Annotated in this window: 40 protein-coding genes and 2 tRNA genes (1 of these 42 only partly in view); 27 read left to right on the top strand and 15 right to left on the bottom strand. The window is 67.0% G+C overall.

Features of this window, described 5'->3' with window-relative positions; all coding sequences use genetic code 11:
• Window positions 1-221 precede the first annotated feature (221 nt).
• The 4 genes from egtA to egtD all read left to right on the top strand — a co-directional run bounded on the left by egtA (window position 222) and on the right by egtD (window position 4,875).
• On the top strand, window positions 222-1,547 hold the full coding sequence (egtA, locus tag ACHQ4I_RS15610; RefSeq protein WP_420772420.1) for an ergothioneine biosynthesis glutamate--cysteine ligase EgtA: 1,326 nt from the start codon (window positions 222-224) through the stop codon (window positions 1,545-1,547).
• A gap of 67 nt (window positions 1,548-1,614) precedes the next feature.
• Complete coding sequence (egtB, locus tag ACHQ4I_RS15605; protein ID WP_420772419.1) at window positions 1,615-2,955, top strand: ergothioneine biosynthesis protein EgtB; 1,341 nt, start codon at window positions 1,615-1,617, stop codon at window positions 2,953-2,955.
• Between the two features lie 115 nt (window positions 2,956-3,070).
• A complete protein-coding gene (gene egtC, locus ACHQ4I_RS15600) occupies window positions 3,071-3,907 on the top strand; it encodes an ergothioneine biosynthesis protein EgtC (protein ID WP_420772418.1) in 837 nt (278 codons plus the stop codon).
• A complete protein-coding gene (gene egtD / locus ACHQ4I_RS15595) occupies window positions 3,904-4,875 on the top strand; it encodes an L-histidine N(alpha)-methyltransferase (RefSeq protein WP_420772417.1) in 972 nt (323 codons plus the stop codon). The genes egtC and egtD overlap by 4 nt, the downstream gene beginning before the upstream one ends.
• Here the strand turns inward: egtD and ACHQ4I_RS15590 are convergent.
• The 7 genes from ACHQ4I_RS15590 to ACHQ4I_RS15560 form a co-directional block, all read right to left on the bottom strand.
• The gene (locus ACHQ4I_RS15590; protein ID WP_420772416.1) at window positions 4,872-5,522 is read right to left on the bottom strand and encodes a DUF2461 domain-containing protein; all 651 of its coding nucleotides are present in this window, start codon (window positions 5,520-5,522) and stop codon (window positions 4,872-4,874) included. The genes egtD and ACHQ4I_RS15590 overlap by 4 nt on opposite strands.
• A gap of 48 nt (window positions 5,523-5,570) precedes the next feature.
• On the bottom strand, window positions 5,571-6,290 hold the full coding sequence (locus ACHQ4I_RS15585; RefSeq protein WP_420772415.1) for a hypothetical protein: 720 nt from the start codon (window positions 6,288-6,290) through the stop codon (window positions 5,571-5,573).
• 56 nt (window positions 6,291-6,346) lie between these two features.
• Window positions 6,347-6,607 carry a hypothetical protein gene (locus tag ACHQ4I_RS15580; protein WP_420772414.1) on the bottom strand — a complete coding sequence of 87 codons (261 nt, stop codon included), beginning with the start codon at window positions 6,605-6,607 and terminating at the stop codon, window positions 6,347-6,349.
• A 68-nt stretch (window positions 6,608-6,675) separates the two neighbouring features.
• Window positions 6,676-7,272 carry a hypothetical protein gene (locus tag ACHQ4I_RS15575; RefSeq protein WP_420772413.1) on the bottom strand — a complete coding sequence of 199 codons (597 nt, stop codon included), beginning with the start codon at window positions 7,270-7,272 and terminating at the stop codon, window positions 6,676-6,678.
• A 146-nt stretch (window positions 7,273-7,418) separates the two neighbouring features.
• On the bottom strand, window positions 7,419-8,399 hold the full coding sequence (locus ACHQ4I_RS15570; RefSeq protein WP_420772412.1) for a ribose-phosphate diphosphokinase: 981 nt from the start codon (window positions 8,397-8,399) through the stop codon (window positions 7,419-7,421).
• Window positions 8,396-9,886 carry a bifunctional UDP-N-acetylglucosamine diphosphorylase/glucosamine-1-phosphate N-acetyltransferase GlmU gene (gene glmU, locus ACHQ4I_RS15565; protein WP_420772411.1) on the bottom strand — a complete coding sequence of 497 codons (1,491 nt, stop codon included), beginning with the start codon at window positions 9,884-9,886 and terminating at the stop codon, window positions 8,396-8,398. The genes ACHQ4I_RS15570 and glmU overlap by 4 nt, the downstream gene beginning before the upstream one ends.
• A gap of 71 nt (window positions 9,887-9,957) precedes the next feature.
• Window positions 9,958-10,028 (bottom strand) — tRNA-Gln (locus ACHQ4I_RS15560).
• Window positions 10,029-10,337: 309 nt separating this feature from the next.
• Between ACHQ4I_RS15560 and ACHQ4I_RS15555 the strand changes: the two genes are divergently transcribed.
• The 6 genes from ACHQ4I_RS15555 (at window position 10,338) to ACHQ4I_RS15530 (ending at window position 18,884) form a co-directional block, all read left to right on the top strand.
• Window positions 10,338-10,952 (top strand): TetR/AcrR family transcriptional regulator, encoded by a 615-nt coding sequence (locus ACHQ4I_RS15555; RefSeq protein ID WP_420772717.1) that lies wholly within the window; start codon window positions 10,338-10,340, stop codon window positions 10,950-10,952.
• A gap of 181 nt (window positions 10,953-11,133) precedes the next feature.
• Window positions 11,134-11,781, top strand: a complete 648-nt coding sequence (locus ACHQ4I_RS15550) for a TetR family transcriptional regulator (RefSeq protein ID WP_420772410.1) — start codon at window positions 11,134-11,136, stop codon at window positions 11,779-11,781.
• A gap of 252 nt (window positions 11,782-12,033) precedes the next feature.
• Complete coding sequence (gene mfd / locus ACHQ4I_RS15545; protein ID WP_420772409.1) at window positions 12,034-15,645, top strand: transcription-repair coupling factor; 3,612 nt, start codon at window positions 12,034-12,036, stop codon at window positions 15,643-15,645.
• A 128-nt stretch (window positions 15,646-15,773) separates the two neighbouring features.
• Window positions 15,774-16,406: a nucleoside triphosphate pyrophosphohydrolase gene (locus tag ACHQ4I_RS15540; protein WP_420772716.1), complete on the top strand. Its 633-nt coding sequence runs from the start codon at window positions 15,774-15,776 to the stop codon at window positions 16,404-16,406.
• A 142-nt stretch (window positions 16,407-16,548) separates the two neighbouring features.
• The gene (locus ACHQ4I_RS15535; protein ID WP_420772408.1) at window positions 16,549-17,637 is read left to right on the top strand and encodes a glycerol dehydrogenase; all 1,089 of its coding nucleotides are present in this window, start codon (window positions 16,549-16,551) and stop codon (window positions 17,635-17,637) included.
• 293 nt (window positions 17,638-17,930) lie between these two features.
• Complete coding sequence (locus ACHQ4I_RS15530; RefSeq protein WP_420772407.1) at window positions 17,931-18,884, top strand: phosphodiesterase; 954 nt, start codon at window positions 17,931-17,933, stop codon at window positions 18,882-18,884.
• Here the strand turns inward: ACHQ4I_RS15530 and ACHQ4I_RS15525 are convergent.
• Window positions 18,832-20,256 carry a stealth family protein gene (locus ACHQ4I_RS15525; RefSeq protein WP_420772715.1) on the bottom strand — a complete coding sequence of 475 codons (1,425 nt, stop codon included), beginning with the start codon at window positions 20,254-20,256 and terminating at the stop codon, window positions 18,832-18,834. The genes ACHQ4I_RS15530 and ACHQ4I_RS15525 overlap by 53 nt on opposite strands.
• Before the next feature lie 531 nt (window positions 20,257-20,787).
• Between ACHQ4I_RS15525 and ACHQ4I_RS15520 the strand changes: the two genes are divergently transcribed.
• From ACHQ4I_RS15520 to ACHQ4I_RS15510, 3 genes are all read left to right on the top strand, one after another.
• The gene (locus ACHQ4I_RS15520) at window positions 20,788-21,249 is read left to right on the top strand and encodes a flavodoxin domain-containing protein (RefSeq protein ID WP_420772406.1); all 462 of its coding nucleotides are present in this window, start codon (window positions 20,788-20,790) and stop codon (window positions 21,247-21,249) included.
• A gap of 121 nt (window positions 21,250-21,370) precedes the next feature.
• Window positions 21,371-21,847 carry a hypothetical protein gene (locus ACHQ4I_RS15515; RefSeq protein WP_420772405.1) on the top strand — a complete coding sequence of 159 codons (477 nt, stop codon included), beginning with the start codon at window positions 21,371-21,373 and terminating at the stop codon, window positions 21,845-21,847.
• Between the two features lie 154 nt (window positions 21,848-22,001).
• Complete coding sequence (locus ACHQ4I_RS15510; protein ID WP_420772404.1) at window positions 22,002-22,577, top strand: TerD family protein; 576 nt, start codon at window positions 22,002-22,004, stop codon at window positions 22,575-22,577.
• Here the strand turns inward: ACHQ4I_RS15510 and ACHQ4I_RS15505 are convergent.
• The 6 genes from ACHQ4I_RS15505 to ACHQ4I_RS15480 form a co-directional block, all read right to left on the bottom strand.
• The gene (locus tag ACHQ4I_RS15505; RefSeq protein ID WP_420772403.1) at window positions 22,559-23,473 is read right to left on the bottom strand and encodes a putative PEP-binding protein; all 915 of its coding nucleotides are present in this window, start codon (window positions 23,471-23,473) and stop codon (window positions 22,559-22,561) included. The genes ACHQ4I_RS15510 and ACHQ4I_RS15505 overlap by 19 nt on opposite strands.
• Before the next feature lie 65 nt (window positions 23,474-23,538).
• Entirely contained in the window at window positions 23,539-24,939 is a 1,401-nt protein-coding gene (locus ACHQ4I_RS15500; protein ID WP_420772402.1) for an MATE family efflux transporter, read from the bottom strand.
• 127 nt (window positions 24,940-25,066) lie between these two features.
• Window positions 25,067-26,098, bottom strand: coding sequence for a PLP-dependent cysteine synthase family protein (locus ACHQ4I_RS15495; protein ID WP_420772401.1), 1,032 nt, complete (start codon window positions 26,096-26,098; stop codon window positions 25,067-25,069).
• A gap of 53 nt (window positions 26,099-26,151) precedes the next feature.
• Window positions 26,152-27,672 (bottom strand): type III PLP-dependent enzyme domain-containing protein, encoded by a 1,521-nt coding sequence (locus tag ACHQ4I_RS15490; protein ID WP_420772400.1) that lies wholly within the window; start codon window positions 27,670-27,672, stop codon window positions 26,152-26,154.
• Complete coding sequence (locus tag ACHQ4I_RS15485; protein ID WP_420772399.1) at window positions 27,663-28,673, bottom strand: ornithine cyclodeaminase family protein; 1,011 nt, start codon at window positions 28,671-28,673, stop codon at window positions 27,663-27,665. The genes ACHQ4I_RS15490 and ACHQ4I_RS15485 overlap by 10 nt, the downstream gene beginning before the upstream one ends.
• Window positions 28,645-29,838: a TauD/TfdA family dioxygenase gene (locus tag ACHQ4I_RS15480; protein WP_420772398.1), complete on the bottom strand. Its 1,194-nt coding sequence runs from the start codon at window positions 29,836-29,838 to the stop codon at window positions 28,645-28,647. Before ACHQ4I_RS15480 ends, ACHQ4I_RS15485 begins: the two co-directional genes overlap by 29 nt.
• A gap of 313 nt (window positions 29,839-30,151) precedes the next feature.
• On the opposite strand from ACHQ4I_RS15480, the gene ACHQ4I_RS15475 reads away from it, so the two are divergent.
• The 9 genes from ACHQ4I_RS15475 (at window position 30,152) to ACHQ4I_RS15435 (ending at window position 39,910) form a co-directional block, all read left to right on the top strand.
• The gene (locus ACHQ4I_RS15475; RefSeq protein WP_420772397.1) at window positions 30,152-31,669 is read left to right on the top strand and encodes an ABC transporter substrate-binding protein; all 1,518 of its coding nucleotides are present in this window, start codon (window positions 30,152-30,154) and stop codon (window positions 31,667-31,669) included.
• Window positions 31,669-32,592 carry an ABC transporter permease gene (locus tag ACHQ4I_RS15470; RefSeq protein WP_420772396.1) on the top strand — a complete coding sequence of 308 codons (924 nt, stop codon included), beginning with the start codon at window positions 31,669-31,671 and terminating at the stop codon, window positions 32,590-32,592. Before ACHQ4I_RS15475 ends, ACHQ4I_RS15470 begins: the two co-directional genes overlap by 1 nt.
• Window positions 32,593-32,659: 67 nt before the next feature.
• The gene (locus ACHQ4I_RS15465) at window positions 32,660-33,532 is read left to right on the top strand and encodes an ABC transporter permease (protein WP_420772395.1); all 873 of its coding nucleotides are present in this window, start codon (window positions 32,660-32,662) and stop codon (window positions 33,530-33,532) included.
• Entirely contained in the window at window positions 33,529-35,244 is a 1,716-nt protein-coding gene (locus tag ACHQ4I_RS15460; RefSeq protein WP_420772394.1) for an ABC transporter ATP-binding protein, read from the top strand. The genes ACHQ4I_RS15465 and ACHQ4I_RS15460 overlap by 4 nt, the downstream gene beginning before the upstream one ends.
• 197 nt (window positions 35,245-35,441) lie before the next feature.
• The gene (locus ACHQ4I_RS15455) at window positions 35,442-36,167 is read left to right on the top strand and encodes a lytic transglycosylase domain-containing protein (RefSeq protein WP_420772714.1); all 726 of its coding nucleotides are present in this window, start codon (window positions 35,442-35,444) and stop codon (window positions 36,165-36,167) included.
• A 157-nt stretch (window positions 36,168-36,324) separates the two neighbouring features.
• Window positions 36,325-37,611, top strand: a complete 1,287-nt coding sequence (eno, locus tag ACHQ4I_RS15450; RefSeq protein WP_420772393.1) for a phosphopyruvate hydratase — start codon at window positions 36,325-36,327, stop codon at window positions 37,609-37,611.
• Window positions 37,612-37,628: 17 nt separating this feature from the next.
• A complete protein-coding gene (locus ACHQ4I_RS15445; protein ID WP_420772392.1) occupies window positions 37,629-38,270 on the top strand; it encodes an FtsB family cell division protein in 642 nt (213 codons plus the stop codon).
• Window positions 38,267-38,797 (top strand): DUF501 domain-containing protein, encoded by a 531-nt coding sequence (locus tag ACHQ4I_RS15440; protein ID WP_420772391.1) that lies wholly within the window; start codon window positions 38,267-38,269, stop codon window positions 38,795-38,797. The genes ACHQ4I_RS15445 and ACHQ4I_RS15440 overlap by 4 nt, the downstream gene beginning before the upstream one ends.
• 165 nt (window positions 38,798-38,962) lie before the next feature.
• Complete coding sequence (locus tag ACHQ4I_RS15435) at window positions 38,963-39,910, top strand: Ppx/GppA phosphatase family protein (protein WP_420772390.1); 948 nt, start codon at window positions 38,963-38,965, stop codon at window positions 39,908-39,910.
• A gap of 11 nt (window positions 39,911-39,921) precedes the next feature.
• Here ACHQ4I_RS15435 and ACHQ4I_RS15430 read toward each other — a convergent pair whose 3' ends face one another.
• Window positions 39,922-40,737 carry a neutral zinc metallopeptidase gene (locus tag ACHQ4I_RS15430; protein ID WP_420772389.1) on the bottom strand — a complete coding sequence of 272 codons (816 nt, stop codon included), beginning with the start codon at window positions 40,735-40,737 and terminating at the stop codon, window positions 39,922-39,924.
• 466 nt (window positions 40,738-41,203) lie between these two features.
• Here ACHQ4I_RS15430 and ACHQ4I_RS15425 point away from each other — a divergent pair, with 466 nt between their 5' ends.
• The 5 genes from ACHQ4I_RS15425 to ACHQ4I_RS15405 all read left to right on the top strand — a co-directional run.
• Window positions 41,204-42,670 (top strand): peptide MFS transporter, encoded by a 1,467-nt coding sequence (locus ACHQ4I_RS15425; protein WP_420772388.1) that lies wholly within the window; start codon window positions 41,204-41,206, stop codon window positions 42,668-42,670.
• Between the two features lie 43 nt (window positions 42,671-42,713).
• Window positions 42,714-44,237 carry an amino acid permease gene (locus ACHQ4I_RS15420; RefSeq protein WP_420772387.1) on the top strand — a complete coding sequence of 508 codons (1,524 nt, stop codon included), beginning with the start codon at window positions 42,714-42,716 and terminating at the stop codon, window positions 44,235-44,237.
• A 124-nt stretch (window positions 44,238-44,361) separates the two neighbouring features.
• Window positions 44,362-44,435: transfer RNA gene (locus tag ACHQ4I_RS15415), tRNA-Leu, on the top strand.
• Window positions 44,436-45,247: 812 nt separating this feature from the next.
• Complete coding sequence (locus ACHQ4I_RS15410) at window positions 45,248-45,547, top strand: hypothetical protein (RefSeq protein WP_420772386.1); 300 nt, start codon at window positions 45,248-45,250, stop codon at window positions 45,545-45,547.
• A 34-nt stretch (window positions 45,548-45,581) separates the two neighbouring features.
• A protein-coding gene (locus ACHQ4I_RS15405) for an amino acid adenylation domain-containing protein (RefSeq protein ID WP_420772385.1) crosses the window boundary here: on the top strand, window positions 45,582-57,671 show its 5' portion. 6,123 nt of this gene lie beyond the right edge of the window; only the first 12,090 of its 18,213 coding nucleotides appear in the window; the start codon lies at window positions 45,582-45,584; its stop codon lies beyond the right edge, outside the window.

Below are 57,671 nucleotides of genomic sequence, written 5' to 3'. Positions count from 1 at the left end.
GGTCGGCGCAGCTCGGCGGCCGGGGCCGCGCGTCCTCGTTGTGCGTGACCACGAATTCAGATTCTTGTCACATTTTTTGTCGGTACCCGTCGTTACGCTGGTTTGGGTCGGCGCAGTGGAATACGACGAGCAAACGCGGCGATACAGAACTACCGAGACAACTACCGGCAGTGCAGAAGAACCCCGCAAACGGGTACCCGGTTCAGATGGTGGAGGTTGGTATGGCGGTCACGCTCGAGCACCCGCAGCGGGTCACCGCGCTGGAGCACGGTGAACTGTCCTCGCGGGCCGCTGCAGAGGCCTATATCGAGAAAATCTGCTTCAAATTGGGGCCACCGACGCTCATCGGCGCCGAACTGGAATGGCTCACCGTGCAGGGTGAGTGTTCGCCGTCAGGCCCATTGGCCGCCCCCCGCCCGCAACTGACTGCACTCGCAGATGCTCTCGGACCCTATGCACCGCGGTCCATCGCCCCCGATTCACCGGCACTCTCGCTGCCAGGGGGCAGCCGGGTCACCATCGAACCCGGCGGTCAGATCGAGCTCTCCAGCGCCCCGTTCGCCGCTGCCGCGCAGCTGTGCGAGGGTTTGTCCACCGATGCTCGGATGCTGCGGGATCTGCTCGAATCCCGATCCATCCGCACCGTATCCGCCGCCGCCGATGCGAACCGCCGCCCGAAGCGGGTTTTGCGGTTACCGCGCTATCGCGCCATGGAAGAGTCCTTCGGCGGGATCGGCCCCTTCGGCAAATTGATGATGTGCAATACGGCCGCGACCCAGGTCAGCGTCGACGCGGGTGCGGATCGCGCCGAGGTCACCGCCCGATGGAATGCGCTGTACACCATCGGCCCCGCCTTGGTCGCGGCCTTCGCCTGCTCCCCCGAATTGCGCGGCGCACCCGCGGGCGCTTGGGCATCCCAACGCATGCGCACCTGGTTGCGCCTGGATCACGCACGTACCCGCCCCGCGGCGGAGTCGTGGCCGGATCCGATCGCCGGCTACGCGCGCTGGGCTCTGGATGTCCAGCTGCTGTGCGTTCGTCGTCCCGATGGCGTCGACGACGGCGATATCGGCTGGTCCGCGCCGCCGGGCGCGACCTTCGCGGATTGGTTGTCCGGCGCGCTGGACGACGAGATCGGTCGCCGTCCCGAGGTCGGCGATCTCGATTATCACCTGACCACGCTGTTCCCGCCGGTGCGGGCTTCCGGGCATCTGGAGGTCCGCTATCTGGACGCCCAGCCGGATAACGACTGGACCGTACCGATCCACGTATTCGACGCCCTGCTGTCGTCCCCGGCCGTCGTCGCCGAGGCGACCGCGGTCGCGGCTCCGATCGCGGGCCGCTGGCTGGACGCGGCCCGTTGCGGACTCGCCGATCCGGACATCCGGGCGGTCGCGGTCGAACTGCTGACCTTGGCCGCGGCACATGCGACGAGTTCGGCGGCCGTCCGCGAGATCGAATCCGCGGCCGAGCGATGTCGCAGCGGTCGCACCCCGACCGACGAACTCGCTTCGCGTGGCGCGGATCAGCACGAGGACCGCCCGTGACCGGGGCGTTGCGGATGAGACCGCCGCTTCGAGTCGCCGACCAGAACGAGTTCCGGAGATTTTCATCGTGACCATTCACTACCCCGCAACAGATAATTCCGGCACCGAGCAGTTGCGTGACCGGATCGCCGAAGTGCTCACCCGCGCAAGGGATCGCACCGTCGGACTCACCAACCTCGACGAGGCGGAACTGGTCGCGCAGCATTCGCGCCTGATGAGCCCGCTCGTCTGGGATCTCGCCCATATCGGCAACCAGGAAGAGCTGTGGCTCGTGCGCGACGTGGGCGGGCGCGCCGCGGTGCGCGCCGATATCGATGAGCTGTACGACGCGTTCAAACACGCTCGCGCCAATCGTCCCGAGCTGCCGCTGCTCAACCCGACCCAGGCCCGCGGTTATGTGGGTACCGTGCGCGACAAAGTCTGGGATGTGCTGGACACCAGCGCTTTACGCGGTGACCCGCTGGTCGACGGCGGATTCGCCTTCGGCATGATCGCCCAGCACGAGCAGCAGCACGACGAAACCATGCTCGCCACCCATCAATTGCGCACCGGCCCCGCCGTCCTTTCCGCGCCTGCCGCGCCGACGATGACCAACCCGGTCGGTGGTGAAGTCATCATTCCCGCGGGCGAATTCAGCATGGGCACCTCGACCGACCCATGGGCACTGGACAATGAGCGCCCGGCGCATCCGGTGCACGTGCCCGCCTTCGCCATCGACGTCGCGCCGATCACCAACGGGCAGTATCTGGCCTTCATCGCCGACGGCGGCTACGACCGGCCCGAGCTGTGGTCCGAACGCGGTTGGGCGCATCGGCAGAAAGCGGGCCTGGTCGCGCCGCAGTTCTGGGAGCGTGATCCGGCCGGGCACTGGTGGCGTCGGCAATTCGGTGTGATGACGCCGGTGCGTCCGAATCAGCCGGTGCTGCACGTCTGCTGGTTCGAGGCCGAGGCCTACGCCGCCTGGGCGGGCAAACGCCTGCCCACCGAGGCGGAATGGGAGAAGGCGGCCCGCTTCGACCCGGAAACCGGAGCGTCGCGCCGCTACCCATGGGGTGACACCGAACCCGATTCCACCACCGCGAATCTCGGCCAGCGCCACCTGGAACCCGCCGAGGTCGGCGCCTACCCGGCGGGGGCATCCCCGGCCGGGGTGCATCAGCTGATCGGCGACGTATGGGAGTGGACCGCATCGGGTTTCGATGCCTACCCCGGCTTCCGTGCCTTCCCCTACGCCGAATACTCCGAGGTCTTCTTCGGCGGCGACTACCGCGTCCTGCGCGGCGGCTCCTTCGGCACCGACCCCGTCGCCTGCCGCGGCACCTTCCGCAACTGGGACCACCCCATTCGCCGCCAGATCTTCTCCGGCTTCCGCCTGGCCCGGGACCTGCGAAAAGGCGATGGCGAGTGAGGGTCGTGCACGTGCGACTGCGTGTCCGGCCCGGCGGCAGCGACACCCGCGCTCGGGCAAACGTCGCGTCGCGGCCAGTCCGCGGCCGACGCATGACCGCGGGAGGTGGGTGCTGATGTGTCGCCAACTCGGCTATGTCGGCCCTGCGGTCCGGGTCGGCGACATGCTGACCCTGGGCTCGCATTCCCTGCGGACTCAGGCGTGGGCGCCCAAGGACATGCGTGGCGGCGGGACGATCAATGCGGACGGTTTCGGAGCGGCGTGGTGGCGTGCGGAGGGCGAGTCGGTGACCGTCAGCCGGTATCGCAATCAGGCGCCCATCTGGACCGATCCGGCCGTGGAAGAGGTACTGCCGCAACTGGAATCGTGGGCGGTGCTGGCCGCGGTGCGCTCGGCCACGGTGGGCATGCCGGTCGAGCGGACTGCCTGTGCGCCGTTCACGCACGGTCGATGGGCATTCAGCCATAACGGTGTGGTGCCCGATTGGCGGCGTGCCCTCAGCGCGGTCGCCGAGGAATTCGGCTCCACCGCAACCGAACTCGGCGCGGGGCAGCTGTTCGAGCCGGTGCGATTGCTGGAGGCCGAATCCACGACCGATTCGGCGACGCTGTGGGTGATCCTGCGCGGCCTGCTGTCCACCGGCGCTCCCGATGGTTCGTGGGCGGCGGCCCCTGCGGCGCTGAGTCTGCTTGTCGCCGCGGTACTCGCCCAAGCCCCCGGCGCCCGACTGAATTTCCTGCTCGGTGACGGTCAGCAGCTGTGGGCGACCACCGTGTACCACTCGCTGTCCGCCCTGGTCACCGATGATTTCGCCATTCTCTGCTCCGAACCCTTCGACGACGACCCGCGCTGGCAGCCGATTCCGGATCGGCAGCTGGTCAGTGCCCGCCCCGGCTCGCTGACCTTGACGCCCCTGCTCGCCGCCCCAAGCACGAAAGGCTCGCTCTCATGACCGCACCGACGCTGGAGATCCACCTATCCGATAACGACCTCACCTCGGCACTGCGGACCGATGCCGGGCTGGGGCTGACCGCGGACCCGAAGTGGTTGCCGCCCAAATGGTTCTACGACGCGCGCGGCAGTGAACTGTTCGAGCAGATCACCGAACTCCCCGAGTACTACCCGACCCGCACCGAACGCGCGCTGCTGGAGCGGGTCGTCGGCGAAATCGCCCGTACCGCGCAGGCCGAGGTCTTGGTCGAGCTCGGCTCTGGCTCGGCCGCCAAGACCAGGCTGCTGCTCTCCGCCCTGACCACCGAGGGTCCGTTGAAAACCTATGTTCCGCAGGATGTCTCGTCCTCGGCGCTGCGCGCCGCCGCAGCGGAGATCGCGGCGGAATTTCCCGGTCTCGCGGTGCACGGCGTGGTCAGCGATTTCACCGACACCCTGCACAATCTGCCGCGCGGCGGCCGCCGCATGATCGCCTTCCTCGGCGGCACCATCGGCAATCTCATCCCGGCCGAACGCGCGGAATTCCTGTCCAGCATCTACGAAGTGCTGGAGCCGGGCGAGCAGCTGCTGCTCGGCGCCGGCCTGGTCGTCGACCCCGCCGTGCTGGTCCCCGCCTACGACGACGCGGCCGGTGTCACCGCCGAGTTCAACCGAAATGTGCTGCACGTGTTGAACAGTCGGCTCGATGCCGATTTCGAGCCGGATAAGTTCGCGCATGTCGCCATCTGGGATGCCGAGCACGAGTGGATCGAAATGCGCCTGGAGGCGACCGAAGATATGACGGTGACGGTCCGGGAGCTGGATCTCACCGTGCAGTTCGCCCGCGGCGAGCAGATGCGCACCGAGATCTCGGCCAAGTTCCGCATCGACGGACTGGACGCCGAACTGGCCGCCGCCGGTTTCGAGACCGAACAGGTCTGGACCGATCCGGACGACCGCTTCGCCCTCGTGCTCGCCGCGCGGCGTTAGAACCGGTCGGGTGCGCCGCCGACCACCGCGGCGAGCCATTCGATGAAGGGCCGCATCGCCTCCCAGGCGGTGCGGACCTCCTTGGCGGTGCGGGGCTTGTCCAGCCAGGCCGGTGCGCCGAATTCCTTACTGCACGTGAGCGATTTGTGCCGGAGCAGATCGATGCGCGGGTGGTCGGCGTCGTAACCCTTCGGCTTGGTCTTCAGCTGCTCGCCGCCGATGGTGAACCCCGACTTGGTGAGCTTCGCCAGTATCGCCTCCAGTTCCGCGCCGCGCACCTCGTCGTCGATGGTCGCGCGCAGCTGGGCGATCTGGGCGGGGGAACCCGAGTAGAACCCGCCGCCGACGAACAGTCCGGCGGCGCTGATCTGCACATACCAGCCGGTACCCGGCGCAACGCCCACCACCGCGCCCTGCGCGGTCTTATAGGGCGCCTTGTCCTTGGAGAAGCGCACATCCCGGTACGGCCGGAAAATCTTGGCGCTGCCGAAGTCCGCCTCCAACTCGGCGGTCAGCGCCACCATCGGCGCTTTGACCGCCTCGTCGTACACCGCCTTGTGCGCGTTCCAGAAGGCCTTCGAGTTATCGGCCTCCAGATCCTCGTAGAAGTCCAGCCCCGCGAGCGGGAACCCACCGAATCGAGTCATGTGGACAACGCTACGACGCGTGTCCACCACGCGGCGACGGGTGGTCGGTCAGTTGGAGTCGGGGATCATGCTCCCGCTGAAGACGGCATAGATCAGGATGAGCCCGATGATCAGCGAGATCGCGGATGCGATGGCGGCCCACTTGCCCAGGGATTCGCCCTTTTTATGGCCGATGATGCCGAGCACGATGCCCGCGGGGCCGAACAGGTACGGGCAGAACAGCAGGGAGATGCCCGCGCAGACGAAGCCGATGATCGACAGGGTCTGAGTGCCGGACGGTGCCGCTGGCGTGGTGTACGGCTGGTAGGGCTGCTGGGGATAGCCGCCGAGCGTGGCTTCCGGCGCGGCATCGGTGATCGGCGGATATACGGCGCCCGGTGGGCGCGCCTGCCGGTCGTACGGTTCATCCCAGGGTTTTGGTCGCGCCGACGGTTGGTCCTGATCTCCCGATCCCCATTGCTGACTCCCTGCTGCCCGCTCCCAAGGCGGCGGCTGCGTCACCAGATCAGGTGCGGTTTCGGCAGCCGCCCGCTCAGCCGGTGTCTGCTCGCTCGGCCCCGCGCTCGACGGTTGCGTCGCCAAATCCGGCGCGGCGGGTTGGACCGGGGGCGGTGCTCCGGGCTCGACGTGCTGCGACTCCCACGGTCCGCTGGCAACCGGTGTCGCCCAATCGGTGCCCGCGGAGGCGAGCGGTTCGGGTTCGGGCTTGTCATCGGCCGGTTTCTCGGGCGACGCGTCGCCGCCCTCCGGATGCTGCGGAGTGGTCATCGAATCTCCTCGTATCGGCGGCGAGATGCCACGGCGGAGCGGGCAGGATCGGTGCGCTACAGGTCGGTGTCCTCGATGATCTCGATCGCGGCGGTCTCCGCTGGCCGCTCGTCCTCCTCGGCGAGTTCGGCGGCGTGCTGTTCCGGGGTCCACTCCTGTTCGAGTTCGTCGCCGATGCCGAGCCTGCCGTCATCTTCGCTCTCGTAATAGCGAGCGCGCAGGTCAGCGGGCGGATCCTCGACATTTCGGCGATACGCGCGGATCTCGTCTTCCTGGTCGTCGTCCCCCATATCCATATCGAGCGGGTCGCGGTCCATAACCCCAGTATCCCCCTGCACCCCGCTGGCAGCAGGGACCCTGCGCTCGCCAGCGGCGATCCGCGCGTTCAGCCGAAGGCTCCGAGGAACCCGACAAAGGCGACGACCAGAATGATCGCGATGGCCAGCACCGCGCCATTGGCGATCGCGGCCCATTTGCCGAGGGATTCGCCCTTGTTGTGTCCGATGATGCCGAGCACGATGCCCGCCGGTCCGGTGACCACGATGGGCAGACCGCAGAACATCACTACCGACAGCGCGGTCGCCGCCAAACACGAGAAGCTGATGATCGAGAAAATCGGGACATCGGATTGCCGCGGCGGCGTGTAGGGCTGGTACGGATACCCGGGGTAGCCAGGGTAACCGGGCTGTCCGCCGTAGGGACCGGCCTGCGGGTAGCCGGGCTGTGGATACGCCGGCGGCGGGTAGACGGGTGGCTGGGGGTAGCCCGCGGGCGGGGTATACGGCGCGGCAGGCGGGGCGCTCTCCGGCGAAAACGGTTGTCCCGGTTGGTGAATCGCCGTCGGATCGACTCCGGGCGGGCTGTCCTGCGGCCAGACCTTGGTCGCGTCCTCGTTGTCCTGCGGCTGGTGCGCCTGCGTCGGATCAGCGGGCGGCCCGTCCTGCGACTTCCCGAGATTGATATGCGGTTCTGAATCCTGCATGGCACGCCCCCTGTTTGTCATCCTTATTCGCCATGCGTACCACGGCGAAGCGAGCCTCACAAACAGAATCCGGCACCGCGAGTCGATGCCGCAGACAAAAACGTCGCGGCCCGGACCTGGGTCCGAGCCGCGACGAAGGATGAACTCTACGCGTTGCCGTTGAAAAGTCCGGTGACCGAACCGTTCTCGAAGACCTCGCGGATGGTGCGCGCCAGCAGCGGCGCGATCGATAGCACGGTCAGCTGCGGGAACTTCTTGTCCTCGCTGATCGGCAGCGTATTGGTGACCACGACCTCCTTGGCGCCACAATTGGCCAGGCGCTCGGCGGCCGGATCGCTCAGCACGCCGTGCGTCGCGGCGATGACCACATCGCCCGCGCCGGCCTCCTTGAGCACCTTGACCGCGCCCGCGATGGTGCCACCGGTGTCGATCATGTCGTCGATCAGGATGCAGGTGCGGCCCTCGACCTCACCGACCACGCGGTTGGCCTTGATCTGGTTGGGCACCAACGGGTCACGGGTCTTGTGGATGAACGCCAGCGGCGAGCCGCCCAGCGAATCGGCCCACTTCTCCGCGACGCGCACACGACCGGAATCGGGGGAGACCACGGTGATGTGCTCGAGGCTGTAGTTGGTGCGCACGTACTCGGCCAGCTGCAGCTGGGCGTGCATGTGATCGACCGGGCCGTCGAAGAAGCCCTGGATCTGATCGGTGTGCAGGTCGACGGTGATGATGCGGTCCGCGCCAGCGGTCTTGAGCAGGTCGGCGACGAGGCGGGCGGAGATGGGCTCGCGGCCGCGGTGCTTCTTGTCCTGACGCGCGTACGGGTAGAACGGCAGCACCGCGGTGATCCGCTTGGCCGAACCGCGCTTGAGCGCGTCGATCATGATGAGCTGTTCCATCAGCCACTGGTTCAGCGGAGCCGGAAAGCTCTGCAGCACAAAGGCATCCGAGCCGCGCACGGACTCCTCGAACCGGACGAAGATCTCGCCGTTGGCGAAGTCGCGCGCGGTCTGCGGGGTGACGTGGACGTCGAGTTCCTTGGCGACCTGCTCGGCCAGCTCAGGATGGGCGCGTCCCGAGAAGAGCATCAGGTTCTTCTGGTTATCGATCCATGACGCGGTCACTGCTGATTGCCATCCTTTTGCTCGATTGCCTGACCCGACATCTCTTTGGCCGCGATGGCTTCCGCCGCCGCGCGCGCCGCGTCCGTCCCTGGACGGTGCCGCTGCACCCAGCCCTCAATGTTTTTCTGCGGTCCGCCCGACACCGCCAGAGCCCCCGGCGGAACGCTTCTACGCAGCACAGTACCCGCCGCCGTATAAGCGCCGTCACCCACGGTCACCGGCGCGACGAACATGGTGTCGCTGCCGGTGCGCACATGCGAGCCGACCACGGTGTGATGCTTTTTCACACCGTCGTAATTGACGAAAACGCTGGAGGCACCGATGTTGCTGTGCTCACCGATGGTGGCATCGCCGACATAAGTGAGGTGCGGCACTTTCGAGTGCGCGCCGATCGATGCGTTCTTCGTTTCGACGAATGCGCCGAGCTTCCCGGAATCGCCGACAACGGTGCCGGGGCGTAGATAGCTGAAGGGGCCGATATTCGCGCCGGGACCAATCACGGCCTGATCACCGTGAGTGCGGACAACGTGCGCGCCCTCACCGACGACGACATCGGTGAGTGTGGAATCCGGTCCGATTACGGCGTCCTCACCGATTACCGTGTCGCCGAGCAGTTGCACGCCCGGCCGGATTTCGGCGTCCCTGGCGATCTTCACGCTCGCGTCCACCCAGGTGGTGGCGGGATCGATAATGGTCACCCCGGCGCGCATATGGCGTTCCAGGATGTAGCGGTTGAGGGTGCGCGCCGCTTCCGACATCTGCACCCGGTCGTTGACGCCGGTGACCTTGGCCGCGTCCAGGAGGCGGGCGCCGTGCACCGGATGTCCGGCCTCGCGGGCCAGCCGCAGCACGTCGGTCAGGTACAGCTCGTGCTGGGCGTTGGCGGTGGACAGGCGTCCGATCATGGTGCGCAGCACCGCCGCGTCGAAGGCGTAGACACCCGAGTTGACCTCGGTGATCGCCGACTGCTCCGGGGTGGCGTCGGCATGTTCGACGATCTCGGTGACCTGGCCCTTGGCATTGCGGACGATGCGGCCGTAGCCGTTCGGATCGTCCGGCACGAAGGTCAGCACCGTGACCGCGGAGCGTTCGGCGTAGCTGCGGTGCTCGTCGAGCAGCGCGGACAGGGTGTGCCCGTCCAGCAGCGGCACGTCGGCGGAGGTGACCAGCAGGTCACCGGTGAAATCGGCGGGAACCGACGCCAGCGCGCACTGCACCGCGTGGCCGGTACCGAGTTGTTCTTCCTGGATGGCGGTGGTGATGTCGCGGCGCAGTTCGGCGGCGACGTCGGCGACCGCGGCGCCGACTTGTTCCCGGTCGTGTCCCACCACGGTAATGAGGAACGCGGGGTCGATCTCGTTGGCCGCATGCAGCGCGTGCGCGAGCATGCTTCGACCGGCCAGCGAATGCAGCACTTTAGGAGTCTTCGACCGCATTCGCGTCCCGGCACCGGCTGCGAGAACGACGACGGCGGTCTGCTGTGGCATGGATCTCCCTCGGCTGCCTGTCATCGTGCCAGTGATGTGCGCGGCCAACGATAAGCCATCGTGCCGATGTGCTCCGCCGCCAGGACTCGAACCTGAACTATCTGAACCAAAATCAGAGGTGCTGCCATTACACTACGGCGGATTGCCACACCGGCGGATCTCCAAACCCGCCACTGCGCCAGCGGCACGGCATGAATCCTCGCATGCGGACCGCCGATTAGTCGAACTCCCGGGTGGAATTGGGTCCGTGCGCCACTGATAACGTCTGGGACGGTGCCGACTGATTTCGCGCGTACATGGGTAACTCGTCGGGGACGCCCAGAACCCGGTCCCGTACCCGACCGTCGGCCCGCAGCGAAAGTCTGGTTGCGCTCGACGACCGGCAAGAGACGCGGAGAGGCGGAGGAGCACGGTGTCTTCGGATGAACCGCCCAAGGTGTCCCGGCCGCGGATGACGGGAACGCAACGGCGGCAGCAGTTGATCGAGATCGGTCGCGCTCTGTTCGCCGAACGCGGATACGACGCGACCTCGATCGAGGAGATCGCGCAGCGGGCCCAGGTCTCCAAACCCGTTGTGTACGAACACTTCGGCGGCAAAGAGGGGCTCTACGCGGTGGTGGTCGACCGCGAGATGTCGATGTTGCTGGACATGATCACCTCCTCGCTGACCCAGAATCGGTCCCGGATCCGGCTCGAACGGGTCGCGCTCGCGCTGCTGACCTATATCGAGGAACGCACAGATGGATTCCGAATCCTGGTGCGCGACCAGCCCGCCGCCACCGCGGAGGGCCGCTACTCGAGTCTGCTCAACGAGGCCACCAACCAGGTCGCGCATATCCTCGGCGGCGATTTCGAGCGCCGCGGCTTCGATACCAGTCTGACCGGTTTGTACGCGCAGGCGTTGGTCGGCATGGTCTCGACCGCCGCGACCTGGTGGCTGGACGAGCGCAAGCCGTCGAAAGAGGTTGTGGCGGCACATCTGGTGAACCTGTGCTGGAACGGGCTCAGTCATTTGGAAGCCGACCCACAGCTCAGCTCGGAATGGCGCGCCGGTACGGGGGACTGACGGCATTGTTAGCCAGTGAATTGCGCAGTATGCCCGTCCGAATGCCGGAATTCGCTGGCGGGCGCCCACCTGGTGGTACGGTTCACCCATCCTCAGGGTGCTGTTCGGGTGGTAAGTCGGTCTACTTCGGGATGTCGGTCTACTTCAGGATGGCTGGTTTTAAGGATGACAGGCGGATCTGATGGCTAGGCAAGCGCGCGCGGAGATAACCCGCGATTCCGTCCTGGCGGGCGCTGCCGATGTCTTTCTGCGCTTGGGATATGCGAATGCGAGCCTGAGCGAGATCATCGCGCAGTCGAACGTGACCAAGGGCGCCTTGTACTTTCACTTCGGTTCGAAGGAAGAGCTAGCGCGCGCCGTGGTCGACCAGGGCAATGAGCGCCTGGTCAGTTCGTGCCAGGGCTTCTTCGATCCGAGAGTGCCCGCGCTCGAGGCATGTATCGGGATCACCTATGTCGTCGCGGACCTGTCCATGAACGATCCGATGGTCGGCGCGATGCTCAAGCTGACCCATCAGATCGGCGACTACCGCGGCGCCCAGGGCGACAATATCGCCAAGACCTGGGGCGATACCTACCGCGTCCTGGCCGAGCGCGCCATCGCCCAGGGCGACCTGGAGGCCGACCTCGACGCCGAGGTGATCGGCCTGCTGCTACAGGAGATGACCGCGGGCGTGCACATCACGGCGGTCGGCACCGATTCCATCGACCAGATGGCGACGCGGATGGAACGGGCCTGGTACTTCCTGCTGCCGTCGATCGTGCCGCAGGAGAAGCTCTCCTACTTCCGCGAATTCGCCGCCCGCCGCCTGCGCCGCTACGTCCCGTAGGTCGGTCCGCGCCGGTCCATGCCGACAACAGTGTCACCGTGCATTGGTAGGTTGTCGGTTGCCGGCTGATTTCGTGAGCACATGGGTGGACTCGTCGGGTACGCCCAGAACTCGACCATTCGCTCGACCGCCGGCCCGGGACGACACTGACGTGGCACCCACGACCGGCAAGAGGCTCGGGGCGGCGGGGGAGCGGTGGTGATTAGACTCGGTTGGCCGTCATAAAAGCCCGCCTGAGTTCAGGAGTGTTCGATGCCCACCCACCGTCCACCTCTCGCAGGACTGGCCGCGGTGGCCGGGGCCGATTCCGCGTTGCGGACCGTCGCCGACCTGGTCGGGAAGTCGCCGGTCGAGTTGGTCGGTCCGTCGGCGGTGCGGCCGTTCGTCGCGGCGACCATTGCGGCGCAGCGGCCGCTGGTGGTGGTGACGGCGACCGGGCGCGAGGCCGATGATCTGACGGTCGAGCTCGAAGAAATACTGGGCGCGGCGGTCGCGCAGTTCCCGTCCTGGGAGACGCTGCCGCATGAGCGGCTCTCGCCGGGCGCGGACACCGTGGGGCGCAGGCTGGAGGTTCTGCGGCGGCTGGCGCATCCGGAGGATCCGGTGTTTCCGGTACCGCTGCGGGTCGTGGTCACGACCGTTCGTTCTCTGATGCAGCCGATGGCGGCGGGTCTCGGCGATATCGACCCCATCGTGCTGCGCGTCGGCGCGGAGCTCGATTTCGACGAATTGCTCCTGCGTCTGATCGAATTCGCTTACACCCGTGTCGATATGGTCGGCAAGCGCGGTGAGTTCGCGGTGCGCGGCGGCATCCTCGATATCTTCCCGCCGACCGCGGATCATCCGGTGCGCGTGGAGTTCTGGGGCGACGAGGTGACCGAGCTGCGACCCTTCGCGGTCGCCGATCAGCGGTCGCTGACCGATGTCACGGTGGACGTGGTCGTCGCGCCGCCGTGTCGAGAACTGTTGCTCACCCAGGCCGTTCGCGTGCGCGCCGCCGAGGTCGCGGTGGCGAATGCCGCCGACGCCGCGCTGGTCGAGATGTTGGAGAAGCTTGCCGAGGGCATTCCGGTCGAGGGTATGGAGGCACTGCTGCCGGTGCTGCAGGCCGGCGAATTGCGGCTGCTCACCGAGGTTTTGCCGGACGGCACCCAGCTGTTGCTGTGCGATCCGGAGAAGATCCGCACGCGCGCGGCCGATTTGGTGCGCACCGGTGAGGAGTTCCTGGAGGCATCGTGGACCGCCGCCTCGTTCGGTGGCGCGGCCCCGCTGGGCGGGCACGGGCTCGATCTGGCCGCCTCCGGCTACCGGGCGCTGCCCGAAATCCACGACAGCGCAAACCAGCACGGCCTGCCCTGGTGGACGCTGAGCCCGCTGACCTCCGGCGATCCCGCCGAGGTGGTGCTGCCGGTGTTGGCCGGTCCCGCGGCGCGCGGTTCCGATGAGCTGGTGGCGACGATCTTCGCCTCCCTGCGCGCGCATGTGCTGACCGGCGGTCGCGCGGTGGTTGTCGTCGCGGGTCACGGTACGGCGCAACGCATTCTGGAACGGCTTTCCGATGCCGAAGTGCCCGCCGCCGCCTTGGCGGCCGGCGCCGAGCCGACGCCCGGACTGGTCGGTGTGCTGTGCGGTTCGCTGCACGACGGGTTGATCTTCGACGATGCCGGTCTGGTCGTGGTCGCCGAATCCGACCTCACCGGCAACCGGGTCACCGCTCCGGCGGAGGGTAAGCGACTACCGGCCAAGCGCCGCAACCAAGTCGACCCGCTGGCGCTGAACGCCGGCGATATGGTGGTCCACGATCAGCACGGCATCGGCCGGTTCGTGGAGATGATCGAGCGCACCGTCGGCGGGGCCCGGCGCGAATACCTGGTCATCGAATACGCACCCGGCAAGCGCGGCCAGCCCGGCGACCGGCTGTTCGTGCCGATGGAATCGCTCGATCAGCTCTCACGCTATGTCGGCGGCGAGATGCCGAGCCTGTCCAAACTCGGCGGCTCCGACTGGGCGAATACGAAACGCAAGGCGCGCAAGGCGGTTCGTGAGATCGCCGGTGAGCTGGTGCAGTTGTACGCGGCGCGCCAGGCCGCGCCCGGTCATGCGTTCGGTCCGGATAGTCCGTGGCAGAAGGAGATGGAGGACGCCTTCGCGTTCACCGAGACCGTCGACCAGATGACCGCCATCGCCGAGGTGAAATCGGATATGGAGAAGGCGGTCCCGATGGATCGCGTGGTCTGTGGTGACGTCGGCTACGGCAAGACCGAGATCGCCGTGCGCGCCGCGTTCAAGGCCGTGCAGGACGGTAAGCAGGTCGTGGTGCTGGTGCCGACAACGTTGCTGGCGCAACAGCATTTGCAGACCTTCACCGAACGTGTCGCCGGATTCCCGGTGACCGTGAAGGGTTTGTCGCGGTTTACCGATCCGGGCGAATCCCGCGCGGTGCTGGAGGGAATGGCGGACGGTTCCGTCGATATCGTGGTCGGCACGCATCGGCTGTTGCAGACGGGGGTGCGGTGGAAAGACCTCGGCCTGGTCGTCGTCGACGAGGAACAGCGTTTCGGCGTCGAGCACAAGGAGCACATCAAGGCGCTGCGTACCCACGTCGACGTGCTGACCATGTCGGCCACCCCGATTCCGCGCACGCTGGAGATGAGTCTGGCCGGCATCCGCGAGATGTCGACCATTCTCACGCCGCCGGAGGAGCGCCATCCGGTGCTCACCTACGTCGGCGGCTACAACGACAAGCAGGTCACCGCGGCCATCCGGCGCGAACTGCTGCGTGATGGCCAGGTGTTCTACGTGCACAACCGGGTCTCCTCGATCGACAAGGCGGCCAAGCGGATTCGGGATCTGGTGCCCGAGGCGCGGGTGGTGGTCGCGCACGGCCAGATGAACGAGGACATGCTCGAAAAGACCGTGCAGGGGTTCTGGGAGCGCGAATTCGATGTGCTGGTCTGCACCACCATCATCGAAACCGGCCTCGATATCTCCAATGCGAATACGTTGATCGTGGAACGTGCCGACGCCCTGGGGTTGTCGCAGCTGCATCAGCTGCGTGGCCGGGTCGGCCGCAGCCGGGAGCGCGGGTACGCCTATTTCCTGTACCCGCCGGAGAAGCCGCTCACCGAGACGGCCTATGACCGGCTCGCCACCATTTCGCAGAATTCGGATCTCGGCGCGGGTATGGCCGTGGCCATGAAGGACCTGGAAATCCGCGGCGCCGGAAATGTGCTCGGCGCGGAGCAGTCGGGTCACGTGGCGGGTGTCGGGTTCGACCTGTACGTGCGGCTGGTCGGTGAGGCGGTGGAGGCCTATCGTGCCGCCGCCGACGGTAAGCCGATCGTCACCGAGGAGATCAAGGAGGTTCGCATCGACCTCCCGGTGGACGCGCATATTCCGCCCGACTACATCACCAGTGACCGACTCCGGTTGGAGGCCTATCGGAAACTGGCTGCCGCACAGGATGATCCGGCGCTGGAGTCGGTTGTCGAGGAGCTCGTCGACCGCTACGGCCCGCTGCCCGTTGAGGTCGGCAGGCTGGTCTCGGTGGCGAAACTGCGCCTGCTGGCACGCGAATACGAGGTCACCGAAATCGCGGTTACCGGAACCACGTTGAAGGTTTCGCCCTTGAGCCTGCCCGATTCCAAGCAGATGCGATTGAAGCGGCTGTATCCCAGTGCTGGTTATCGCGCCGCCAGTGGTGTCGTGCAACTGCCGCTGCCCCGGGTGGAGGACAGCGTCGGTGCGGAGCGGGTGCGCGACGTGGTGTTGTTGCAGTTCGTCGCCGATCTGCTGCTGCAACTGGATGGAAAGCCCAAGGGTTTTGTCGACCTGCGGGTCGCCACCGAGGCCACGGCTCGATGAGTTCGGATCGTGACGAGGCTGTTCTGCGCGCCGCGCGGCATGCGGCCGCGGAGGCGGGCGCGGCAAACGGTGTCGGGCGTACCGATACCGCCGTGGTAGCGGCGGGACTCGCCGACGCCGTCGAGGTGATGGACCGCCTCTGGAAATTCGGCGGCTGGGAAGTGACCCAAACTCACGACTCGCTGCGCCCGTACCTGCTCGAGGAGACCTACGAACTCCTCGACGCCATCCAGCACGACGACGCCGAAACCATCAAGGAAGAACTGGGCGACCTCCTGCTCCAAGTCCTCTTCCACTCCCGAATCGCCCAGGCCGCAGGCGAATTCACGGTAGACGACGTCGCCGCCGCCCTGGTCGCGAAACTCGTCAACCGCAGCCCGCACCTCGCCGACGAGCCCATCGCCCCAACGGCCACCGTCGCCGAGAAGATCGCCGCCCAGGAAAAGGCCTGGGAAGAACGCAAATCCGCCGAGAAGTCCCGCCGCTCCTGCCTCGACGGCATAGCCATGGCCCAACCCGCCCTGGCCCTGGCCGAGAAAATCCGCTCCCGCAGCCTCAAGGCAGGTCTCCCCGAAGACCTGATCCCCGCCGACCTGCGCGTCATCCACCTCGGCCGCGAAGACAGCGCCGAAGAACGCCTCCGCAAAGCCACCCTGACCTTCGCCGCCGAAATCCGCGCCGCCGAGAACGCCGCCGAAGCCACCCGCGGCGAGCGCACCCCCCTCTCAGCCGCAGACTGGCGCAACTACTGGCCGAGGTAGCGGGTCCGCTGCTTCGTTGCTCAACCCGGGCCGGAGCGGGTGGTGGTGGGCGTAGCGTTGCCGGTACGAGAGCGGCTATCGGGTAGGCGGGGTGCGGGCGATCGGCGCTACCTGGCGGATGCCCGGGATTGGGAGGTGGCGGATGCTGAGTGTGTTTTCTTCGCCCGGGCATTATGTGCAGGGGCGGGATGCGACGGTGGCGCTCGGGGCGGAGATGACGCGGTTGGGGATCGGGGGGCCGGTGACGATTGTGGCAGGGGGTAGTGCCTATCGGTTGTTGGCCGATACGTGGCGGGAGTCGCTTACCGAGGCGAAGATCGAGTACTCGGTGCATCGGTCCGGGGGTGAGTGCAGTCGGGCGGAGATCGCGCGGGTGACCGCGGCTGTGCAGGAGAGTGGGAGCACTGTCGTGTTGGGGGCGGGTGGGGGCAAGGTGCTGGATACCGCGCGGGCGGTGGCCGATGATCTGGACCTGCTGATGATCAGTTGTCCGACGGCGGCGTCGAGTGATGCGCCGTGCAGTGCTCTGTCGGTGATCTATACCGACAGTGGGGAATTCGAGGCTTATCAGTTGGTGCGGCGGAATCCGGCAATGGTGCTGGTCGATACCTCCGCCATCGCGCAGGCTCCGGCTCGGCTGCTCACCGCCGGAATGGGTGATGCGCTCGCGACCTGGTTCGAGGCGCGAACCTGCAGCGCCGCGCGGGTGCGGAATATGCGTGGCGGCGCCTCCACACTCAGCGCCACCGCATTGGCCGAGCTCTGCTACAACACCTTGCTCGCCGACGGCTCCCAGGCCCTCGCCGCGGTCCGCAACCACACCGTCACCCCGGCACTGGAGCGCATCGTCGAGGCCAACACCCTGCTCTCCGGACTCGGCTTCGAATCCTCCGGCCTGGCCGCCGCCCATGCCGTCCACAACGGCCTCACCGCCGCCCCGCAGACCCACCCGTACTTGCACGGCGAAAAGGTCGCCTTCGGCGTACTCACCCAGCTGGTCCTGGAAGGCGCTCCCACCGAAGAGATTTCGACGGTCCTCGAGTTCTGCGCGGCCGTCGGCCTGCCGACCACCTTCGCCGCGCTCGGTCTGGCCGACGCCGATAACCGGACCCTGACCGCGATCGCCGAACGCACCACCGCGCCGGGCGAAACCATCCACAACGAACCCTTCACCGTCGATGCGCCCATGGTGCTCGACGCCCTCCGCACCGCCGACGCCATCGGCAGGTAGTGCCTAGCGGCTGGAACCCGGAATGACCAGCGTGCGCGCGAATCGCCGGAGATCCTCGATGCCACCGTCGCCATGTTCGAGACCAGCACGGTCGCCGACGGTACCGGTCGCGTCGCCATGCCACCGCCGGCCCGCGGAGTTTCGGATTCGATGATCCGACACCGAACTCTCACCTACCCGCAAGCATGTCGACACCGTGCGTCGGGAAGCCTGTCAATAGGTCGTCGCTATCCTGGCGATCGAACCCGAAAGCCGATGGCGGGCAAATCCGCCGGGGAAGGACGTTCGGTCCGGTGCCCATCAGCAGAGTCGCGGAGCACCCGCGACCGAATCATGTGCTGTTCCATTTCAGCGATACCCATTTGATCGGCGGCGACGGCGAGCTGTATGGCGACGTGGACGCGGATCAGCGGCTGCGACAGTTGCTCGATCAGGCCGCGGCCAGCCGGATCCGGCCGACCGCGCTGGTGTTCACCGGTGACCTCACCGATAGGGGTGAGCCGGACGCGTACGAGAAGCTGCGCGCCATGGTCGAGCCCTTCGCGCGCCGATTACGCGCGCCGATAGTGTGGGTCACCGGCAATCACGATGATCGCGCCGCATTGCGCCGGACCCTGCTCGGTGAGCGCGCGTCGACGACGCCGCTGGATCGGGTGCACATGATCGACGGCCTGCGGATCATCGCCCTGGACACCACCGTCCCCGGCCACCACTACGGCGAGATCCGCGACGAACAGCTGGCCTGGCTGCGCTCGGTGCTGGCCGAACCCGCCCCGTTCGGCACCATCCTGGCGATGCACCATCCGCCGGTGCCGTGTGTCATCGATCTCGCGGTCACCGTCGAATTACGCGATCAGCGCAGGCTGGCCGACGTGCTCGACGGCAGCGATGTACGCGCGATTCTGGCAGGGCACCTGCACTTTTCGACCAGCGCCACCTTCGCGGGTATTCCGGTTTCCGTCGCCTCGGCGACCTGCTACAGCCAGGATCTGGCCGTCGCCCAAGGCGGCCTGCGCGGCCGCGATGGGGCGCAGGCCTTCAACTACGTGCACATCTACCCGGACACCATCGTCCACTCGGTGGTCCCGATCGATCGCGGCCCGACCGTCGGCTCCCCGTCCACCCCGGAGCAGGCGGCACGGACGCTGGTCGAGGAGGGCATCGTGATACAGCCCGCCGCGCGCATTCCGCGGGTCATGCGGCACCCGGCGCAGACTCCGGAATCTGATGACGAGGCCGTGCACTGATCCGTTCCCATGGCGCGCGGTCCGGGAAGTAGCCGGACAGGAACTCCGACACCGCGCGCACCCGGTCGGCCTCGGCGACCTCCGGGAAACTGCCGTCGTTGAGGCAGAAGAAGTCGACGTCGCGATGTTCGGCGAGCCCGTCGAGCAGTGCGAGCCCGCGTTGGCTCGTGGTGTCCACGTAACGCATCCGCGCCACCTCCTGCGGTACGGCTCGCCCGGTGAGCATGGCGTAGTAGTGATAGAGCGAGTTGGTCACCGAAATGTCGGTGGCGGCACGGAACCTGCTGGTCCTCGTGCGCGCGAAGTCGGCCGCGAACTCCTGTTCCATCTCGTGTAATACGCTGCGCCGCAACGGAACCGGGGTGTGCTCCAGATGCCTGGTGATGACGTGCCCGAACCGCCCGGCCAGCAGTTCCCGGTTCACCCGCGCGGCGTTCTCGAAACCGCTGCGCCGCTCGTTATTTCGGCCCGGACCTATCCGAGTGCCCGCCTCGATGAACCGGCTCACCCCGGCCGGGGTGAAGAACATCGACGGGCGCACCGGCCGCGCGAAGAACATATCGTCATTGGAGTACAGGAAGTGCTCGCTGAGCCCATCGATATGCTGCAGTTGGCATTCCACCGCATGGGAATTGAACGTGGGCAGCCCGCCGGTATCGCTGAAGTGATCCACCGCGCGCACCACCGTCACTCGCGGATGCTCGTCGAGCCAGTGCGGCACCGTGGAATCGGTGGCGATGAAGATCCGGCGGATCCACGGCGCGTTCTTGTACACCGAGCGCAGCGCGTACTTCAATTCGTCGATCTGACGGATCCTGGCATCGGCGTCATCGCCCTCGCCGACCACCACCTGGGCCAGCATGCCCGCACGGCGAGCACGGAATTCGGGATCGGAGCCGTCCACCCAGGAGAACACCAGGTCGATATCGAAGCCGACATCGGTCGGCTGCGGTGCGAACATATCGGTCAGCGTCGGCCAATTGCGATCGAACAGGCGAACTTCCGTGCGCTCGACATCGGCGAGGTCGAAGACGTTGCGGGTGAAGGCGTTCGGCCGCGGGCATTCGACGGTGTCGCCGTGGTACTCCCACAGTTCCAGATCGACGTAATGCGCCGGGTCGGAATCACGGCTGAGCCGGAAAACATTGTGCTGTAACTCATTACAGGAGAAACCCGCGGCGATAGCGGTGTCCGTCACGCGGTGCACCATCGCCTGGTGCGCCGCATCCGCGGCCAGCGCGAGCCGATGGCCGCAATCGCGGATGAGCAGGAACGGCACCTCAGCGGCCGCCAACTCGCCCCGCAGATAGCCCAGGTCGTCCAGCATCGCGGGCGAGACGACGAGATTGCCCGCCGTCGGCCACGCGACCATGTCGACCGCTCCGAAATCCGTTGCCCCGATATCCACCATGTGTCTGCTCCGCGTCCATATTTGTGCCGAAATGTCCCGTGGTACCGCGCTGGAACCCGAGCAGTGCAACCGGACGACGCTGTCGGCGCCGTCCTGGGATGCCGCGCCCGGCGCGGCCGAATTCAGAAGTTCGGGACGATGCCGTAGTGCAGGAACGAAGTGATCAGGCGAGTCTCGGACGAGCGGTACACCATGTCGTTCTCACCTCACTCACGGCCGGACGCCATCGCGTCTTCTTGGGCGGAGTGCTGTCGGGTCGGTGCGCGGCGCGACGGCCGAGCGTGACACGGAGCAGCACGCCGGGCCAGACAGTCATCGGCTGGCGATTTGGAGAAGCCCCTGCTGAACAGGGTGCTGTCAGAAATGATGCATCGACCGGGACGGCCCGTCAATCCGGACGACCCGCCGGTGTCCCGGACAGATCATTTGGCACGATTGTCCCATTGATATTAGGATAGCCTTACCGCATAATCCCGAGGAAGGAGCGAGGAAGTGCGGATAGTCATTCTGTTCGGTTCGGAGATGGGCACGGCCGAGGCCGCCGCGGAATGCGTGGCGGATGAGCTGGCGGTCACCCACGATGTCTCGGTCCACGACATGACCGACTTCGATGTCGACGATCTGGACATCGACGCCTTCCACATCGTCGTCTGCTCGACCTACGGCGACGGGGAATTGCCGACCGGCGCCGAACCCTTCTTCGACGCACTCGAAGCCCGTAGGCCGGACCTCACGGGATTGACCTTCGCGGTCTTCGGCCTCGGCGACTCGGTCTACGGCGACACCTTCAACCGCGGTGGTGAGCTCGCCGCCGAACTGCTCACGGCCCGCGGGGCGACCCAGATCGGCGCGCACGGCCGGCATGACGCGTCATCGGAGATCCGCGTCAAGGATATGGCCCGCGACTGGGCCAGGGCCCTGCCCATCGCCAGCGCCGCCGCACTGGCGTCCTGAGAGGTGCCTGAGAGCACTTCGGACAAAGAACGCAGCGCCAGCGAACAAGGGACACAGCACCTTAGACTTGCAAGCAACGTGGCACAGCCCGCCGCGTTGCAGCGATCAAGAGGTGACGAACATGGCAGCCGGAGCGAGCCCCGTGCAACGTCAAGACCACTCGACGGCCGATCATCCCGAACTGGACGTGCTCCCGGAATGGCCGCAGGAGACGATCGCCGTGCTGGTCACCACCGATCCAGCGCCGCATGCGATTCCGGTGTCCTGGCCGGTACGCGCGGGCGACCGGCGCATTCTGCTCAGCCTGAAATTCGATCGCGGTTCGCTGGCCCGTTTGCGGGAGCGGCCCGATGTCGCTCTGCTGATTCTCGGCGGCGGCAATGTCGCGCTGTGCGCTCGGGGGCAGGCCAAGGTCGTCGCGGAGGAAATGCCCGGCGCGACAGACTATGTGGCGGTGCAGATCGATGTCGAGGTCATCGATGATCACCGGCAGTCGGCGTTCGCGGTGGCGAATGGTATCGAGCGCACTGTGCTCGATGCGAGTGAATTGCGTGCGCTCGAAGGGCGCGTGCAGACGCTGCGCGGGTGGGTCCGCTAGCGACTGTTTGTAGGTCGCTGGAAAGGGGCCGCTAGTGACTGCTTGCGGGTCGCTCGAAAGGGCAGCGGTCCAGAACTGAACCGGCGCAACACGTCCGGTACGGAGTAATAATCGTGAAGAAAGGCGGCGCGAACGCGTCGAACGGAAGGGGATCATGAGCGTCACATTGGCCAAAGGCGGAAATGTCTCGCTGTCGAAGCAGGCGGCCAACCTCACCAAGGTAGCGGTGGGGCTGGGCTGGGATGTGCGAACGACCACCGGGGCCGACTACGACCTCGATGCGAGTGCGCTGGCCACCGGGCCGAATCAGCGGGTGCTGTCCGATCAGCATTTCGTGTTCTACAACAATCTTCGCTCGCCAGAGGGCACGATCGAGCACACCGGTGACAACCTCACCGGCGAGGGTGAGGGCGATGACGAGGTGATCAATGTCGACCTGGCGGCCACGCCGCCGACGATCACCAATATCTTCTTCCCGGTCTCGATCCACGACGCCGATGCGCGCGGACAGTCGTTCGGGCAGATCCGCAATGCGTACATCCGCGTGATCGATGCGACCACGGGCGCCGAGCTGGCCCGGTATGACCTCACCGAGGATGCGTCCACCGAGACCGCCATGGTGTTCGGGGAGTTGTACCGGTACGGCAACGAATGGAAATTTCGTGCCATCGGTCAGGGGTACGCCTCCGGACTCGCGGGTATCGCCCGCGATTACGGCGTCAACGTCTGATAGGCCTGCGGGTGGTCGGGATCGGAACCGGCCGCCCGCTCGGCCTCGAACACCGCGATCGCGGCGCGGGTCTTGCGCTTGATCGCTTGCAGCACATCGAGATCCGGCAACTCCGCGAACTGGTCACCCAGTAGTTCGGGGAGGTCGGAATAGTGCAGAACGCATTCGTCGACACCGAGGTTCGCGCAGGCGGCGACCAGGTCCGGATGCAGATAACCCGCCACCGCGGTCCGCACGCCCGCGGCCGCGGCCACCATGGTGACGCGTTCGATCGCGCGCAGCAGCGGCGGAACCGGGCGCACCGGACTCAATGACGCGCGGGCCTGGCCGAGCAGCAGCGAGGACAGGTCGTTGCAGCCGATCACCACCCGCGAGACTCCGGTGGTGACAACACGATCGACCTCGAGCAGCAGTGACGGGATCTCGATCATGGTGGCCATCGGGCAGTCGCCGATAACGGCCTTGGTTTCCTGGATGGCCCACTGCAATTCGTCGACATAGGTGACGAACGGGAACAGCACGCCGATATCCGCGCCCTCGTCGCGCACCTGCGCGATGCCCTCGAGTTCCGCGACGAATGCCTCCGGAAAGCGGCGCGCTCGGCGAATGCCGCGCAGCCCCAGCAGTTTGTTCGGCTCGATGATGACCTCTTCGACGCCGTCGAGGATGTTGCATTCGGCGGTATCGGCTTCCATGGTGCGATACCAGATGGTTCCGGTCGCGCGCTTGGCGATATGGCGCAGATAGGGAACCAGATAACCCGAAACCGATTCGGGCGTCGGGTATTTTCCGGCCGCGCGGAATACGTACTCCCCGCGCACCATCCCGACGCCATCGAAATGGTCCAGCAGTTCAGCGGAGACCCGCTCACAACTCAATGCCAGGCTCTGCCGCATTCCGGCACGCTATCAGGTTGCCCGCCAATACTTTCCGCCGCCCGGTAGGTCCGGATTGCCCGGGGTCAGGTGGGGCTGGGGAGGGATTCGGGGAGGGGGTGCGGGTGCGTGCGCCGAGCGGCGTCGAGCAGGGTGAAGTAGCGGCGCAGCATGAGGGCGGCGGTGCTGGCCAAGCCCGCGGTCAGTCCCCACCAGACGCCCGCGGCACCGAGGCCGAGGGGGAAGGCGAGCAGGACGGCGGTGGGCAGGCCGACGAGCCAATAGCCGACCAGGGACAGCCGGAAGCCCGCCTTGGTCTCCTTCAGACCGCGCAGCAGGCCGGTCCCGATGTTCTGTGCGGCATCGAAGAATTGGAGCACGATGCCGATGAGCAGCAGGCCGCGAGCCAACTCGATCGTCGCGGTGTCACCGGGTTCGAGGAAGGGACTCAGCACGAGCCGCGGCGCGACGACATAGACCACGCCGGTGACCGCGGCGACGATGCCCGCGTGCTGCAGCGCCAGCCACGCCAGTGCGCGGGCATGGCCGAATTCGTCGCGGGCGGCGGCATGGCTGACCAGAATGGACGCGCCGTGCGACAGGCCGATCGCGACCTGGAAGACGATGTAGATGATCTGGTAGACGACATTGTGCGCGGCCAGCGCGGTCGGCCCGATGCTGCCCATGACCAGGGCGAGCACGGAGAACATGCCGGCCTCCGAACCGTAGGTGAGCGCGATCGGCGCGCCGAGTTTCAGCTCGGCTCGGATGGTCGGGGCGTGCACGGGCCATGGGCGCAGCGGCAGGGCGGCGCCGAGTTCCGAATCGGCGCGCACCATCGCGAGGAAGACGCCGAAGGTGATCAGGAAGACCAATGAGGTGGCGATGCCGATGCCGGTCAGTCCGAGCGCGGGCAGTCCGGCCCAGCCGTGGATGAAGGCAAGGGCCAGTACGAGATTCAGCGCCACCGAGCCCAGGGTGACCAAGAGCAGCGCCTGTGGGCGTTGCATGCCGACGGTGTATTGCCGCAGCACCTGGAACCACAGGCAGGGCAGCAGTCCCGGTGCGAGTGCGATCATCAGCGGCCGCGCGTCGGCAAGTACTCCCGCGTCCTGACCGAGCCATTGCAGTGCCCAGCCCAGCCCGACCAGCACCGCACCACCGATGATTCCGGCGACGGTGGCGATCAGAAAACTCGACCGCACGATGTCGCGAACCTCCCGATCCGCGGACTCACCCCGCTTACCCGCCGCACTCACCGAACCCGCGATCTGATTCCCGGTCGCGGTGATCAGCCCGACGCACATGGTCCGAATCTGGTTGAACAGCACGATCGCCAGCCCGCCCGCCGCGACCGCACGCACACCGAGCGTTCCCATCAACGCAATGTTCGTGGTGGACACGGCGATCTGTGCCAACTGCGTCAACGCGATCGGCGCCGCCAACGCCGTGAGCTGCCGCCCATCGGCACGGTACCGAGCCAGCATCACCGCGCCTCCTCCGCCCGCCCGGCGCTGTGCACGAGCGCCGAGGTGCCGCGCACAATTTCGCGCGCCGCGCGCGTGTCCGTCGGAGATTGCGTGCGCGGCACGCCAATTCGTGCGCGGGGCCGGATCATCGCGCCTCCACGAGTTGGTCGCGGCGGGCGGGGGCGTAGCGGTCGAGCATGGTGTGGACGTCGCGTTCGGTGGCGGCGTCGAGGAGGTCGCGCTCGTTCATCCAGTCGTCGTCGAAGACGGTGTCCAGGTATTTCTCGCCGCCGTCGCAGACCAGGGTGACCACGGTTGAGCCGGGTGGGAAGTCTTCGAGGCGGGTCAGGGCGGCGTGGACGGAGCCGCCCGCGGAGCCGCCGATCATCAGGCCGAGTTCGGCCGCGACCGCACGGGCGGTGGCGAAGGCCGCGACATCGGAGACCTTGACGCCCTCGTCGAGCAGTGCATAGTCGACGGCGGTGCCGATGGTCGCGCCGGGCGGTGTGCCGGTGCCGGACTGCCAGTACGGCCCGCCCGGCCCGCCGAAGGCGATCGATCCGACCGGCTCCACGCCGATCACCCGTGGCGTGCAGCCGAGTTGGCGCAGCCGGGTCGCGGTGCCGAACAGCGAACCTCCGGTGCCCACCGCGGAGAGCAGGATGTCGACGCGGTCCAGGTCTTCCAGCAATTCCTCGGCAACGGCGTAGTAGCCGACCGCGTTGGCGTCATTGTTGTGCTGCTCGGTGAAGTACGCGTCCGGCAGCCCGGCGGCCATCGCCTCGGCTAGGTCCTCCCGCGCCGAGGTGGCCAGGTTGTCGTCGCCGTCATCGGCGACGAAGACCAATTCCGCACCCATTGCTCGCATCGCGCGCAGCTTGTCCTTACATGCGTGGTGATCGACCACAGCGGTGAAGCGATACCCACGTTCGGCAGCTACTACCGCGAGACCGAGCCCGGTATTCCCGGATGTCGACTCGATAATATGCCCGCCATCGCTCAGCAAACCTCGGCGTTCGGCATCGTCCACCATCGCGCGCGCCATCCTGATCTTGGCTGCACCCGTCGGATTGAACTGCTCGAGCTTGAGCAGTAGCCGGGTCCCGGTCGCGGTGGTCGCCAGCTCGAAAAGCGGGGTGCGACCGATCAGATCCGTCACGCGCGTGACGATCGGCATGGAGGTCTCCTCGTTCGGGATGTAAGAGTGTGTGGGGCGGGCGGGGTGCCGGACTATCCGGCGTCGAGCGTCCAGCGGAGTCGATCGCCGGTGTCGTGCAGGATCACCTTCGGTGGAATCGGCAGTTCATGAAAGGCCGACTCGTTCGAATCCATTTGATAGCCAGCCGTATTCGGGTAGATGAGCAGATCGCCGACCTCGGCCCGCCGGGGCAGCGGGATGCGCCGCCAGCTGAGCATGTCGGATTCCAGACAGCTGGCCGCGCCGACACAGGTCGGGGTGCGCTCGCCGGGGCGCGGCGGCCACAGGATCGGATCGGGCAGGTACTCACTGTCGAACCACTGCTCGGACAGGCTCAGACTGGTCCCGTCGACGGTGAGCAGTTGGTAGGGGTGACCGTCGGCGTGGCGGGTCTTGCTGCCCTGTACCCGGAAGACGGTGGATCCGGCGCGGTCCAGCAGTGCTCGGCCCGGCTCGATGGCAAGCTGGATGTCGTTGTCGCGCAACCGCTCTGCCAGACCGTTGTGCTCGAGGATCGCGGTCAGCATGGCGGGGCCGGGCGCGGGGAAGTGGTAGGGGTAGTAGGAGTCGAAGGACTTGCCGGCGTGGAACCATTGCCGGTTCGCGTATTCGGTGAATTCGGACCAGGCCGTGGCCGGGACGTAGTCGACGCCGAATCCGCCGCCGATGGAGATGGTGGTGGCCGGATGACCGAGGGTGCGCGCGTCCAGACAGCGGGTGATCAGCTCATCGGCCTGGTCGGCTCGTGCGACCGCGTCGTAGCCGGAGAGGTGGAAGCTGAAGCCCTGCAGGCGAATCGATTCGTGGCCGAGGGTGCCGGACGCGCCGATCACCGCGATCGCGCGGTCCAGTTCGTCGGCGGTCATGCCGAAACGGCTGGCGGATCCGTTGGGCAGCAACCGAAGCAGCACGCGGGCCACGGCGGCGGGCGTGGTGAGTGCGGCCAGCCTTTCGAGTTCGTCGAGACTGTCCATCGCGATCAACGCGCCGTGCCGGACCGCCAGCCACAGCAGATCATCGGATTTGGCGGGACCGGTCACCATCAGCTCGTCACCGCGAATGCCCTGTGACAGCGCCGCATTCAGCTCGCCTGCGCTCGAAACATCCACGCCAGCACCATGTTCGGCGCAGGCACGGGCGACGCAGGCCGCCTTGTTGGCCTTCTTGCCGTAGTAGATCGAACCATCCACCCCGGCGCGCTCGAACGCCTGCCGGAATTGGTTGATATTCGACGCGACTCGCGCCGGATACATGACGTGAAATGGCCCGCCGACCGCAAAGGCGATATCGCCGAGCAGATTCGGATCGGCGAGCAACCGGCGCTCCCAGTCGTCGGTGTGCGCGGGCAGCGGCGCCGCGCAGATGCTCAGCAGTGCCCGGACCGTGGCCAACACGGCGGGATCAGCGGATTCGGTTGTCTCCGTGGCGCGATCGCCCAACTTGACCTTGTCGCGGGTCGAACCATTGTCGAACAGCAGCGTGCCATCGGGTTCGGCGGTGCCGAGGGTGCGCACCTTCTTGTCGAATCCGACGGCGCTGATGTCTAGTCCCATAGGGGAACCTCCGTGCCGCGTCCCTCGGCGATGGCGCGTTCGGCGAGCGCGTGCGCGACGGCGATATCGGTGAGCACCAACCCGCTGTTGTAGACGAAGATCCGCTCGTCGTCGGAGCTGCGGGCGATCGCGCGGCGGCTGAGGATCTGCGGCAGTTCGGCGTCGACCGATCGCAGCCTGCCGTCGGGGCCGACCATATCGGTGCCGGTCAGCGCCATTTGCTCGGCGCTGGTCGCGATTACGCGGTCGGCGTCGACCAGCGTGGACGGCGCCAATCCGTAACCGACGAGTACGACCGTCGATCCCGGCGCGAGATCCTCGGATTCGATCGCGACCTCGGTGCCCGGCCCCGCCGTGGCCAGCACGACATCGGCGGCGCCCGCGGCTGCCCGGGGATCCTCGACGGTCTCCAGCACCGCGCGCGGGTTGTATTCGGCGAGGTAAGCGCGCACCGCCGCCAGGCCCTCCGGATGCGTGCCGTAGAGCATCAGCTTGCGCAGCTGCGGATTGGCGGCGAGCAAGTGCGGCAGGGCATTTCGGCCCTGGGTACCGGTCCCGATCAGCAGCACGCTCTCCGCGCCGCGGCGTGCGGTCTCGCGTACCAGCAGCGCCGAGACCGCCGGGGTGCGCAGCGCGCCGACCCTGGCACAGTCCATCATCGCGATCGGCGCGCCGGTGCTGTCGTCGTAGAGGGTAATGGTCGTGTAGTAGCGCTTGGTGCTGCGGTCGTGGCCGGGATCGAATTTGTAGGAGGTCTTCATCGCGACCACGCGGCGGCGGCCGTCGCGGCCGAGCATGGCATAGGCCACCGACCAGCCGTCCGGATTCGCCACACTGAGTTTGCGCGGATTATCCGAATCGCCTGCGGCAAAGGCGAGATACGCCTCTTCCACCGCGCGCACGACATCGGCAGGCGTGATGGGCACGTCCGCGAGGTCGCTGCGGCTCAGCACGCGCAGTGGTGTGCTCCGGTCACGGGTGCTCAACGGTTCCTCGATCATGTTGTGTGGTATCCAGCCTCACTGCGGTCCGAGCGGTAGCCCGGGCCGGTACACCGTCGATCGCGAGCGGGTTGCTTACCGCTCGGAAAGGGGCGACGATCCGTTGCCCATAGCCATTTTCGTCGGCCTCCGCGGATCGCCGTCGTCGTTCGGGCAGGCGGATATTGACGCGCTTGAGCCAGCGGTCGGTGCCGTCGTAGCGCGCGGTGAACGGCACTCGACCGTGCACCGCGACGTCATTGTCCACCAGTAGGAGTTCGCCGGGGGTGAGCGCGGCGGTGACGCAGACCCGTTCGAGCTCCGCGGTGAGGCGCGTGTACGCCAGCCGGAATTCGGCGTCCGCATCGTCGAGCGGGGTGTATGCCGGATCGTAGCGCAGCGTCAAATCCGCTGTGTCACCGGCTGATTCGGTGTTCCAGAGGGTCGGCAGCGGGATCGCGGAGTAGTGCTCGTGCCCGGTGCCGTAGGAGACGTCGGGCAGGATCGGCAGGGTCGGCGTGCGCAGTACTCGGCGCTCGTCGTCGGTGAGGTCGGTCCGGCGCACCGAGGAGACGGTGGTGCCGACGTTATCCGGATTGCGCAGGCATGCCAGCATCAGCAGATTGGCCCGGTCCGGGTGGAATGCGTCCTCGGTATGCGGGCTGAGCAGGGTTTTGCTGCTCGCGCCGGACTGTTCGTGCTCATGGCCGGGGGAGGGCACGATGTTGTTGACCAGGCGCCCGCCCTGCTGGCCCTGCCAGCCGAACGGTTCACCCGCGCTGCGAGCGAGCAGCAACATGACGACGTCGAATTCGAATGAGCTCGCGCGGCGTTCGGCTTCACCACTCCAGTGGGCCGCCTCGACCCAACTCGGCGGGGTCGGGCCGAATTCGGCATCGGCCAAAGGCAATTTGCCGACGATGGTGGCGCCCGCAGCCGTGGCGGGCGGGCGCATGGCGACGCGCACCGCATCGGGCAACTCGCCGACGCGGGCATCGATTTGCTCGAGCAATGCCGGATCGGTCAGCGTGCGCGCGGTATCGGCCGCGCCATCGGTCCGCCAGTCGAGTGTGATGCATATCTCATGGGCGAGTGCGCGCACCGCATAACCGGCGGTAGTGGGCAGCTCGCGGCGTTCGATATCTAGCGGGTGAAGCGTCTTACGTTCGGAGAGAACGCCTTTCACCAGGGATCCCTTCTTCGCATCGGGTCGAAAAGCGGGGGTTTGACGATTCGATCTGCGAAGCTAGTGCCTCTGGATGACTTAAGCAAGCCTTACCTAAGCGCGTCGCGAAAATAGCGAGTGAGTATGACTGAGATTAGGACTCGGTGTTGCCGGTTGTAGCTATTTCGCGGCATCGATATCGGGCCGGTGTCCAGGGGCTGCGGTGCAGGAAAGTCCAACGGCTGGAATCCCCTTAGGCTAGCCTGTCCTAGCTCGATTGGCTACGGTTTGCGATCGCGCGCGGGTAACTCGAAGGCTCGAGGAAGGCAGCTCCATGGAATGGAATCGGCGACAACTGCTGCGATCGGGACTGGGCGTCGGCGCGGTGCTGTTGGTCGCCGCGTGCTCGGACGGCGGCGATTCCGGCGGGCCGGCGCGCCGCGGCGGCACCCTGCGAGTCGGTGCGCTCGGCAGTGCGGCCCGGATCGAACGGGATCCGCACGCGAATCTCAGCAATGACAGCGACTTCCTCATCACCTCGCTGGTGTACGACGCGCTCACGGTACCGGGTGCGAACCCGAATATTGCTGCGCGCCTTTCCAGTCGGTGGGAAGCCGATGCGGAGCGCCGCCGCTGGAGCTTCACCATCGCCGACGGTGCGACCTTCCATGACGGGACCCCGGTGACCTCCGAGGATGTGGTGTGGTCGCTGCGCAGGCTGCGCACCGTGGGCGGTGCGTCGAAAATGCCTGCCGCCGTGGCGGATATCACCGCAGACGGCCCGAACCGGGTGGTGATCGCGCTGCCCGAACCGAATTCCCAACTGCCGCTGCTAGTTCGGTTGATGACCTTCACCGTCAAGAAGGACACCACCGATTTCACCAAGGCCATCGGCACCGGCCCGTTCCGGCTGGAGTCCTACCAGGGCGGCAATGCCCGGCTGGTGCGCAACGACCGCTGGCACGGTCCGGTACCGCTGCTGGATGCCATCGAGGTCACCATGTTCGACAGCGTGACAGCGCTGGGAAATGCGGTGCTGGGCGGGCAGATCGATCTGGCTTCCAATGTCGGCGCGATCGCGGGACGCACGGCCGACGGGCGCGGCGATCTGCGAGTGGTGCGGCGGCCGAACGACACCATGGTCGGGGTTGCGATGCGGACCTCCGACGGGCCGTTCGCCGATGCCCGGGTCCGCGAGGCGATTCGGTTGGGTGTGGATCGCAAGGCCCTGGTGAATCAGGTGCATTCGGGTTACGGGACGATCGCGAACGATATCCTCGGGACCGGGGATCCGTTGTACGACAACACCATCGCGCAGCGAACCCGAGATGTGGACCGGGCGAAGACGCTGCTGCGGGACGCCGGCTTCGATAGCGGTCGCAGCTACCAACTGCTCACCAAGGCCGAGGCGCCGGGTGAGGTCGAATCGGCGAAGGTGATCGCCACACAGTTGGCCGATATCGGACTGCGGCTCGATGTCGTGACACAGGAGTCGAACACCTTCTACGACCAGACCTGGTTGAAGGCGCCGCTGTATACGGTCTCCTGGGGCACCAATGATTCCGCGCTGTTCTTCGCGACCAAGCTGATGTCATCGGGCTCGAATCGCAACGAAACCGGCTTCAAGGACGCAGAATTCGATGCGGTGACCGCGAAAGCCCTTGCCGCGCCCGGTGATGCGGAATATGCGGCAGCCTGCCGCGACGTGCAGCGGATCGAATATGCCCGCGGCGGCTACCTGGTCTGGGGCATGGCCGACGGTATCGACATCGCCGCGTCCCGGGTGCGCGACGTGCCGACCCTCGGCGGCTTCGCCAGGGTGCAGTTGGAACGAGCCTGGCTCGCGGAGTGATGTCCTTCGCCCGACTCCTCATCCGGCGCGTCATCCTGCTGATCGCGCTGCTGGCAACGGTGTTCGTGGCCGTCGACGCACTGCCAGGGAGTGCGGCCAGCGCTGTGCTCGGCCGCGACGCCACCCCGGAGCGGATCGCGGCGAAGGAACACGAACTGCGACTGGACCGGCCGCTGCCGGTGCGCTTCGTCGAGTGGCTATCCGGTGTGGCGACCGGCGATTTCGGCCATACGGCGCGTGGGCGATCGATCAATGAGCTGCTGGCCGATAAGTTTCCGCCGACGCTGTTGCTGGGTGGGATCGCTTTCCTGGTGACGGTGGTGGCGTCGCTGTTGCTCGGCGGCTGGTGGGCGGCCCGGCGGGGTGCGGCTACTCGGTTCCTGCAGCCGACCACCACCGCGGCCGCGGCGATTCCGGAGTTCGTCACCGCGACATTGTTGATTCTGGTGTTCTCGCTGGGGGCCGGATGGCTGCCCGCCGTCACCATTACCGGTCGCTCGGGCTTTCCGGCCAGTCCGGATATGCTGGTGCTGCCGGTGCTCGCGCTGGCGATACCGCAGATCGGGTGGAACACTCGCGTGGTGCGCGCGGCATTGCTGGATGCGGCTCGGGCGCCACATGTGGAAAGTGCGGCGCTGGATGGACTTTCGGCCACCACGGTATTGACCCGCCATGTACTGCCCTTCGCGCTGCCGACGATCGTGGCGAGTTTCGCGACCACGGTCGGCATGCTGCTCGGCGGCGCGCTGGTGGTCGAGACCATCTTCAACTATCCGGGCCTCGGTGCGGTGCTGGCCAGTTCGGTCGCCGATCGGGACACCTCCCTGATTGCCGCGGTGGTCGCGCTGACCGGGGTGGTCATCATGGCGATGTTGGCGCTGGCGGACGGGATTCGGGCCTGGGCATTGCGTGGGCGGATATGACCGGCGCGCAGTGGATTCCGATGGTCGACGCGGTTGTCGGCGCCATGGCCCGGTCGGGAGGTCGCGAGTGAAGAGATTCCTCATCGTATTGCCAGCGTTGGCGGTAGTTGTCGCTGCTGTGCTCGGGCCGACCTCGGCGACTCGACCTGCCGAGGAGGCGGTCGGGATTCCGTTCGCCCGGCCCGGCGCGGATACCTGGTTGGGCACCGATCGGCTCGGACGGGATGTGCTGACCCAATTGCTTTATGGCGGTTGGGGTCTGTTCTTGCTGGCCGCCGTGATCGCGGTTGCGGTGACGGCGCTGTCCTGCGTGCTCGGCGCGGTGGCGGCACTGCGTCCTCGGGTCGGGGCGGTGATCGAAGGTGCGGCCGATTTCGCGATCCTGCTCCCGGCCGTACTCGGCATCCTGCTGGTGCTGACGGCTTGGCCGGACGCGGGCGTCTATGGCTTGGTCGTGGTCGCCATGCTCTTCGGCACACCCTACTGCGCAAGGGTTTTCGCAGCCGCTGCGGCAGGCGTCGCGGCCAGCGGCTATGTCGAAGCCGCCCAGGCCAGCGGTGAAACCCTGCCGCACTTGGTATTCCGTGAGGTTATCCCGAATCTGCGCGAAGTTCTGGCCGCCCAACTGGGCCTGCGTTTCGTAGAGGGCATCTACGTGGTCAGCACCGCCTCATTCCTGCAACTGCCGACCACGCTCGGTGCGAGCAACTGGGCAGTCATGGTGCGCGAGAACGCCTCCGGCATGCTCCTCAACCCGTGGTCGGTGCTGGCCCCGAGCCTGGCGATCGCGGTTGTCGCGGTCAGCGTGAACCTCGCGGTGACATCCTTCGAGCACCACCGCCCGGGGACGCGTCGACGATGGGTCGCTCGGTGGTGGCCGCCGCGTCGTGGTCATGAACCGTCGATGTCCGGTCCGAGCGCTAGCGAGGCGCAGGCATGAGCGAGCCGGTCGTCGTCGAGGCGCTGAGCGTTTGCGGCCCGAATGGTCAGGAGCTGTTCGGGCCCACCACATTCCGCGTTGCGGCGGGTTCGGTCACGGCACTGACCGGTCCCTCCGGATCGGGCAAGACCACGCTGATGCGTGCACTGCTGGGACATCTGCCAACGGGAGCCAGGCGATCCGCTGGCTCGGCTCTGGTCGCCGGCCACGATGTGTTCACACTGGATTCTGCGGCACTGCAACGATTCCGGCGCGATCACGTCGCGTATGTCGGCCAGGACCCCGGCTCCGCGCTCAACCCGCTGATGCGCGTGCGCACCCTGCTCAACGAGGTCGGCCACCCAGCCGCCGCCGTGCCCGAAACTCTGGAACTGGTCGGGCTGTCCGCCGAACACCTGCGTCGCCGACCCGGCGAACTCTCCGGCGGCCAGCAGCGCCGAGTCGCCCTCGCCCGCGCACTGGTCCGCCACACCGAAATCCTCATCCTCGACGAACCTCTCGCCGGACTCCACGGCTCCCTGCGCACCGAAATCGCCCGCCTGCTAGCCGAAATCGCCGCCCAACGCTCGGCGGCGATCCTGCTCTCCGGCCACGACACCGCCACCATCCACGCCATCGCGGATGAGGTCGTCGAGCTCGGCGTGCGCACCGATGGGCGTTCGGCCGCGCCAATTCGTCACGGTGCGCCGATATCGTCGCAACCGAGCGGAGGCGACGCGGCCGGGCCGAACTCCGCGCAGCCGAGGGGGATAGCTGCGTCCACCGACGATCGCCTCGCGTCGGTCGTGCTGGGTTCCGCTCGACGCTCGGTGCCCGACATGTCGAACGGCCTGCCCCTTGTGGAGCGCATCGGAAGCACGGTGATCGAGGCCACCGCCGCGCCGACTGCGGTCGACGGGCCGTCTGCTTCGCCCAGTCCGGCGGCGGAGCGATATTCGATGTGGGATCCGGTGGCACTGCGGTCCGCAGGTATCTCGGAACCCCTGCTGTGTGCACGGGATATCTGCGCATCGATCGACGGGCAACACGTATTGGCCGGTATCGATCTCGTGCTGGCGGGCGGCTCGGCGCTCGCGGTTGTCGGGGCTTCCGGGGCGGGCAAGACCACTCTCGCGCGGGTGATCGCCGGTCTGCACCATGCGGCGACCGGCTCGCTGGAACTCGGCGGTGAGCCGATACCGGTCGGTCCCGGCCGACGAGCCCGTAATGGCCGCAAAGGGATTCAGCTGGTCACGCAGAATCCGCGGTCCGCGCTCAATCCGCGTCGGACCGTCGCGCAGACGCTCGGTCGCCCATTGCGGCGCATCGGCCGCGTACCGAAACGGCGCCTGGCGCAACGCGTTATCGATCTGCTGGACTCGGTCGAGCTCGCGCCGGAATTGGCGACGCGCTATCCCCACGAACTCTCGGGCGGTCAACGCCAGCGAGTAGCACTGGCCAGAGCGCTCGCGGCCGAGCCAGCGGTACTGGTCTGCGACGAGATCACCTCCGCCCTGGACCACGACACCGCAGTCTCGATCATGACCCTGCTGGACCGCATCCGCGCCGAACACGACACCGGCCTATTGGTCATCACCCACGACATGGCCCTGGTCACCGGCCACTGCTCGCACCTCGTCGTCCTCGACCATGGCCGCATCGTCGAATCCGGCCCGGCGGCAACGGTGCTCACTACTCCATCGCACACCGCGACCCGCGAACTCCTCGGCTAGGTGCCGCAGCGTGTGCTTCATGTGCTTTAAGTATGTGAGGACGAAATGCGGCCGCACTACGGGCGATTTGCTCGGTAGTCTCGGATCACGGAGCGCGTGACTGGGCATGCGCCGTCGGAGGGGGAGGCTAGATGACGCTGGGCTTGCCGCGGCGCGTGCATCGCGGAGATGGTCGTCCGGATCTGGATGATGGGGGGATGCTCGCGAAGCTGACCGGCGTATTGGTCGCCGCACTGGTGACCCTTGTGCTCGCCGGTTGCGGAGCCGAACGCAATCTGCCGCCCATTCCGGAGGGTATTCCGCCGGGGCCCGGCACGCCGCTGCCGCTGATCAACCTGGATGCTCCCGGTCGCACCGCCGCGCAATTGCGCGACTGGGCCGATGAGCAATCCGACAAACTCGGCATTCCGAGCGTCGCATTGGAGGCGTACGGCTATGCGGCGGCAATTATGGCGCGGTCTCGGCCCGATTGCGGTATCGGCTGGACCACCATCGCGGGGATCGCCAGCGTGGAGAGTAAACACGGCACCCATCGCGGTTCGGCGGTCGACGCGGACGGCACCGTGCACCCGCCGATCATCGGCATCGCGCTGGACGGTTCACCCGGCGTCGCACTGGTCAAGGACACCGACGGCGGCAAGCTCGACGGCGACCCGGACTACGACAGGGCGCTCGGCCCACTGCAATTCATTGCGGAGACCTGGAAGCGCTGGGGCGTCGACGCCAACGGCGACGGCATTGCCGACCCGCAGAATATCGATGACGCCGCCCTCACCGCGGCCCGCTACCTGTGCGCGAGCGGCGGTGATCTGACCTCCGAGCGCGGCTGGCAGCAAGCCCTGCTGACCTACAACCAATCCAATGCGTATCTGCTGACCGTCCGTGATCGCGCCGCCGCCTACAGCGTCGGACGCCGGGCATGAGCACCCGTTGGACGAAAGAACGGGTGGTCCCCGCGACAACGTGACGGGATTCGTCGGAGTGCCGGTTACTACGCAGTCCGCGAGGACGCTAGGCTCGCAGGCGCACGGCCCTTCCCGTCAGACCTACCGTGCCAGCAGCCGAAGGAGTGTCGTTTTCGTGGCCATCATCGAACAGGTCGGAGCTCGCGAGATCCTGGATTCTCGCGGAAACCCCACTGTCGAGGTCGAGATCGCCCTCGACGACGGCACCCTGACCCGGGCCGCTGTGCCCTCGGGTGCCTCCACCGGCGAGCACGAGGCCGTCGAACTGCGTGACGGCGGTGAGCGCTACGGCGGCAAGGGTGTGCAGAAGGCCGTCGAGGGCGTCCTCGACGAGATCGCGCCCGCCGTGATCGGACTCGACGCGGTCGAGCAGCGCACCGTCGACCAGGTCCTGCTGGATCTGGACGGCACCCCGGACAAGTCCCGCCTCGGCGCCAACGCCCTGCTCGGCGTCTCGCTCGCCGTGGCCCGCGCCGCCGCCGAATCCTCGGGTCTCGAGCTGTTCCGCTACCTGGGCGGCCCGAACGCGCATGTGCTTCCGGTGCCGATGATGAACATCCTCAACGGCGGCGCGCACGCGGACAGCGGCGTCGACGTCCAGGAGTTCATGGTCGCCCCGATCGGCGCGTCGACCTTCAAGGAATCGCTGCGTTGGGGTGCGGAGGTGTACCACGCGCTCAAGTCGGTGCTGAAGTCCAAGGGCCTGTCCACCGGTCTCGGTGACGAGGGCGGTTTCGCGCCGTCGGTCGCCGGCACCAAGGAAGCCCTCGATCTGATCGGCGTCGCGATCGCGAAGACCGGTCTGAAGCTGGGCACCGATGTCGCGCTCGCGCTCGATGTCGCCGCGACCGAGTTCTACACCGCGGGCAGCGGTTACAAATTCGAGGGCAGTGTGCGCTCGGCCGCCGATATGGCGCAGTTCTACGCCGAACTGCTCACCGCCTACCCGCTGGTCTCCATCGAGGACCCGCTGTCGGAGGACGACTGGGACGGCTGGGTCGCGCTGACCGATCAGATCGGCGACAAAGTGCAGCTCGTCGGCGACGACCTGTTCGTCACCAACCCGGAGCGCCTGGAGGAGGGCATCACCAAGGGCGCGGCCAACGCGCTGCTGGTGAAGGTCAACCAGATCGGCACGCTCACCGAGACTTTGGATGCCGTCGAGCTCGCGCACCGCAACGGCTACAAGACGATGATGAGCCACCGGTCCGGCGAGACCGAGGACACCACCATCGCCGACCTGGCGGTCGCGGTCGGCAGCGGCCAGATCAAGACCGGTGCTCCCGCGCGCAGCGAGCGCGTCGCCAAGTACAACCAGCTGCTGCGCATCGAGGACGCGCTCGGCGATTCCGCACGGTACGCGGGCGACGTCGCGTTCCCGCGGTTCGCGTTCGAGGGCTAGTCGATCAGGAAAGCGGTATGACAGAGCGACGTGCGCGTGGATCCAGTCCGGCCGGACGGGGGAACCGCCGCACGTCGCGCTCTGCCAGATCGCGCCCGGCCGCCGAATCTCCGGCGGCCGCACCGAAGCGGACGACCCGCAGGCGGTCCGAATCCGCCGAGAAGAAGGCCGAGCCGCGGAAGATAAAGCCGCGCGTCGCCGAGCACGATCGCACCATCCTCGGGCTCTCCACCGGCAAGGCCGTCATCCTGGCCATCGTGGTGTGCGCCCTGGCGCTCACCTTGGCCGTGCCGCTGCGCACCTACTTCACCCAGCGCGCCGAGGCCGCGCACCTGGCGCAGGAGCGCATCGAACTCGAGGCCGATCTGGCCAAGCTGCGGGATCGCCGTGCGCAGCAACAGGATCCGGCCTATGTCCGCTCCGAGGCCAGGGATCGGCTGCGGTTGGTCATGCCCGGCGAGACGCCCTATATCGTGCAGGTGCCCGGTATCGAAGCGCCCGCGCCGCCCGCCGCGCCGACCCGGTCGAAGGCGCCCGAGCCCTGGTACACCGAACTGTGGCGCAGCATCTCCCAACCGCAGCAGGCCCCCGCCTCGCCCGCGGCCGCACCGGCCGGGCCGCCCGCCGCGCCGACGCCAGCACCGGAAGGACCCAGGTGACCGCACCGAACGACCGCGATCTCGAGATCATCGCCAAGCAGTTGGGGCGCGAACCGCGCGGCGTGCTCGCCGTCGCCTACCGCACTCCGGACGGGCTGCCCGCGGTGGTGAAGACCGCGCCGCGGTTGCCCGACGGCACCCCCTTCCCGACCCTGTACTACCTGACCGATCCGCGGCTCACCGCCGAGGCGAGTCGGCAGGAATCCGCGGGCGTCATGCGGGAAATGACCGAACGCCTCGCCACCGATCCGGAATTGGCCGCCGCCTACCGCGCCGCGCACGAGAGCTATCTGGCCGAACGCGATGAAATCGAGTCGCTGGGCACCGATTTCACCGGTGGCGGCATGCCGGAGCGGGTGAAATGCCTGCACGTGCTGATCGCGCATTCACTGGCCAAGGGCCCTGGCGTCAATCCGTTCGGCGACGAAGCGGTAGCGATGGCGGCCGAACACGGTTTACGCGGCACCGCCATCCCCGCCGACTGGCCGAAATACGACCCGCCCCACACCCCAACCGACGGGCAATGACATGAGCGCGGCGCTTGAACTGACCACGGGCGCTGGGGAGAACGTGCGCGCTGAGTTGAGCGCGGGTGCTGGAATGAGCGCGGGTGGCGTAGGCGCTGGGATGATGGGGCTGCGGTGAGCGTCACTGGGAAATGGGCCGGGGGCCTGATATGAGCGGAGCTGAGCATGAGTGATCGGGTAGCAGCAGTCGATTGCGGGACGAATTCGATCCGACTATTGATCGCCGATGTGCTCGGCGACGGCCATCTGGCGGATGTGCACCGGGAGATGCGCATCGTCCGGCTCGGTCAGGGTGTGGACGCGACCGGTTCGCTTGCGCCGGAAGCCATCGAGCGCACCAGGGTCGCGCTCGCCGACTACGTCGCGCTGATGCGCGAGGCGGGCGTCAGCCGGGTGCGCATGGTCGCCACCTCGGCCACCCGCGATGCCGCGAACCGCGAGGACTTCTTCGCCATGGCCCGTGCCGAACTCGGCACCGTGGTGCCGGGCGCCGAGGCCGAGGTGATCACCGGTGACGAGGAGGCGCGACTGTCGTTCACCGGTGCCGTCGGCGAACTGCCCAGCGACGCGGGGCCTTTCGTTGTCGTCGATCTGGGCGGCGGTTCCACCGAACTGGTTGTCGGCGACAGCGATGGCGTGCGGGCCGCGTTCTCCGCGGATATCGGCTGCGTCCGGATTACCGAGCGGTGCCTACCCGGTAATCCGCCGACCGCCGAACAGGTAGCCGCCGCACGGGAATTCGCCACCGAACGACTAGCCGAGGCCTTCGACAAGGTGCCCGTCGACGGCACGCACACCTGGGTCGGCGTGGCGGGCACCATGACCACCCTCGCCGCCGTCGCCCTGGATCTGCCCGAATACGATTCGGAGCGGGTCCATCTCACCAGCCTGACCCTGGATCAGGTCCGTGCGGTCTGCGACCGCCTGATCGGCATGAACCACGACGAGCGCGCCGCCCTCGGCCCCATGCATCCGGGCCGCGTCGACGTGATCGGCGGCGGCGCCGTCATCACCGAGGTGCTCGCCTACGAATTATCCCGCCGCGCCGACATTTCCGCCCTTATCGTCAGCGAACACGACATCCTCGACGGCATTGCCATGTCCATCGCCTGAGGCGCGGCCGTTCACTCCACCTCGTCCGGCGTCGCCGCCCAGGTGTTGCACGACGAGGTCGAGGCGCTGCGGTAGCCGGTTTCGACCCAGCGTCTGCTGTTCGCGCCCGTGCCGTGGGCCGGGTCCTCCGCGACATCGGATTGGATATCGATCAGCTCGGCGGCCGCGCTCGGGGTCACCATGCCGCCGGATTGCGCCGCCGCCAACATCAGTCCGGCCAGGCACTGGGCCTGTAGTTCGATGCGTCGGCTGAGTTCCAGTCCGAGCGGCGACTTCTCGCCCGCGCTATCGATATCCCGGTCGGCCGAGCGCAGGATGCCGGTGGAGGACTGCAGGTGATGACCGTATTCGTGCATCACGACGAATAGCAGGTAATGCTCGAGCAGCGAACCCCAGCCGTGATGGATCGGATCGTCGGCGGGCCAATACATGCTTCCGCCGCAGTAGAACGCGGCATCGGTCGGCCGGACCTGTTTCGAGCAGCCGGACATCACGCTGTCCACCAGCACGAGTTCGAGCGGCGCGACGGTCATACCGGCGGAGCGCAGGGGCGAGGCCCAGACCTTCGTGAGGCAGTTCAGCTCGGTCTGCACGAATTGCCGCTGGCCGGACGCGCTCATCTCGATCGGCGGGAGCTCACACTGCATCGGTGCCAGCCGCAGATCGGCGTGCAGGGTATTGGCCGTGAGCGGTGGCTCCTGCGCCACCTCGGCGAGGAGATCGCCGTGCCCCGCATCCACCACGGACACCGGCGCGCATCCGGTGCCGACCAGCGACAACAGCGCGCCGATCATGGTGAGGAACAGTGCCGCGCTCGTGCCTTTCATCAGGTTCCCCCGTCCAGCCAACAAACGAGGGTTCCCCGTCCAGCGAGGCGCACTTTACCGTGAAGTCCCGGCGGCTTCTCGGCGAGCGCTGCCGGAATCGAGCTAGTGCCGCTTCCAGATAGTCCGTCGCTACCCGCTCCGGCAGCTCGCCGAGCGTAGTGATACGGCGATCGAATTCGGCGTGTGGGACCACCATTCGACTACGCTCGACGGAACTCCTCGGACCCAAGATCCAGCAGAGGCTATGTGGACGCGGCACTAGGTCGCCGATCGCGCGGTCGACGAATGTTCGACATTGCCTCGAATTCGCTGGACGCGCCAGGTAGTCGGGTATTTCCACTACGTTTGGTGTGGGCGATAATTTGCTCGGACCGCTGTGCGGAGCCGCGCGAAGGCATCCAGCGTGAACAGGAAAACTTTGTTCGGGAATGCTAGAAATTCCCTGCTCATATGGGATGGTCTGACCATGTCCGATGCAGCAATGATGGAGCAACCGATTCGGGAGCGAACCCTGTTCGGTCACCCCATCGGGTTGACCAATCTCTTCGGAGTCGAACTCTGGGAACGGTTCTCGTTCTACGGAATGCTCACCATCCTCGGGTACTACCTCTACTACTCGACGACCGAAGGCGGACTCGGACTATCGCAAAGCACCGGAGTCGGGATCGTCGGCGCCTACGGCGGGCTGGTCTATCTGTCCACTGTGCTCGGCGGGTGGATCGCCGACCGGCTGATCGGCATGGAGCGCACCGTCTTCTACGGCGGTGTCGTGGTGATGGCCGGACATATCGCACTGGCGATCCTGCCGGGACTGACCGGGGTCGGCGTCGGCCTGGTGCTGGTCGCGCTCGGCAGCGGCGGACTGAAGGCCAATGCGTCCTCGCTGCTCGGCACCCTGTATCGCCCGGGTGATCCGCGCTTCGACGGCGGGTTCACGCTGTTCTATCTCGGCATCAACGTGGGCGCGTTCACCGGTCCGCTGCTGACCGGCCTGCTGCAACGGCATTGGGGCTTCCACTACGGCTTCGGCGCGGCCGCGGTCGGCATGGCCGTCGGGCTCACGCAGTACGTGGTGTTCCGGCGCAACCTCGGCACCGCGGGTAGGCACGTGCCCAATCCGCTGCCCCGCGGCGCCATCGGGCCGATCGCCGCGATCGCGGCGGGTGCGGCCATCGTGGTCGCGCTGGCGCTGATCACCGGGCTGGTGAACCTGGACAACCTCTCCGAGGTCACCACCGGTGTCATCATCGTGGCCGCGCTCGCCTACTTCGTGATCATGCTGACCAGCGCCAAGGTGACCCCGATCGAGCGCAGCCGGGTCCGCGCGTTCATTCCGCTGTTCATCGCGAACGCGGTCTTCTGGTCGCTGTTCCAGCAGATCTTCACCGTGCTCGCGGTCTACTCCGACGAGCGGATGAACTGGAGCATCTTCGGCTGGACCGCGCCGTCGAACTGGATCGGCTCGGTCGAGCCGGTGTGGATCATCTGCCTGTCGCCGCTGTTCGCGCTGATGTGGACGAAGCTGGGCAATCGCGCGCCGAGCACGCCGCGCAAATTCGCCCTCGGCGTCATCGGCATGGGCCTGGCGTTCTGGTTGTTCGTACTGTTCGCCGGCGGCAGCGGCAAATCGGTACCGGCGCTTGCGGTGCTGGTCATCATGGGTGCTTTCGCGGTTTCGGAGCTGCTGCTCTCGCCGATCGGTCTGTCGGTTACCACGCAGCTGGCCCCGGAGGCGTTCCGCGCGCAGATGATGGCGCTGTACTTCTTCTCTGTTGGCATCGGCACCTCGATGTCCGGTACCTTGGCTCAGTTCTATGACGCGGAACACGAATTCGCCTACTTCGGCATCACCGGAGCAGTGGCGATATGTGCCGGTCTGATCGTCGTCGCACTCACACCATGGGTGAGCCGACACATGGCCGGTGTGCATTAACAAGATCGGCGGAGAATCCCGCCGTCGACAGCAAGGAGAGAGCGTGGCGACCCCAGGATCTCGATGGGGCGGTTTGTTCCGCACCAAATCGGTCGAGCAGTCCATCCGGGACACCGACGACCCCGATTCGAAACTGCACAGGGACCTGACCGCCTGGGATCTCACCATCTTCGGCGTCGCCGTGGTCGTCGGTGCCGGCATCTTCACACTCACCGCGCGAACCGCGGGCAATGTGGCCGGACCTTCGGTCTCCCTCGCCTTCGTCTTCGCCGCCATCGCCTGCGGGTTGACCGCGCTGTGCTACGCCGAATTCGCCTCGACCGTGCCGGTGGCGGGCAGCGCGTACACCTACTCTTACGCCACGTTCGGCGAACTCGTCGCGTGGATCATCGGCTGGGACCTGGTGCTGGAGTTCGCGCTCGCGGTTTCGGTGGTCGCCAAGGGGTGGTCGCAGTACCTCGGTGAGGTGATGGGGTCGCATTCGCCGATCGTGCATCTGGGTCCGATCGACTTCGACTGGGGCGCAGTACTCCTCATCGCCGTCCTCGGCGTATTGCTGGCGGTGGGCACCAAGGTGTCCTCGCGGGTTTCGGCGGTGGCTGTCGCCATCAAGCTGAGCGTTATCGTGCTGGTGCTCGTTGTCGGCGCCACCTATTTCGACAAGTCGAACCTCACGCCCTACATCCCGCCGTCACAGGCGGGCGCGAAAGGGCAGGGACTGCACCAGTCGCTGTTCTCCTACTTCACCGGCGGCGGTCACAGCACGTTCGGCTGGTACGGCCTGCTCGCCGCCGCCAGCCTGGTGTTCTTCGCGTTCATCGGTTTCGACGTCGTCGCGACCACCGCGGAGGAGACCAAGGATCCGCAGCGCTCGGTGCCCCGCGGCATCCTCGGCTCGCTGGTCATCGTCACCATTCTCTATGTCGCCGTATCCCTGATCCTGACCGGAATGGTGCCCTACACCGCGCTGTCCGGCGACAAGGCAACGCTCGCAACGGCTTTCGCGCAGCACGGTGCCACCTGGACCAAGAACATCATCTCCATCGGCGCGCTCGCCGGACTCACCACGGTGGTCATGGTGATGTTCCTCGGGCAGACCCGCGTGCTGTTCGCGATGGCGCGCGACGGACTGCTGCCGCGCCGCCTCGCGCACACCGGCAAAAACGGCACCCCGGTCCGACTCACCGCCGTCGTCGGCATCGTCTGCTCGCTGCTCGCCGGTTTCGTGGACTTCGGCACCCTCGAAGAGATGGTCAATATCGGCACTCTCTTCGCCTTTGTCCTGGTCTCCGTCGGTGTGCTGATCCTGCGGCGCACCCGCCCCGAACTGCCGCGCGGCTTCCGCGTCCCGCTGGTCCCGCTCGTCCCGATCCTGGGTGTGCTGGCCTGCCTGTGGCTGATGCTCAACCTCTCGGTCGAAACCTGGCTCCGCTTCCTCGTCTGGATGGCACTGGGCATGGTGATCTACTTCGGCTACAGCCGCCGCCACTCCGTCCTCGGCAACGCGCCCAAGCCTGATCCCGCAGACGGCCCCACACCGTCCGCCCCCGTCACCGCGCGAGAGTAGCTGCCCCCCAATAACTCCGAGCTCCCGCACCCCAAGTGGCACCCCGATGTGCCACCCATGGGTGCGGGCGCGAAGACACTCGGAATTCCGGTACAGCCGTACGAGTCGGTACGCTGACCCAACGGCCCCTATAGCCCAATTGGCAGAGGCAGCAGACTTAAAATCTGCAAAGTGTCGGTTCGAGTCCGACTGGGGGCACGAGAAGAGTCCAGCATTGGCGCAGGTCCGCACGTTTTGGCGGTCTCGCCACATCGGAAGACCAGGCCCGGCGGCTAGGCGCCAGGGTGCCTATCGCGAGGCCGTCCAGCCCTGGAGGGCCGCCCGGTGACCTGAACGCCGCGGCGGGGCAGCGTTGATTCGCCGACCCGGCGGTGGTGTGGTCGGTGGCCTCCGGTCTCCGCTCGATTTCGGCGAGAAACGCTCTGTTGCCGAGGATTTCGCGAGCGAATACGTGCACCGGCCGACGTGATCGCGGCGTCGGGAACCGAACACGGTAGGCATCCCTGGATAGTTTCTTGCGCCGGACATCCGCGGGAATGATTCGCTCGACGACGAAATTGCGGCGCGGGGTCGGCCAGCCGCCGATCGGGCCGCTCGAGAATCGTGCGAGCGCCTGGGTGTCCGGATCAGATTTGGGGCGAACCCGTTTCCGATCGCGAATCCGGCAAATCGGTCGGGGTGTCGCGTGGCAATGGCTGATCCTATGCCACCCGGTCCTGCGCCAGCAGTGTCGCATTACGCAGGTCGAGCCCGGGAGATGAGTTGCTCGACATGACTGGAGTAATCCGCATCCAGAATTTAGGTCGAGCCGGGTGCAATCGGTTGACGTGTCCGTTGCGAATCACCGGGGACAGTCATTTTCCGAGTAGGGGTGTTCGGTATGGCCGCAGTCGGTTTAGCAGGGGAGCAGCCGGTGATGAGTCGGGTTGTGCTGGCGCAGGGGTCGCCGGGGACTTTTTTCCGCGCGATACGGCGGCGTCTGCGATGGGGTGCGGTCGGCGCTGCGATCATTGAGTACAGGACGGTTCGTCGACGAGTTGGGTGACGATTCCGGGGTCGAGGATGTAGCCATCGTGTACCGGTCAGTGGTCGAGCGGCGGTTGATCCCATCGCAGCTCGTGGCCGGGAGGTGGGCGTCGTCGTCGCTGGTCTCGGATCTTTCGGCGCTGGCTGTGATGACCCGGGAGGAGGGTGGACTCGACGTATTCGGCACTGTGCTGGCGTTGGAGATCGTGGACGGCCGGATCTCGTTCCTGCTCCTCGGACCGGCGCGCGACAGCGTATCGGCAGCCGGTGCTCGCGCTTATTGAGTTCCTGAAATGAACGATATCGGCGGAGGTCGAAATGGACCAATCGAAGAGTGGTATCGAAAGCAGCTCGGACCGGTCTAAATCGGGGCCAACCGGCTCATTCCGCTCTTCCGGAAACCGGGATTCGGGTAACGGTTCCGGCGCGCGCTCCGACGGTAACGGATCATTCGACATTCTTCCACTCACAGCGGCGCAGCGGGGAATCTGGTTTGCCCAGCATCTCGCGGAATCGTCGCCGATATCGGTCGCCCAATACGTCGAGATCGTCGGCGAGTTGGATGCGGAATTGCTTGCCGAGGCCTGCAAGACCGCCAGTCGCGAGTTCGGATCCGGACATATGCGCCTGATCGAGGTCGACGGAGAGCCACGTCAGTTCGTCGACGAGGAATATGGAGCTCAGGTGTCGGTCGTCGACTTGCGGCGGCACATCGATCCGGTTGCGACTGCGCACAAAATTATGGTTCACGATTATTCTGCTCCGCTGGACCTGCTGAATGACAACCTCATGACGAGCATTGTGTTCCAGGTCGGCGAGGACCATTTCCTGTGGTATCAGCGCGCGCACCATATCGCGCTCGACGGATTTGCCGCGGTAACAATGCTGCACCGGATTACCGAGTTGTACAACGCTTGGGTGCGGTCCGAGGAGGCGGCGCCGTGCGCGGCGCAGGACCTAGGGGACGTCGTCGAGCAGGATCTGGCGTACCGGGGTTCGGAGCGTTTCGACAACGACCGCGGCTACTGGCTGGAGCACCTGGCCGGCGCGCCTCCCGTCGTCAGCCTGGCCGGTCGCGTGGGCAAGCCCACCATTCATCCGGCGCTGGTCAGCACGGAGCTTCCAGACGCCACCGCGCAGCTATTGGAAAGCGTCGCGCTCGAGCACGGCCAGAGCGTGACTCCGGTCATCGTCGCGGCATTCGCCGCTTATCTCGCGCGGATGACCGGAAGCGATGAAGTGCTGCTGAGCCTGCCGGTTTCGGGTCGGCACTCTGCGGTGCTGCGCCGTTCCGGGGGGATGGTGGCGAATGTGGTCCCGCTGCGAGTGCGGGTCGCCGGCCGCAGCGTCGGTGAACTGATCGCCGCCGTGAAAAGCGAGTTGACGAGCGCTCTTCGGCGGCAGCGCTACCGCCAAGAGGACATATTCCACGATATGGGGATCGCGCGCGATGAGGCGGCGTCGTTCGGGCCCGCCGTGAACCTCATGATGATCGAGAACGAGGTCGTGCTGGGCGAAACGACAGGCCGCCTGAACGTCCTCACCTCGGGCCCTACCGCCGACCTCTTCGTCAACATCTATCCGGGCGCGGGCAGAGACAGTACCCATATCGACTTCCAGGGGAATCCGAATGCCTACAGCCCTGGGGAGCTCGCTGGTCACCATCGACGGTTCCGCATGTTTCTGCACGAGTTCCTCGCCGGGGGACCGGGATGCCCGGTCGGCCGACTGCCGCTGCTCGAAGTACAGGAACGCGCTGCGCTGCTGCCCGTACGGGGACCCAGCGGGGTCGAAACGCGGCTGCTTCCGGAGATCCTGACCGAGAGCGCGCGCCGGAACAGTCGTGCGTGCGCGATCGCCTCGGCCGGCCAGACGATGACCTATGGCGAGCTGGACGCCAGATCCTCCCAGCTGGCCCGGCATCTGATAGCTCTGGGTTGTGGGCCGGACACGGCGGTGGCGATCATGCTGGGACGCTCGGTCGAATTGGTCGTGGCGACATGGGCGGTCGCGAAATGCGGGGCCGCGTTTGTCCAGTTGGCCCCCGAGTACCCGTCGAAGCGGATAGCGCATATGGTCGCCGACAGCGGCGCGGCTGTGGCGATCACGGTCGAGGCCCTGCGCGGGCGGCTCCCGCTGGCGATGCGCCATGTGGTTCTGGACGACCCCGCAACCCCGGCGGAATACGACGCCGCGAGCGGGCCGATTTCCGACGATGACCGTATCCGCCCACTACGGCCGTCCAACGTCGCCTACATCACCTATACCTCGGGCTCCACCGGAGCGCCGAAAGGCGTCCAGGTCACCCACACCGGCCTCGCGAATCTCGTCGCCGACCGCGCCGCCGCGTACGGCATCGACACGGCCTCTCGCGTGTCCTATGCCCTCTCGCCCAGTTTCGACGCTTCCCTGGAACAGTTTCTGACCTGCTTCGCGAGCGGATCCACGCTGGTGATCGTGCCGCCCGAGGTGACCGCCGGTGAGCCGCTCACCCAACTGCTGGCCGATGCGCACGTGACGCATCTGACGCTGACGCCCACGATGCTGGCCACCGTGGACCCGCGTCGGACGCCCGACCTGCGGGTGGTCGTGGTCGGTGGCGACGTATGTCCACCGCACCTCATCGAGCGGTGGACACCGTCGGTGTCCATGTACAACGAATACGGTCCCACCGAATCCACCGTGACCGCCGTCGGCGCCGTGCTGCGACCCGGCCACGCCCACACGGTGGGCGGCCCGATCCGCGGGGTCTCGGCGATGGTGCTGGACCGAACGCTGCAACCGGTGCCCATGGGCACGGCGGGCGAGTTGTATCTGGCCGGGCCGGGATTGGCCCGTGGCTACAGCCATCTGTTCGTCGAAACCGCCGCCAGATTCGTCGCCGATCCGTACGGCGGCACCGGCGAGCGGATGTACCGCACCGGCGACATCGCGCGCTGGACCGGCGACGACGCCGAGATAGCGCTGGAATTGATGGGGCGCAGTGACTTCCAGGTCAAGATCCGCGGATACCGGATCGAACCGGGGGAAATCGACGCCGCGCTCACCACACACGAGGACGTGGATCTTTCCGTCACGGTGCCGGTGCAGAACAACGCCGGCACGACCGTGCTGGCGTCCTATGTTGTCCCGGTCGGCGGCCGTCGGGTCGATCCGCTCGAACTCCAGCGCTTCGCCCGCGATTCGCTGCCGCCGCATATGGTCCCGGCGGTATTCCTCTCGTTGGACAGCCTCCCGGTGAACGCCTTCGGCAAGCTCGATCGCAGCGCCTTGCCGAAGCCCGAATTCGGGACCGCGCCGGTCGGTCGGGCACCGGCCACCGCCCGGGAAAAGGCGGTCGCAAGGCTGTTCACCGAGGTGCTCGGTGTGCCTCGAGTCGGGGCGGACGACAGTTTCTTCGCCCTCGGCGGCGATAGCATTCTGTCGATCCGGCTGGTGGCGCGGGCCAAGGCCGAGGGCCTGAGCTTCTCCACACAGGATGTGTTCGTGCACAAGACCGTCGCGGGCCTGGCGGCCACGGCGACGGAGGCCGGCGATACCCCTGAGTTGGCCGAGTTGCCCGGCGGCGGCGTAGGGCCGATGCCGTTGTCGCCGATCATGCGCGCAATGCTCGATCGGGGTCATTACGACCGATTTGCGCAGGCCGCGCTCGTGCAGCTGCCCGAGGGGGTGGATCGAGCGGGTCTCGTGCGCGCGCTGGGATTCCTGCTGGACCGCCACGACATGCTGCGCGCGGTGCTGCGCGGCGGCGATTCGGTTGATCGGCACGTCGAGGTACTCGATCGGGACGCGGTCGACCCGGACGCCGTGCTCATCAATGGTCGGATCGATCGACGTGCGGCCGCCGAAGTCGACCGGCACCTGCACAGGGCCGCGGACCGATTGGACCCGGACAATGGTGTGCTCGTGCAGGCCGTCTGGATTCAGGATCGGGACGGCTCGGGACCCGACCTGATGTGGCTGGTGATCCACCATCTCGCCGTCGACGCGGTGTCGTGGCGCATCATTCTCGCCGACCTCGCGCAGGCGTGGTCGCAGGCTTGCGACGGCGGCGAACCGCATTTCGGCCCGGTCACCACCTCGTTTCGGCGGTGGGCGCACGGCCTGGTCGAGCAGGCGCCCGGCCGGCGGTCGGCGGAGCTCGAACTGTGGAAAGACATACTCGTGCGCGGCGATCAGCTGCTCGGATCGCGTCGTCTGGTCCCGGATCGTGATGTCGTGGCCACGGCGGGCCGGGTACACCAGCGCATTCCGGCGGCGGTTGCCGAGGCGGTACTCACCACCATTCCGGACCGCTTCCACTGCAGTGCCAACGATCCGCTGCTGGCGGCCCTGGTCCTGGCACTCGGTGAGTGGCGGCGCAGGCGCGGTACGGCGGTCGCCGCCGGAGAGTTGATCTCGCTGGAGGGACACGGCCGCGAGGAGGCGGCCGTACCCGGCGCCGACCTCAGCGCCACCGTTGGCTGGTTCACCACACGCTTCCCGGTCCGGATCGAATGGGACGACATCGACCTCGATGATGCGCTGGCCGGCGGCATGGGCGCGGGACTGGCGATAAAGCAGGTGAAGGAGCAGCTGCGCGCGGTGCCCGGCAACGGCATCGGCTATCAGATGCTGCGTCATCTCGATTCCCAGGGCGGCGCCGAGCTCGCGGACCTGCCCGAACCCCAGATCAGTTTCAACTACCTCGGACGGGTGGGTTTCGGTGAACGCTCGGGGCCCTGGGCACCCACCACCGAATTCACCGCACTGACCGCGACGAGCGATCCGGGGATGGCGCTGTCGGCCGTGCTCGATATCAATGCGATCGCCGAGGAAGGTCGCGACGGGCTCGAACTCGACGCGACCTGGGAGTTCGCCTCGCAGGTATTGGGCGTTGCGGAGGTCGACGAGCTCGCCGGGCTGTGGGCCAGAGCGCTGGGGGCGCTCGCCGATCACGTCCGATCCGAGACCGCGTACGGCTTCACGCCATCCGACTTCCCGCTCACCGCGGTATCGCAGGACGATGTCGACCACTGGCTGCGGGAGTACCCGTCGATGACCGATGTGTGGCCACTCACCGCCCTGCAGTCCGGGCTGCTGTTCCACACGATCTACGACCGGGACGGCGTCGACGGCTACATCGTGCAGGCGGCGCTGACTTTTGCCGGGCAGCTGGATGGGGAGCGGATGCGGCGGGCCGCGCAGGTGCTCATCGATCGACACGACAGCCTGCGGACCGCGTTCGTCGAGAGTGACGATGGGCCTCGTCAGATCCTGTTGCGCGACACCAGGGTCGATTGGGCCGAGTCGAGTATCACCGATATCAGCGATGTCGGTGAGCAGGCGGCAGCCCTTCGACGACTCGCGACGGCGGCCGCGGCTCCGTTCGACCCGGCCCGCCCGCCGCTGGTGCGTTTCCACCTCGTGCGCACCGGCGTCGATATGTTCCAGTTGCTGGTCACCAACCACCACCTCGTGCTGGACGGTTGGTCGATGCCCCTGCTGATCCACGAGTTGCTCTCGTTGTACGTATCCGATTGCGATACCGCCGAACTCGCGCCCCCGCGTTCGTACCGAGAGTATCTGCAGTGGCTGCAGGCTCAGGATCGCGACGCCGCGACCGCCGCGTGGCGGGAGATGCTCGCCGGAATCGACGGTCCGACGCGGGTCACGAGCGGGCCGGATCGGACCGTCACCGCGCACGCCGACGAAGTCGGCCTGAATCTGGACGCCGCGACCACCGCCGCGATTCTCGATCTGGGCCGCTCGCACGGCGTCACTGCCAATACGGCCCTACAGGTGGCGTGGGCATTGCTGGTGGCGGTGCTGACCGGACGGTCGGACGTGGTGTTCGGCAATACGGTGTCGCACCGTCCGCCGCGAATTCCCGATGTCGAGCGCATGGTCGGGCTCCTGGTCAACACGCTGCCCGTCCGAGTCCGGCTCGAACCCGACGAAACCATCGGCGACCTGCTCGTCCGCGTGCAATCCGAGCAGGTCGCGATGCTGGATCACCAACACATCGGCTTGGCGGAGCTGCAACGGGCCGCCGGTATCACCGATATGTTCGACACCGCGACGGTCCTCGAGTCCTATCCACTCGACCGGGAACTGTTGGCACGCGATCTCTCCGACGCCGGATTGCGGCTCGTCGACATCGACGCACACGATGCCACGCCGTATCCGCTGAGTTTGCAGGTGACCCCGCCGCGGTCGAGTCGCGACGGACGGCCGGACACCGACGAGCCCGGCACCTACACGGTGACGCTGAAATTCGCCACCGACCGCTTCGATTCCGACGCTGCCCGCACACTGCTCGAACGATTCGAATTGCTGCTCACCCAGATCGTCAGCGATCCCGCCCGGAAGGTCGCCGCGATCTCCTCCTGCTGGGATTGCGAACGCGCGGAACTGCTTTCGGTCGGCGGCGCGGAGCCGGCGGCGGAGCTCGTGCTCCGCGACATCCTGACGGGGACCGCGCGCAGGTATCCGGATGCCGTGGCGCTGCGGTGCGGCGACACTACGTGGACCTATCGTGAGCTGGAGCATCGCGCCGACGGGTTCGCTCGCCTGCTGGTCGGCCATGGTGCTCGCGCCGAGTCGATCGTCGCAGTGGCGGTGCCCCGTTCGGCCGAACTGGTCGTTGCGATCTGGGCGGTGGCGAAAACAGGTGCCGCCTTCCTGCCGTTGGATCCCGGCACTCCCGCCGCGCGGATCGGGGAGTTGCTGGCCGACTCGCGGACTGGTCTAGGCGTGACGAACAGTGCTGTGGCACAGCAGCTTCCGGATACGGTCGACTGGTTGATGCTGGATGCTTCGGCTTCGGATACCGGTCTACCTCGTCCGTCCGGTGTCCCGGCCGGGGCCGACCGGCTGTCGGCCGACAATGCGGCATATGTGATCTACACGTCCGGATCGACCGGCAAGCCGAAGGCGGTCCACCTCAGTCATCGAGGTCTGGCCGACCTTGTCGCGGCGCATGTCGATGCCTTCGGTGTGGGTACGGATTCGGTGGTGTTGCAGGTCGCGTCGCCAGGATTCGACGCCTGCTTGTCGGAATTGCTGCTGGCGCACGGCAGTGGCGCCTGTCTCGTGGTGGCGCCGCCGCAGGTGTACGGCGGGACGGACCTGGAGGAATTGCTTCGGTCGCAGCAGGTTTCGCATGCGATCCTCACCCCGTCGGTGCTGAACACCATGGATCCGTCCCGGACGCCGTCGTTGACATCGCTCGCGGTCGTCGGCGAAGCGACCGGGCCGGAAACCGTGAACCGGTGGGGTCCCGGGCGACAGCTGATGAATCATTACGGGCCGACCGAGTGCACGATCTGGGCGACGGGGTCCGATGCCCTGGTACCCGGCGAGCCGGTGACGATCGGTGGCCCGATCCGAGGCGCGTCCGCCATGGTTCTCGACACGTGGCTGCGACCGGTGCCGGTCGGTGTCGCGGGCGAACTCTATATCGGTGGGCCCGGACTCGCCCGCGGCTACGTCGATCGACCGGGCGTGACCGCGTCGCGCTTCGTGGCGGATCCGCGATCCACCCGCGGCGAGCGGATCTACCGCACCGGTGATTGCGTGCGCTGGGTGCGCGGACGCGCCGGGTTGGCATTGGAATACCTGGGCCGCTCCGATCAACAGGTCAAGATTCACGGCCTGCGGATCGAGCTGGGGGAAATCGATGCCCGTGTGGCCCGGCATCCGGAGGTAGCGAGCGTCGCCACCGTTGCGGTGAAAGGCCCTGCCGGCGAACCGGTTCTGGTGTCCTATGTCGTCGCCGCGCCGGGCGCCGCCGTAGATGTGGCGGCACTCGGCGACGATCTCGCGGGCAGGCTACCTCGCTATATGAATCCCGCGGCGATCGTGCGGCTCGAGGAGATGCCGTGTACGCCTACCGGAAAGATCGATCGGAAAGCATTGCAGCAGCGCGCCTTCGAGTCCGACGGCGCACCTGGCAGACCGCCGTCGACGCATGCGGAGCAGGTGGTGGCGAAACTCTTCGCCGATGTGCTCCATCTCGAAACCGTATCCGCCGATAGCAACTTCTTCGCGCTCGGCGGGGACAGCATCGTCTCGATGCGGCTGGTGGCTCTGGCGAGATCCGCCGGACTCACGCTCACGCCGCGAGATGTATTCGAAGGCAAGACCGTTGCCGCCCTCGCCGCGATGGCGGGCGATGCTGCGGCCGCGGTGGCAATCGAGGAACCCCCTCGACGCCCGACGGCGGATCGCGCCTCGGATTCTCCGCTCGTCGCGCTCACCCAACAGGACATCGATCGGCTCGAGCGGCAGTACCGGGGCCTGTCCGACGTATGGCCATTGTCGCCCATGCAATCCGGCGTGCACTTCCACTCGACCTTCGACCCGGATGCCGTGGACAACTACACCGTCCAGACGATGATCGGATTTTCCGGCGCGGTCGACGGTGAGCGCCTGCGACGTGCCGCTCAGGCCGTGGTCGACCGGCACGATATCCTGCGGGCCGCCTTTGTGGAGACCTCGGCCGGGCCGTGCCAGATCGTGCTGGACCATGCCGAGATCGGGTTCCGGGAGATCGATCTCGCCGGTGGGGGCAATGGGCAATCCCCGGCCGACCCAGCATCGATTGCCGCGGCGGACGCGGCGGCGGGATTCGATCTGTCGGCTCCGCCGCTGCTGCGCTTCACGCTGATCCGTCTCGATTCGGGGTCCTTCCGGCTGCTCGTCACGAATCACCATGTGATCCTGGACGGCTGGTCGATGCCGCTGCTGATGCGAGAAGTGCTCGACTACTACGGATCTCCCGCACATATCGACTCCGCCGGACCCGCGCCCTCCTACCGCGACTATTTGTCCTGGCTGGGTCGGCAGGACAGCGCCGCATCCAAAGCGGCATGGGCGCAAGCCTTTTCGGATGTCGACGCACCCACCCGGGTGTCCCGCGCCGCCGGTGCGACGGGGTCGGTATCCGCCGCCGAGGTCGGGGCCGAGCTGACGGCGGATCGTTTCGGAGAACTCCGTCGAGTGGCGGCGCAGGCGGCCGTCACCATCAACACGGCCGTCGCCGCGGCCTGGGCCCTGAATCTGCGCATACTGACCGGTGAGACCGATGTGATCTTCGGCTCCTCGGTGTCGGGCCGGCCCCCGGAGTTGCCGCTGGTCGATCAGACGCTCGGCATGTTCCTGAATACGATTCCGGTGCGAGTCCCGCTCGAACCCACAATGACGGTGCGCGAGTTGCTGACCGGCATTCAGGCGCGGCATGCCCGCATGCTGGATCATCACCATATCGGCCTACCCGAGATCCACCGCAGCGTCGGCCTGCCCGAACTCTTCGACACCGCCATCACCTTCCAGTCGTTCCCCGTCGACCGGACGGCACTGCAGCAGCTCGTCGATTCGGCGGGCCTGCGGGTGGACGAACTCAGCGGTGTGGACGCGACGCCGTACCCGCTGAGCCTGATCGTGGAACCGAAGCAGTCCGAGCACGGTGCGGCACAGGGACTGCGGATCACCCTCCGATTCCACGACCGTGAATTCGACACCGCGTCGGCGCGCCGCATCCTCGACCGCTTCGTCGAGTTGCTGTGCCGGATCGCCGCCAACGCCGACGTGCGGCTGGTCGAGCTGGCGCTCGATGAGGAACCGGGGCCGGCGTGGCCGGTTTCGAGTGCCCGAGCCGCGATCCCGGATACGTTGGACCGGATACTCGCCGCTTCCGCCGCCGCCGAACCCGACGCGATCGCCGTGCGGTGCGGCACGGCCGCCATGACCTACCGGCAGCTCGACGAGCGATCCGAACGTCTGGCTCGGATCCTGCTGCGCCGTGGCGCCCGACGGGGACAGGTCGTCGCCTCCGTGCTTCCGCGATCCCTGGCGGCGACGGTCACCCTGTGGGCCGTGGCGAAGACCGGTGCCGCATTCCTGCCGATCGATCCGACCCTGCCGGCGGAGCGGATCGAATTTCTGCTGTCGGACTCGAAAACCGTGCTCGGGCTGACCGATACGTCCGCCGGGAAGCGTCCGCCCGATGGCGTCGACTGGCTGATCCTCGACGAGGAGCAGACGCTCGGCGCCGTGGACTCGGTTGCGGCCATGCCGATCACCGATGCCGAACGCGGCGGACCGATTCGGCGGGGCCAGACCGCATACGTGAGCTACACCTCCGGGTCGACCGGAACGCCCAAGGGCGTGCTCGTCAGTCATCGCGGCCTGGCCGATATCGTCGCGGCACAGCGGCGAATATTCGGCGTCGACCCGATGTCGGTGGTCCTGCAGGTCGCCTCGCCCAGCTTCGACGCCTCGGTGTTCGAGTTGTTGATGGCGCACGGCTCGGGCGGCCGGCTGGTCGTATCGCCTGCCGATGTCTACGCCGGCCCCGAGCTGGCGGATCTGATCGGGCGCGAACGTATTTCGCATGCCGTCGTGACCCCCTCGGCGCTGGCGACGGTCCCGTGCGACGGTCTCGACGGGCTGCGCGTGCTGGCAACCGCCGGTGAGCCGGTCGGGCCGGAACTGGTCGATCGGTGGGCGCCGCATCGCACCATGGTCAATCTCTACGGGCCGAGCGAAAGCACGATCTGGGCTACCGCAAGCGATGCACTGGCGCCCGGTGCCGCGATCACGATCGGCAGGCCGGTCGGCGCCGTCGCGGCCGTGGTCCTGGATACCTGGTTGCGGCCCGTGCCACACGGTGTCGCGGGCGAGCTGTACCTGTTCGGCGCCGGCCTGGCCGATGGGTACGTCGCCAGGATGGGGTTGACCGCGGCGGGGTTCGTCGCATGCCCGTTCGGGGAGCCGGGTCAGCGCATGTACCGCACCGGTGACGTGGTGCGCCGCAGCGCCGATGGCGAGATGGAGTTCTTGGGGCGCAACGATTTTCAGGTGAAGGTGCGCGGCACCAGGGTCGAGCTGGGGGAGATCGACGCGGTGCTGGGTGCGCGTGCGGATGTGGCATACGCGGTCACCGTGCCGCGCGGCGACGACGGGCGGCCGGTGCTGCTGGTGTCCTATGTCGTGCCTGCGACCGGGATGGAGCTATCGGGCGCGGAGTTGCGTTCGGCGCTGGCCGAGGCGTTGCCCGGGTACATGGTGCCGTCCGCGGTCATGGTGCTGGACGAGGTGCCGCTGACCGCCAACGGGAAACTGGATCGCGAGCGGTTGCCCGAGCCGATTGCCGCCGCGCGAGAGTTCAGGGCGCCCGCGCCGGGATTAGAAGAAATGGTCGCGCGAACATTCGAGCAGGTGCTCGATGTGGACCGGGTGGGAGTCGACGACGACTTCTTCGCACTGGGCGGCGATTCGCTGAGCGCGTCGCTGGTGGTGGGGCGCATAGGTGCGGCCCTGGACGTGCGAGTGCCGGTGCGGTCGGTTTTCGAGGCGCCGACAGTCGGCGGATTGGCCGCACTCGCGAGGACACTCAACGGTGGCGCCCGGCTGCCCCTGCTGCCGGGCGTGCGGCCCGACCCGGTACCGCTGTCGCTCGCGCAGCAGCGGATGTGGTTCCTGAACCGGTTCGAGCCGGACACTGCGGCGTACAACATTCCGGTGATGCTGCGGTTGTCGGGACGGCTGGACACCGAAGCGCTGGCGGCCGCGCTCGCAGATGTGGTCGCGCGTCACGAAGTATTGCGGACGATATATCCGGAAATCTCCGGTGAGCCGCGGCAGGTCGTTCTCGACGAGCCCGTGGTGCCGGTGGAGCCGGTGCGGATACCGGCGGATTCGGTCCCGGATGTGGTGGGCGAGTTCGTGCGGCGCGGATTCGATGTGACTGCCGCAGTGCCGATGCGAGTGGGATTGTTCGAGCTCGGCGCCGAGCGCGACAGTGACACCGGAGAATTCCTGCTGGTGCTGGTCGTCCATCACATCGCCGGCGATGGTCAGTCGATGGGGCCACTGGCGCGTGACGTGATGGTGGCCTATGCCACGCGACTGGCCGGGCACGCGCCGGAATGGGAGCCTCTCGCTGTGCAGTACGCGGATTTCGCGTGGTGGCAGCGGCAGATGCTGGGGGCCGCCGACGATCCGACCTCGTTGATGTCCGCGCAGCTGGAGTTCTGGCGCTCGACGCTCGCGGGCGCACCGGACCGGCTGGAACTACCGACGGACCGACCACGCCCGCCCGTCGCATCGCTGTCGGGAGGCCGGGTACCGGTGCGCATCGGTGCGCGGCTGCACGAGCGGCTGCTCATGCTGGCACGGTCGCGGGGGTCGTCACTGTTCATGGTGATACATGCGGCGCTGGCAACGGTATTGGGGCGGCTCAGTGCCAGCGATGACGTGGTGATCGGCACCCCGGTCGCGGGCCGGGGCGAGCCCGGCCTGGACGATCTGGTGGGGATGTTGGTGAACACGCTGGCATTGCGGACCCGGGTGGATACGGGCGAGCCGTTCGCCGAGTTGCTGATGCGCACCCGGGAGACGGACCTGCTGGCGTTCGAGCACGCG

It is taken from the genome of Nocardia nepalensis (genome assembly GCF_048910785.1).
In the GTDB taxonomy this organism is placed as follows: Bacteria; Actinomycetota; Actinomycetes; order Mycobacteriales; family Mycobacteriaceae; genus Nocardia; species Nocardia nepalensis.
The sequence above is the reverse complement of the archived record's forward strand: the minus strand, read 5'-3'. Positions and strand labels throughout refer to the sequence as shown.

Coding starts and splice junctions, on each gene's coding strand:
- ACHQ4I_RS15535 (WP_420772408.1), top strand. CDS start 16,549: ATGCTGAGTGTGTTTTCTTCGCCCGGGCATTATGTGCAGGGGCGGGAT.
- egtD (WP_420772417.1), top strand. CDS start 3,904: ATGACCGCACCGACGCTGGAGATCCACCTATCCGATAACGACCTCACC.
- ACHQ4I_RS15510 (WP_420772404.1), top strand. CDS start 22,002: ATGAGCGTCACATTGGCCAAAGGCGGAAATGTCTCGCTGTCGAAGCAG.
- ACHQ4I_RS15430 (WP_420772389.1), bottom strand. CDS start 40,737: ATGAAAGGCACGAGCGCGGCACTGTTCCTCACCATGATCGGCGCGCTG.
- ACHQ4I_RS15500 (WP_420772402.1), bottom strand. CDS start 24,939: ATGCTGGCTCGGTACCGTGCCGATGGGCGGCAGCTCACGGCGTTGGCG.
- ACHQ4I_RS15490 (WP_420772400.1), bottom strand. CDS start 27,672: ATGGGACTAGACATCAGCGCCGTCGGATTCGACAAGAAGGTGCGCACC.
- ACHQ4I_RS15495 (WP_420772401.1), bottom strand. CDS start 26,098: ATGCCGATCGTCACGCGCGTGACGGATCTGATCGGTCGCACCCCGCTT.
- ACHQ4I_RS15455 (WP_420772714.1), top strand. CDS start 35,442: ATGCTCGCGAAGCTGACCGGCGTATTGGTCGCCGCACTGGTGACCCTT.
- ACHQ4I_RS15575 (WP_420772413.1), bottom strand. CDS start 7,272: ATGCAGGATTCAGAACCGCATATCAATCTCGGGAAGTCGCAGGACGGG.
- ACHQ4I_RS15515 (WP_420772405.1), top strand. CDS start 21,371: ATGGCAGCCGGAGCGAGCCCCGTGCAACGTCAAGACCACTCGACGGCC.
- ACHQ4I_RS15435 (WP_420772390.1), top strand. CDS start 38,963: ATGAGTGATCGGGTAGCAGCAGTCGATTGCGGGACGAATTCGATCCGA.
- ACHQ4I_RS15580 (WP_420772414.1), bottom strand. CDS start 6,607: ATGGACCGCGACCCGCTCGATATGGATATGGGGGACGACGACCAGGAA.
- mfd (WP_420772409.1), top strand. CDS start 12,034: ATGCCCACCCACCGTCCACCTCTCGCAGGACTGGCCGCGGTGGCCGGG.
- ACHQ4I_RS15555 (WP_420772717.1), top strand. CDS start 10,338: ATGACGGGAACGCAACGGCGGCAGCAGTTGATCGAGATCGGTCGCGCT.
- ACHQ4I_RS15470 (WP_420772396.1), top strand. CDS start 31,669: ATGTCCTTCGCCCGACTCCTCATCCGGCGCGTCATCCTGCTGATCGCG.
- ACHQ4I_RS15475 (WP_420772397.1), top strand. CDS start 30,152: ATGGAATGGAATCGGCGACAACTGCTGCGATCGGGACTGGGCGTCGGC.
- ACHQ4I_RS15550 (WP_420772410.1), top strand. CDS start 11,134: ATGGCTAGGCAAGCGCGCGCGGAGATAACCCGCGATTCCGTCCTGGCG.
- ACHQ4I_RS15590 (WP_420772416.1), bottom strand. CDS start 5,522: ATGACTCGATTCGGTGGGTTCCCGCTCGCGGGGCTGGACTTCTACGAG.
- ACHQ4I_RS15505 (WP_420772403.1), bottom strand. CDS start 23,473: ATGCGGCAGAGCCTGGCATTGAGTTGTGAGCGGGTCTCCGCTGAACTG.
- glmU (WP_420772411.1), bottom strand. CDS start 9,886: ATGCCACAGCAGACCGCCGTCGTCGTTCTCGCAGCCGGTGCCGGGACG.
- ACHQ4I_RS15485 (WP_420772399.1), bottom strand. CDS start 28,673: ATGATCGAGGAACCGTTGAGCACCCGTGACCGGAGCACACCACTGCGC.
- ACHQ4I_RS15525 (WP_420772715.1), bottom strand. CDS start 20,256: ATGGTCGCGTGGCCGACGGCGGGCAATCTCGTCGTCTCGCCCGCGATG.
- ACHQ4I_RS15425 (WP_420772388.1), top strand. CDS start 41,204: ATGTCCGATGCAGCAATGATGGAGCAACCGATTCGGGAGCGAACCCTG.
- ACHQ4I_RS15460 (WP_420772394.1), top strand. CDS start 33,529: ATGAGCGAGCCGGTCGTCGTCGAGGCGCTGAGCGTTTGCGGCCCGAAT.
- ACHQ4I_RS15445 (WP_420772392.1), top strand. CDS start 37,629: ATGACAGAGCGACGTGCGCGTGGATCCAGTCCGGCCGGACGGGGGAAC.
- ACHQ4I_RS15585 (WP_420772415.1), bottom strand. CDS start 6,290: ATGACCACTCCGCAGCATCCGGAGGGCGGCGACGCGTCGCCCGAGAAA.
- egtC (WP_420772418.1), top strand. CDS start 3,071: ATGTGTCGCCAACTCGGCTATGTCGGCCCTGCGGTCCGGGTCGGCGAC.
- egtA (WP_420772420.1), top strand. CDS start 222: ATGGCGGTCACGCTCGAGCACCCGCAGCGGGTCACCGCGCTGGAGCAC.
- ACHQ4I_RS15540 (WP_420772716.1), top strand. CDS start 15,774: ATGGACCGCCTCTGGAAATTCGGCGGCTGGGAAGTGACCCAAACTCAC.